Genomic DNA, 57,671 nt, shown 5'->3' on the forward strand with positions numbered 1-57,671 from the left:
GACCACGCCGGGGCCCACCGAGGTCGCGCGCTGGCTGCGGATGTACCGCGACGGGCTGGGCGGCAAGCCGGCGCTGGACATCGCGCCGGTGAAGGTGGAGGCGGTGGCGATGGAGACCAGCTCGCACGCGCTGGCGCAAGACCGCCTGGCGGCGGTGCGCTTCGACGCGGCGCTGTTCACCAACCTGACCCGCGACCACCTGGACTATCACCAGACGATGGACGAGTACCGCGCGGCCAAGCTCCGCCTTCTGGAGCTGCTGAAGCCCGCGGGTGCGGTCGTGCTGAACGCGGACGATCCGGCGTGGAACGGTGTGGGGGCATCGGATCGTCGGATCGTCCGCTTCAGCACTTCCGCCCCGGCGGACGTCAGGGCGCGGGACATCCGGGTGGGGCCGGGGGGGATGGAGTTCGTCCTCTCCACCCCCTCGGGCGACACGGACGTGGCCATCCCGCTCTTCGGAGACTTCAACGTCTCCAACGCGCTGGGGTGCGCCGCCGTCCTGTATGCTCTCGGATGGTCCGTCGGCGAGATCACGGCCGGGCTGGCGACCTTGCCGCAGGTGCCGGGGCGGCTGGAGCGCGTTTCCGGGCCGCCCGCGTCGGCCACGGTTCTGATCGACTACGCGCACACGCCCGACGCGCTGGAGCGCGCGATTGCCGCCATCCGTCCCCTGGTGAAGGGAAAGCTCTGGGTGGTCTTCGGCGCCGGCGGCGACCGCGACCAGGGGAAGCGGCCGGAGATGGGGCGGGTGGCGGCGGAGCGCGCGGACATGAGCATCGTGACCTCCGACAACCCGCGCACCGAGAACCCGGAAGCCATCCTCGACGCCATCGAGAGCGGCATGGGACGTGCACCCCGCCTGCGCGTTCCCGACCGCCGTGAGGCCATCCGCCACGCACTCCTGAACGCCGCGCAGGACGACGTCATCCTGCTCGCCGGCAAGGGCCACGAGACCTACCAGATCGTGGGAAAGCAGGCGCGTCCGTTCGACGAACGGCAGGTGGTCCGCGAGGTTCTTTCCGAGCGCGACGAAGGGTCTGGAGGTGCAGGTTGAGCGGGTTCCGCTGGACGGCGGAGGAAGTGGCGCGGGCGCTGGGCGCCGGTGCCGGGGGCGTGGACGGCGGCAGGGCGGGTGCGGGGGACAGCGGTGAGCCGCGGGCGGCTCCGGGCCTCGTCTTCTCCGGCGTATCCACGGACACGCGGAAGATCGGGCCCGGTTCGCTTTTCGTGGCCCTGAAGGGCGCGAACTTCGACGCGCACGACTTCCTGTCGCAGGCCGCCGATGCAGGCGCCACGGGCGCCGTGGTCTCGCACCGCCCGGCCGACGCGCCCGCGCACCTCGTCTACTTCACCGTGGACGACACGCTGCACGCGCTGGGGCGATTGGGGAACCACCGCCGCCGCGCGCTTTCGGCGAAAGTGGTGGCCGTCGCGGGGAGCAACGGGAAGACGACGACCAAGGATCTCCTCCGCGCCGCGCTGTCGCCGCGCTTCCGGGTGCACGCGACCGAGGGGAACCTGAACAACCAGGTCGGCGTCCCCCTGACGCTCCTCGCCGCGCCGGACGACGCGGAAGTGCTGGTCGTGGAGACGGGGACGAACGAGCCGGGGGAGATCGAGATCCTGGGCGCGATCGTGGAGCCCGACGCGGCGGTCATCACCTCGATCGGCGAGGAGCACCTGGAGGGATTGGGGTCGGTGGAAGGGGTGCTCGAGGAAGAGCTCTCCATCCTCCGCCATCTCCGCCCCAGCGGCGTCGCCGTGGTGGCGGAGGACCCGACCGAGCTCCCCGAGCGCGCCGAGCGGATCGTGGGGGGGATGCGGCTGCGGGTCGCGGGGTTCGACGCGGAGGCGGACGTGCGGCCCGACGGCGGCGCGGAGGGGATCGAGGTGCTGCCGGGCGGCGCGACGCGCTGGACCTTTCGCGGCACCCCCATCGACCTCCCCCTCCCGGGGATGCACAACGTCCGCAACGCGCTGGTCGCCCTCGGCGTGTCGGCGGAATTGGGCGTGCCGGTGGAGGAGAGCGCCAGGTCCATCGCCGCCATGCCCGCGCCGAAGATGCGCAACGAGTGGCGCAGGGTGGGGTCGCTGAACGTGCTGGCCGACTGCTACAACGCGAACCCGCCCAGCACCCGCGCCGCGCTGGACCTCCTCGCCTCGCTGCCGTCGTCGGGGGAGAAGATCGCGGTGATCGGGACGATGCGGGAGCTGGGCGGCCACGCCGAGGGGCTGCACCGCTCGGTGGGCGAGGCCGCGCTGGCGCGGCTGGGGAGCGGCATCGACCTGCTGGTGGCCACCGGCGACTTCGTTCCCGCGATCGGTGACGCGGATGGCGAGGCGCGAGTCATCGCCGCGGAGGACCCGCTGGAGGCGTACGAGGCGCTGCGGCCGCGGCTGAAGGGAGACGAAACGATCCTGCTCAAGGGCTCGCGCGGCGTGGCCCTGGAGCGGCTGATTCCGTTGCTGGAGCGGGACTTCGCCGGCGGCGCCGCCGCGGCATCCACCGCGCACGCGGGGCACTGAGGCCGATGCTCTATTACCTGCTGGTGCCGCTGGCCGAGCAGAACCTGGCCTTCAACGTCTTCCGCTACGTGACCTTCCGGGCCGCGGGCGCGGTGGTCACGGCGTTCCTGGTGGCGTTCTGGTTCGGGCCCTCCATCATCTCGCGGCTGCGGATGCTGAAGGTGGGCCAGGTGGTGCGCACCGAGGGCCCGCAGACGCACCTGGGCAAGAGCGGCACGCCCACGATGGGCGGCGTGCTGATCGTGATGGCGACGGTCATCCCCACGCTGCTGTGGGCGCGGCTGGACCAGTTCAACACCTGGGCGGTGCTCATCACCATCACCTGGCTGGGGGGGCTGGGCTTCCTGGACGACTACCTGAAGATCACGCGGAAGAAGACGGAAGGGCTGAAGGGGCGCTACAAGCTCATCGGCCAGACCTCCGCCGGCCTTGTCCTGGGCCTGGCGCTGGTCTTCGTCCCGCTCTGGCTGAAGGGGATGGACACGGGGATCCCCACCTATCCGTTCGCGTGGACGCAGATCCCCTTCTTCAAGACGGTGCACCTGTCGTTCTGGTGGCCGCTGTACATCCTGTTCGTCACCTTCATCATCGTGGGCTGCAGCAACGCGGTGAACCTCACCGACGGGCTGGATGGGCTGGCGGCGGGGCTGTCGGCCATCGCGGCGACGACCTTCGGCGTGTTCGCGTACCTGCTGGGGCGGGTGGACGCGGCCAACTACCTGAACGTGTTCTACATCCCGGGCGCGGGCGAGCTGACCATCTTCCTGGTGGCGCTGGGCGGGGGATGCATGGGCTTCCTCTGGTTCAACGCGCACCCGGCCGAGGTGTTCATGGGCGACACCGGGTCGCTGGCCATCGGCGGGGTGCTGGGGTGCGTGGCGGTGCTGCTCCGCGCCGAGTTCCTGCTCGGCATCGTGGGCGCCATCTTCGTCGCGGAAGCGCTCAGCGTGATGCTGCAGACGGCGTACTTCAAGTACACCAAGCGCAGGTACGGCGTGGGCCGCCGCATCTTCCGCATGGCGCCGCTGCACCACCACTTCGAACAGATCGGGTGGCACGAGAGCAAGGTGATCATCCGCTTCTGGATCATGGGGATCATGTGCGCGCTGGTGGCGTTTGCGACGCTGAAGATCCGGTAGGAAGTGCGGAAGTGCGGAAGTGCGGAAGTGCGGAAGTGCGGAAGTGCTGAGTGCTGAGTGCTGAGTGCTGAGTGCTGAGTGCTGAGTGCTGAGTGCTGAGTGCTGAGTGCTGAGTGCTGAGTGGAGATTCGCGGAATCGGTGATCGCGAAGATGCCACTAAAGTGGCGGCTACAACGGCACACAGTCCGCCTTCGCGGACTTCCGTGGCGGGACGGACGGCGGCGAGGCGAACGGGAGCTGGAGACGCGATGAGTTCTCCCCTCCCCCGCGGAGCGGGCGGAGGGGCCGGGGGAGGGGGCCAGCCGGCGGGCAGGATGTCTCCCGTACGCGAGAATGCCGGGGTGCTGTTCGCACTCAGCACTCAGCACTCAGCACTCAGCACTCAGCACTTAGGACTCAGGACTTCGGGCTCCACATCAGGACCAGCAGACGCACCACCGCGGCACTTGGCACCAGGCACTTTGGCACCAGGCACTCCCATGAGCGCATCACTCGTCGGCGAAACCATCGGCGTGCTGGGGCTGGCCCGCAGCGGGCTGGCCGCCGCGAAGCTCGCGCTGGCCCGCGGCGCCCGCGTGTACGCCAGCGACATGGGCGACAACCCGCAGACGCGCCGCGCCGCCGAGCAGATCAACGCCATGGGCGGCCTCGCCGAGACCGGCCGCCACGACCTGGGCAAGCTGGCCCGCTGCAACCGCATCGTCCTGTCGCCCGGCATCCCGCCCACGGCCGCGGTGCTGCGCGCGCCCGAGATCGCCCACGTTCCCGTCATCCCCGAGATCGAGTTCGCCTTCGGGCTGCTGGAGTGCCCCGTCATCGCCATCACCGGCACCAACGGGAAGACGACGGTCACCTCGCTCATCGGCCATCTCCTGCACGAGCACGGGCAGGATGCGGCGGTGGGCGGCAACATCGGCACCGCACTCAGCGAGCTGGTGATGCGCGAGCCGCAGCCGCGCGTGGCGGTGGTGGAGACCAGCTCGTTCCAGCTCGGCGGGATCCGCGAGTTCAACCCGCGCATCGGCGTGCTGACGAACCTGGCGCCCGACCACCTGGACTGGTACAGCAGCGTCGACGCCTACTACGCCGACAAGGCGCACCTCTTCCGCAACGCCACCGGCGAGAGCCGCTGGGTGCTGAACGGCGAGGACCCGAAGGCGCGCGACCTTCCCGGCAGCGCGCCGGGAACGCGCTACTACTTCCGCGTCGCGTCGCAGCCGGCGGCCGGCGAGCTGGGCGGCTTCCTGTCGCCCGACGGGTGGCTGACGCTGCGGCTGGAGGCGGGGCGCGAGGAGCGCATCGTCACCGCCGGCGAGCTGCGCATCCTGGGGCAGCACAACATCGCCAACGCGCTGGCCGCCTCCATCGCCGCGCGGCTTGCCGGCGCGTCGCCCGAGGCCATCGCCCGCGGCCTGCGCTCGTTCGAGGCGCCCCCCCACCGCCTGCAGCCCATCGCCGAGACCGACGGCGTGCTGTGGATCAACGACAGCAAGGCCACCAACATCGCCTCCACCCAGGTGGCGGTGCGCGGGATGACGCGGCCCACCGTCCTGCTCCTGGGCGGGCGGCACAAGGGCGAGCCGTACACCGAGCTGCTGCCGGAGCTGGAGATGGGAAAGGTGAAGCGCATCCTGGCCTTCGGCGAGGCGGGGCCCGTGATCGAGCACGACCTGGCGGGGAAGTTCGCGTCCGTGGAGCGGGTGGACGGCGATTTCGACGACGTGGTGCGGCGCGCGCGCGAGGTCGCCCGGCCGGGCGACGCCGTGCTCCTTTCGCCCGCCTGCAGCAGCTTCGACATGTTCGTGAACTACGAGGAGCGCGGGAAGCGCTTCGCCGAGCTGGTTACGGGCAGGGCCGCGCCCGAGCCCGCGCTGGAGGCCGCGTGAGCGTGCTCGCGCTGGTCCGCAGGCGGGGCACCGGCGGCACCGCCGTCCTGCAGCCGGTCGTCCCCCCGCGCGAGCGGCGGGCCAAGGTGGCCGCGCCTCCGTCGCCCGTCGAGTTCGCCGTCGCGGAGGTGTGGGAGTCGAAGGTGCTGGTGGCGCTCACCTTCGTGGCCTTCTGCTTCGGGCTGATCGAGATGTACAGCGCCAGCGCCTTCATGGCGCGCGCCGAGGGGCACCCGGGGCACTGGTACGCGCTGAACCAGTTCGCCGGCGCGCTGATGGGCGCGGTGATGGCGGCCGTCCTCTCGCGCGTGGACTATCGCCGCTACCGCCTCTGGGCGTGGCCGATGCTCGTCGTGATCGGCGTGATGCTGGTGGTGATCGTGATGCCGGGGACGCATGCCATCGCCCCGCGCATCAACGGCGCACGGCGCTGGCTGAACCTGGGCGTCTCCTTCCAGCCCAGCGAGTTCGCCAAGATCGCGCTGATCGCGTGGACCGCCGCGCTGGCGGTGAAGAAGCAGGACCGGTTGCACTCGCTCAGCAAGGGCCTCGTCCCCTTCCTGGTCGTCTGGCTCCCCATCGTCGCCCTGGTGCTGCTGGAGCCCAACATGAGCGCGGCGCTGCTTCTCCTGCTGCTCTCGGCGCTGGTGCTCTTCGCGGGGGGCGCGCGCATCGGCCACTTCATCTTCTTCGGCCTGCTCGCCGTTCCCGTGATCTGGCACCAGATCACGCACGCGGGCTACCGCATGCAGCGCATCGCCGCCTTTCTCGATCCCACGGCGGACACCGACGGGGTGAGCTACCAGATCTACCAGTCGCTGATCGCGGTCGGCTCGGGTGGGCTGGGGGGGGTCGGATTCGGGGGGAGCCGGCAGAAGTTCGGGTTCCTTCCCGAGCCGCACAACGACTTCCTCTTCTCCATGATCGCCGAGGAGTGGGGGCTGCTGGGGATCGTGTTCGTGGTGGCGATCTTCGCCGGCTTCCTGTGGGTGGGCTACCGCATCGCCGCGCGGGCGCCGGACCGCTTCGGGTACCTGCTGGCCATCGGGATGACGAACATGATCGCCGTCTCCGGCTTCCTGCACATGGGCGTGGCCCTGTCGCTGCTGCCGACCACCGGCGTGGCGCTGCCGTTCATGAGCTACGGCCGCAGCGCGCTGCTCGCGCAGTTCTGCGCGGTGGGCATTCTCCTCAGCGTCGCCCGCGCGGCGAAGCGGGGGCCGGCATGAGCGCGCGCGTCCTCTTCGCCGGCGGCGGCACGGGCGGGCACCTGTATCCCGCGCTGAACCTGGGCGACGCGGTGAAGCGCGCCGACCCCTCCGCCGAGGTCTTCTTCGTGGGCGCGCAGCGCGGGGTGGAGAGCCGCGTGCTGCCGGAGAAGGGCGTGCAGCACCAGCTCCTGCCGATGGAGCCCATCCGCCGCGCGCGGCCGTGGGAGAACTGGAAGCTGTTCCCGGCGATGATGGGCACGTGGAGCCGGCTGCGCGGCCTCTTCCGCACCTTCCGCCCCGACGTCGTTGTCGGCACGGGCGGGTACGCGAGCGGACCGGCCGTGTTCTACGCGATGCTGCGCGGCGTTCCGTTCGCGCTGCAGGAGCAGAACTCGTTTCCGGGGTTCGTCACGCGCAAGCTGGCGGGGCGCGCGCGGCAGCTCCACCTGGCCTTCCCCGAGGCGCGGAAGTACCTGAAGACGGGGCCGAAGACGGAGATCTTCGAGTACGGCAACCCCATCAAGCCCCCCGACTTCGCGGTGGACCGGGCCACGGCGCGCGCCAGGTTCGGGCTGGGCGGCGGGATCGTCTGCCTGGTGACGGGCGGGAGCCAGGGCGCGCGCGCGGTGAACGAGGCGCTGCTCTCGGACCTGCGCGGAGTGGCGGAAGGGCGGCTGGAGGCGCCGCCGCCGGGGTTCGAGATCCTGTGGGCCACGGGAACGGGGAACTTCGACCAGGTGCAGGCGCGGCTGGGCGAGGCGGGGCGCCCCGCGTGGGTGAAGCCAATGGCGTACATCGAGGACATGCCGGGCGCGCTGGCCTCGGCGGACTTCGCCATCAGCCGCGCGGGGGCGATGTCGCTGGCCGAGCTGTGCGCCTGGGGGATCCCGGCCATCCTGGTGCCGCTCCCCACCGCCGCCGCCAACCACCAGCACCACAACGCGGTGGCGCTGGCCGACGCCGACGCCGCGCTGATGGTGCCCGAGAGCGAGCTGGGCCAGGGCCGCCTCTGGCGCGACATGATGGAGCTGGCCAAGGACCCCGCCCGCCGAGCGGAGCTCGCCGCGAAGGCCAGGGACCGCGGCAAGCCCGACGCGGCGGACCGGATTGCGGGGGAGCTGCTGAGGATGGTGGGAGAGAAGAAGTCCTGAGTCCCAAGTCCTGAGTCCTAAGTGACGGGCTTGGAGACGGTGAATGAATTCACCGCCAACAACAGCACAAAGTCCCTGCGGGACTGCTGGCGGGCATTCGGGTGATGCGCTGAAGCTTGTGCGGCGCTGAGTTCTCCCCCTCCCCCAGGCAGTTTTGGGGGAGGGGGTCGGGGGGAGAGGGCCGCGGTGGTGCGGCGGCACAATGGGTTCTCGATCGCGCAGATAGTTCGTCCGCAGGCGGTTGCCCCCGGTGGCGGGTGGTGAGGGGGATGGTTGGGAGTCGGGCCGCCGGGGGCCCGCCGCGGACGGGGAGACGGAATGTCGAGCGCGAACGTGGAGCCGAGCGCCGAACCAGCGCACTCCGCACGGACGCACTCACGCACTTGCAGTTCACTTGGGACTCAGGACCTGGGACTCAGGACTTCTTTTCAAGCCCTGTCAGTCGAGCGTTCCGAACGGTAGAATGGTGAGCGAAACCGAAATCGATCTCGTGGAGCTGGCCCGCAGCGGTCCCGTGCACTTCGTCGGCATCGGCGGGGCGGGGATGGCTCCGCTCGCCGAGATGCTGCTGCTGGCGGGCGGCCGGGTCACCGGGTGCCAGGACCACGTGAACGCCTCCGCGCGGCTTCTCCGGCGCCATGGTGCCGTGGTCACCGAGGGGCACGACCCGGCGCACGTGGCCGATTGCGTGGCCGTGGTGATGACCGCCGCCGTTCCCGAGGACCACCCCGAGATCGCCGCGGCGCGCGCGCGCGGCATCCCCGTGCTGAAGCGGGCGCGGGCGCTGGGCGCCATCGTCAACCGCGGCACCGTGGTGGGCATCGCGGGAACGCACGGGAAGACCACCACCACCACGCTCACCACCACCGTCCTGGCCGCCGCCGGTCTCGACCCCACCGGCTTCGTGGGCGCCCACGTCCCCGCGTGGGGCGGCAACCTCCGCGGCGGCGGCGACAAGGTCTACGTGGTCGAGGCCGACGAGTACGACCGCTCGTTCCACCAGCTCCATCCCAGGGTCGCCGTCGTCACCACGCTCGAGGCCGACCACCTGGACATCTACGGCTCGCTGGAGGCGGTGGAAGAGTCGTTCCTGGCCTACGCCGAGTCGGTGCCCGACGACGGGATGATCGCCTGCTGCGCCGACGACCACGGCGCCGCGCGTCTCGCCACCATCCTCCGCGGCGGGCCGGAGCGGGTGATGACCTACGGCCTGAACGCGGGCTCCATGCTCCGCGCCGAGGACGTCGCCGCCGACGCGGGCGGGCAGAGCTTCACCGTGCGCGAGCGGGGGAAGGTGCTGGGCGCGGCGCGGCTGCGGGCGCCCGGGCTGCACAACGTGCGCAACGCGCTGGCGGCCGTCGCGGTCGCGCGGCGCTTCGGGATCGCGTGGGACGTGATCGCGCGCGGGGTGGAGGAGTACGCGGGGATCGACCGGCGCTTCGAGCAGGTGGGCGAGGCCGGCGGGGTGCTGTTCGTGGACGACTACGCGCACCACCCCACCGAGATCGAGGCGACGCTGCGGGCCGCGCGCGCCTCGTATCCCGGCCGCCGCCTGGTCGCCGTCTTCCAGCCGCACCTGTACTCGCGGACGCGCGACTTCGCGCCGGAGTTCGGGCGGGTGCTGGCGGCGGCGGACGTGGTCTTCCTCACCGACATCTACGCGGCGCGCGAGCGGCCCATTCCCGGCATCACCGGCCAGCTGATCGCCACCCCCGCGCGGGAAGCGGGGGGCGACGTGCGCTACGTCCCCGACCGCGCGGAGATCGTGGACGCGGTCGCGGCCGAGCTGAAGCCGGGCGATCTCTGCCTGACCATGGGCGCGGGGAACCTGGACGAGGCCTCGCGCGACCTGCTGCGGCTCGTCTCCGAGCCGGCCGAGGCGGGGCGATGAAGCGGGCGCTGCGCCTCGCGCTCGTCGCCATTCCGGTCGCCGCCGCGGCCTCGTCGCCCTGGTGGGCGCCGCCGGCCGGTCGGCGGATCGAGTGGTTCGGCGCGGAGCGGGTGGAGGTCGCCGGCGCCCATCTCCTGGCGCCGCACGAGATCCTGCGGGCCAGTGGCGTGCGGGTGGGGACGAACGTGTGGAGCGATCCCGCCCCCTTCGTCGCCGCGCTCCGGCGCCACCCCGCCATCGCCGACGCGGAGGTGGTGCGCGTGCTCCCGAGGACGCTGCGCATCCGCATCACCGAGAAGACGCCCGCCGCGCTGGTGCTCGCGGGGACGCTCCGTCCGGCGACGGGGGACGGGGAGATCCTCTCCGTCGACCCCGCGCGCGAGCCCGTCGATCTCCCCGTGCTGGACGGGCGGGTGCGGACGGACGGCCGCGGGCGCGTGACCGATGCCGGGACGCGCGCCGCGCTGGCCGAGGCGGCGCGGCTGGGCGAGCTGGAGCCGGCGCTGATGGCGCGGGTGAGCGAGCTCCTCCCCGCGCCCGGCGAGCTGCGGCTGATCCTGGGCCAGCCCGCGCTGGACGTGCTGGTGCGCGACGGGATGGAGCCCGACGCGCTGGTCCGCCTCCGCGCCGCGGTCGACGACGTTGCCCGCCGCGCCGCGGCCGACACCACGCACCATGGACGCCCGACCGTGGACGCGCGCTTCGACGACCAGGTGGTCGTCCGCTGGCAGAGCTGAACCCCGTGCGAGCCGACGCACTTTCGCACTCTCGCACCTTCGCACTTTCGCACTCGCCCTGATGCGCCCAACCGTCGTTGCAGGCCTGGACATCGGCTCCAGCAAGACCGCCGTCGTGATCGCCGAGATCGACGGCGAGGCCGCGCAGCGCGCGCAGGTGAAGATCCTGGGCGTGGGCCAGGCGCGCACCACCGGCATCCGCCGCGAGATCGTCACCGACATCGAGGCCACCACCGAGGCCGTCCGCAAGGCGGTGAAGGAGGCCGAGCTGATGGCGGGGGTGAAGGTCGACCGCCTCTACACCGGCATCGCCGGCGAGCACATCCACGCCTGGCCATCCAACGGCGTCGTCGCCGTCGGGCGGCAGCAGGGCTCGCGCGACCAGGAGGTGAGCGCGGCCGACGTGGAGCGCGTGAACGAGGTCGCCCGCGCGGTGCCCATCCCCGCCGACCGTGAGCTGATCCACGCCATCCCGCAGGAGTACATCGTCGACGCGCAGGACGGCATCCGCGACCCGGTGGGGATGGCGGCCATGCGCCTCGAGGCCGAGGTCTTCATTGTCACCGGCTCGGCCAGCGCCGCGCAGAACATCCGCAAGTCGGTGACGCGCGCCGGGTACCAGGTCGCGGAGCTCGTCCTCGAGCCGCTGGCCTCCGCCGCCGCGGTCATGTCGGACGACGAGAAGGAGATCGGCACCGCGCTCGTCGAGCTCGGCGGGGGGACGACGGACGTCGCGGTCTTCCACGAGCGGAAGATCCGCCACCTGGCCAGCCTCCCGTGGGGCGGGTCGACGGTGACGAACGATCTCGCCAAGGGCCTCTCCCTCCCCTACGCGGAAGCGCAGCGGGCCAAGGAGCGGTGGGGCTCGGCGCGGGCCGACCTGATCAACCCGAACGAGACCTTCGAGATCCCCGGGCCGGCGCAGGGGCAGACGCGCCACGTTGCCCGCGAGCTGCTGGCGCACATCATCGAGCAGCGGATGGACGAGATCTTCGGACTCGTCGCGGCGGAGCTGGAGCGGAGCGGGCTGGCGGGGGCGCTGGGGGGCGGAATCGTGCTCACCGGCGGCGGCGCCAGCCTGGCGGGAATCGTGGAGCTGGCCGAGCGCAGCTTTGCCGCGCCGGTGCGCGTGGGCGTGCCCGGAGACGGGCTCGGCGGGCTTGCGGATTCGGTGCGCCGGCCCAAGTTTGCTACGGCTGCCGGCCTCGTCATCTACGGCTCCCGCCGACTCATCGACGACACCCCCGAAGGCGCCGCGTCCGGATCGTCTGTTTCCGGAACATTGCGGCGAGTGAAGGATTGGCTCGCGGACTTCTTCTAGGTCCCCAGGCCCTGGTATCCATGCATGCAAACCGACCGGCGGAACCCTCCCACGCGGACCGGAGGAGCGAACCCAAGATGATCTTCGAGTACGAAGACCCGATGCCGCAGAACGCCCGCATGAAGGTGGTGGGCGTGGGCGGCGGCGGCGGAAACGCCGTGAACCGGATGATCGAGGAGGACCTGGAGGGCGTGGAGTTCATCTCGGTGAACACCGACGCGCAGGTCCTGAAGATGAGCAAGGCGCCCGTCAAGCTGCAGATCGGGCAGAAGCTGACCCGCGGGCTGGGCGCCGGCGCGCGCCCCGACGTGGGGCGGCTGGCGCTGGAGGAGAACCGCGAGGAGATGCGGAAGGCGCTGGACGGCGCCGACCTGGTCTTCATCACCGCGGGGATGGGCGGCGGCACCGGCACCGGCGCCGCGCCGCTCATCGCCGAGATGGCGCGCGAGATGGGGGCGCTGACCATCGCCATCGTCACCAAGCCCTTCCAGTTCGAGGGGAAGAAGCGGATGCGGCAGGCCGACGAGGGGCTGATGGAGCTGAAGCGCGCGGCCGACACCATGATCGTGGTGCCGAACGAGCGCCTCCTCTCGGTGGTCGGCAAGGGCACCAGCTTCAAGGACGCGCTGAAGAAGGCCGACGAGGTGCTGCTGCACGCCACGCAGGGCATCTCCGACCTGATCCGCGTGACCGGCGAGGTGAACGTGGACTTCGCCGACGTGCGCACGATCATGAGCAACCGCGGCGCGGCGCTGATGGGCACCGGCTTCGGCAAGGGCGAGAACCGCGCGGTCGAGGCGGCGCAGGAGGCCATCTCGAGCCCGCTGCTGGACAACATCTCCATCTCGGGCGCGGCGGGCGTGCTGATCAACATCACCGGCGGGATGGACCTGGCGATCGACGAGGTGACCACCATCTCGTCCATCATCCAGGAAGCCGCGGGCGACGAGGCCGAGATCATCTTCGGCGCCGTGCACGACAGCGGGATGAAGGAAGAGGTGCGCGTGACCGTCATCGCCACGGGCTTCGAGCGCGGCGAGCCGGTGTTCGAGCGGCACGACAACGTGATCCGCGCCGACTTCCGGCGGGGCGACGCACGCCACGAGGTGCGCCCGCTCTCCGGCTCGCGCACCGTGCTCCCCGGCGGCGGCGCGGGCGACGGGCACTCCTCGCCCTTCGCGCGCCCCTCCGCCCCGGCGGAGCGCGAGCCCACGCCCTTCCACCCGCGCCCGGCGCCCGCGCCGCAGCCGCAGATGGAGCGCGAGCGCGAGGCCGGGCGCGAGCAGGGCACGCCGGTCACGCGGCTGCCGGTTCCGCCGCGCCAGCCCGAGAAGAGCGTGAACGACCTCGAGATCCCCACCTTCATCCGCCGGCAGATGGACTGATGGAAGGCTTCGCGGGATCGTAGGCACCAGAGCGCAGCGAGACCCCGGTGGACGGCGGGGGTCTCGCTGCGCTTCCGCTGGAGGGGACAGGGGACAGGGCGGCGCGCGGAGGGTTCGGAGCCGCGCGGAACCTTGGGAGCAACAACCCTCTCCCGTTATCGGGAGGGGTGGCGAGCCTCGGCGAGCCGGGTGAGGGGTGGAGGGTGAGGTCCAGGCCGCAATTCGCACGCACGCATCCGTTCTTCGGATGCTCTCGATCCAACTCGTCGCAAATCACTCGCAGTAGATCCAATCAGGAGGTACCCGGGATGGCGAATCCCTACCGCTTGCTCTCGATCGGCATGCTGGGCACGTTCGGCGTGGCCCTCGGCGCGGTGTTCCTGCATCGCCCCGAGCCCAGGCCGCCCGCCGCGCCCGGGCTGCTGCCCACGGCGCACGCCGCGCCGCTGGAGCACGTGCGCCACGAGAAGCTGCGGCACGGGCACTCGCTGGCCGAACTGCTGCGCCAGCTGGAGGTGGACGGCGAGCAGGCGGCCGCCATCCTCGCGCAGCTCCCCGACTCGGCGGGCGACGGCGAGGTGCGCGAGGGGCGCGAGTTCGACTTCCGCGTGGACACGCGCACCGGCGGACTGCGGCGCATGACGCTGCAGCTGGACGCCGACCGCGTGCTGCGCGTGGACGCCCGCGGCCGGCTCCGCGCGCGCGTCGACTCCGTCTCGGTGCACACCGACACCGCGGTGTTCGCGGGGACGGTGCGCTACTCGCTGTACGAGGCGCTGCTGAACGGCCACGGCGACATCCCGCGCCGCGAGCGCCAGCGCGTGGCCGACCAGATCGCCGACGGGATCTTCGAGACGCGGGTGGACTTCTCCAACGACCTCAACCCCGGCGACAGCTACCAGATCCTCTACGAGCGCACCGTGCGCCCCGACGGCACCGCGCGCCGCTCTCGGCTTCTCGCCGTGAGATTCCTCCTCTCCGGCCATCTATACGACGCGTACCTCTTCCGCCACGACGGGCAGGACGGGTGGTACGACGGCAAGGGGCAGGCGATGAAGCGCGGCTTCCTGCGCGCGCCGCTGGAGTTCCGCCGCATCAGCTCGGGCTTCACGCTGGGCCGCTTCCACCCCATCCTGCACATCATGCGCGCCCACGTGGGGATCGACTACGCCGCCTCGCCGGGAACGCCGGTGCGCGCGGTGGCCGACGGCGTGGTGCGCCGCGCCGGGTGGAGCGGGGGATACGGCAACCTGCTGGAGATCGCCCACGGACGCGGATATACGACGCGCTACGGCCACCTCCGCTCGTTCGCCAAGGGGATCGACGACGGGGTGCGGGTGCGGCAGGGGCAGGTGATCGCGTACGTGGGGATGACGGGGCTCGCGACGGGGCCGCACCTCCACTACGAGTTCCGGCAGAACGGGCGGCCCATCAACCCGGCCAACGTGCGGGAGATCCAGGCCGAGCCGGTGGACGGCTCGCGCTTCCGCGAGGTGGTGGAGGCGCGCGTGGCGGCGATGGAGCGCGAGGCGGGGGTGAAGCTGGCCGAGCGGCCCCGGCGCAGCCGCGATCGTGGGTAGCCGGTTCGCGCTGTACCCGGCCATCGACCTGCGCCGCGGCCGCTGCGTGCGGCTGGAGAAGGGCGAGGCGAGCCGGGAGACGGTGTATGGGGACGACCCGCTGGCCGTGGCGCGCTCGTTCGCGGACGCGGGCGCGGAGTGGATCCACGTGGTGGACCTGGACGCCGCGTTCGGCGACGGAAGCAACCGCGCGCTCATCCGCCGCGTGGTCGCCGGGACGCCGCTGAAGGTGCAGACGGGCGGGGGACTGCGGACGGAAGACGACCTCGCCGAGGTGCTGGACTCCGGCGCCGCCCGCGCGGTGATCGGCACCGCGGCCATCGAGAACCCCGACCTCGTCCGCCGCGCCGTCGACCGATTCGGCGCCGACCGCATCGCCGTCGGGCTCGACGCGCGGGGGCGCCGGCCGGCGGCGCGGGGGTGGACGGAGGAGAGCGGGACCGACCTCTTCGACCTGGCGAAGACGATGGTGGAGCTGGGCGCCCGCACCCTCGTCCACACCGACATCGAGCGCGACGGGATGCTGATGGGCCCCAACCTGGAGCTCTCCGCCGCGCTCGCGGCCGAGTCCGGCGCCGAGGTCGTCGTCAGCGGCGGGATGAGCGGGATGGGCGACGTGGACGCCGTCGCGGCCGCGGCGCGGGAGCGCGGCGGGATCGCGGGCGCCATCATCGGCAAGGCCATCTACGAGGGGCGGATCGGCCTCACCGAAGCCCTCCAGCGGGTGCGGGGGGAGGGCTGATGCCGCAGGTGCACATCCACCGCGTGCGCTTCGGCGTGAGCCGCGAGTCCGTGGCGAGCACCATCCAGCAGTACACGGGGATGGGGATGATCGAGGCGCGGAAGGCCGCGGACGACGCCGTCTCCGGCAAGGAGACCTCCATCTACATCGACGACTTCACCGCCGTCTACGAGCTCGCCGACACCCTCACCGACATGGGTGTCGAGGCGGAGGCGGACGAGAGCGACTACTGATCTTCTCCGCTCCTGTCCCGATGCAGTAAGAGCGGGTTCACGCGGAGAAGCGGAGGAGCAGAGACTCGGCCGGCGAACGGCACCGCGGATCGCGCCGAGGCGAGCGCCCGGGGCGCATCTCCCCCGCGGTCCGTCTGGCGCGGCGGGAGAGGGAAACGCAAGGAGTCGGCGTGAACAGGGTTCGTCCAAGCTGCGGCTTGACCCGTTGCAGTTTTCCCGTTACTCTGATGCGGCCGTTATCGACGGAAATCCTGAACATTATTCGACTTAGTAAACCGGGCGCGGACCGTCGCGACCGGACGGGTGTATCAGAAAACTGATGTCGCAGGACGCCGGCGCGTCGTTCGCCCGGCAAGCTCCCCCAGCCCGGTTCGGTTCCTCCGTGGCGTTCATCCTCACCGCACTGCTGGTCTCCGTGGGAACGGCCGTGGCCGTGACCCCGCTGCTGCTGCGCTTCCTGCTGGCGCGCGGCATCTACGGCCATGCGCGCGTGAAGGAGGGGGTGGAGCACAAGCCGGTGCCGCGGCTGGGCGGCGTGGCGGTGTGCCTGGCGTCGAGCCTGGGGATCGTGGCCGCGCTTCCCGTGGCCTTCGCCGACCCGTCGTTCCAGCCCGAGCGGCCGGCGGCGCTCTTCGGCGGGATGCTGCTGGCGGGATGGATCCTCTTCGCCGCCGGCGTGGTCGACGACCTGTACAACCTTCCCCCCCGCACCAAGCTCCTGGCCCAGCTGGCCGCCGCGCTGCTGGCGTGGCAGGCCGGCTTCCGCATCGACTACTTCACCGTGTTCGGCGGGGCGCACGCGCCGCTGGCGCTGCGCGCGCTGTCGCTCCCCATCACCGTGCTCTGGATCGTGGGGGTGACCAACGCCTTCAACCTGATCGACGGGCTGGACGGCCTGGCCACGGGGATCGGGCTGGTCGCGCTGTCGACCACGCTGGCGGTGGCGGTGAAGCTGGGGAACTGGGAAGTGGCGCTGGTCTGCGCCGCGCTGGCTGGCGCGCTCGCCGGGTTCCTGCGCTACAACTTCCGCCCCGCGCGCATCTTCCTGGGCGATTCGGGGAGCCTGTTCGTGGGCTTCATGCTGGCGGTGCTCTCCGTCCACGGCGCCACCAAGAGCACCACCGCGGTGCTCACCGTCATTCCCCTGCTGGTCCTTGCCCTGCCGCTGATCGACACGCTGCTGGCCATCGTGCGGCGGTGGCTGCGCGGGAAGCCCATCTTCGGCGCGGACGAGCGGCACGTGCACCACCGGCTGGTGGCCATCGGGCTGACGCACACGCGCGCGGCGGTGCTGATGTTCACCGCCGCCGCGGGGCTGGCCATGCTGGCGCTGCTCATCGCCTTCGCGCCGCCGCCGTCGGTGATGTACATCGCGGCGGGGGGCGGCGCGCTGTCGGCGGGGCTGCTGCTGTTCGGCATCAAGCGGCTGGGCTACCACGAGTTCGTGGAGGCGGGCGCGGCGGTGGCCAGCGGCGCGTCGCGGCTGCGCCGGTCGATCCGCGACCGCATCCACGCGCGCGACGTGGCGCAGGTGGTCTCGACCGCCGAGAGCGTGGAGCACCTGCGGGCGATCCTCTCCGACAACGCCGACGTGATGGGGCTGCTGGACGTGGTGTTCTGCCGCTGCTCGGACGCGGACGGCGCGCGCGGCGGGCTTCCGGCGGCGCACGCGGCCGCGGCGCTGAAGGTGGATTTCCCCATCGGCGAGGCGGGTGGGAGCGCGGACCCGTGGGTGGTGCGCGCCTGGTGCGACGGCACCGACCCGCACGCGCTTCCCGACGCGGTGCGCACGGTGCACGTGCTGGCCGATGCAGTGCGCGAGTGGATGGTGAGCGGCCCGCGCCGCCCCGCTCCGCGCCACGCGGAGCCGCACGCGCGCGGGGCGGCCGTGCTCCCGAACGAATCTCCCGCCTGGTGACGGACCTCTCCCTCGCGACGGCCGGGGCGGATGCTCGGCGCGGAAGCTCGCTTTCGCGCCGCTGCTGTTTTTCCCCCGGGAAGACGGGAGATGACGTGTCTCACCGCGGCAAGCTGACGCGCCCCCTGCCGGACGCCATCTTCCCGGTTTCGCCGGGAGAAGCGCAGCCGCCGATCCCGCGCGACGTCATGTTCCCGGCTTCGCGAGGCGCGCAGCCGCCGCCTCCCCGTGACGTCATCCTGAGGCCGGCCACACCGCAGTCCGTTTCCGCACCAGACGTCGCAGGCCAAAGGACCTATAGCCTGCCCGCACGTCAGCCGAGGTCTCGCGCGGAGTCTTCCTGCCGTCTCGCTGTTACATTCATCGCAATCCAACGATGGTGCGTCGCTCCCGCTGACTACCGAGGAGAGGCTATAGATCCTTCGGCCTGCGGAGGCTTGCGTGGACGCGGCGCCGGTGTGGCCGGCCTCAGGATGACGTCTCTCGGGGATGGCCTCGCATTCCGCACCCGATGTAATGCGGAGCACACCACGCGATGAGGGTCGCGTACCTGAGCGCGTCGGGGCGGATCGGGGGGGCGGAGCGGGCGCTGCTGGACCTGCTTGCCAGCCTCCGCGCGGCCGAGCCCGATTGGGAGCTGCACGTGGTGGTCGCCGGCGAGGGGCCGCTGGCGGAGCGGGCGGCGGCGCTCGGCGCGACCGTCCACCGCTTCCCGATGCCGCGGCTGCTGGAGGCGCTGGGCGACGCGGGCGGCGGCTCGCGCGCGGCGCTGCTGGCGCGGCTCCTGGCCGCGGCGCCCGCGGGGATGCTGTGGCTGCGGCGCCTGCGCGGGCTGCTGCGGTCCATCGCCCCCGGCGTGGTGCACACCAACGGCTTCAAGATGCACGTCGCGGCGGCGATGGCGATGCCGGAGCGCGCGCGGCTCGTCTGGCACATCCACGACTACGTGGCGGCGCGGCGGGTGATGGCATCGGCGCTGCGGCACTTCGCGGATCGCCCCGCCGCCGCGGTCGCCGTCAGCCGGTCCGTGGCCGACGACGTGCGGCGCGTGTGCGGGGCGGGGATGCGCGTGGAGACCGTCTACAACGCGGTCGATCTCGATCGCTTCACGCCCGAGGGCGACCGCATCCCCCTGCACGCGCTGGCGGGGATGCCGCCCGAGGCGCCGGGGACGGTGAGCGTGGGGCTCGTCGCCACGATGGGGCTGTGGAAGGGGCACGACGTCTTCCTGCGCGCCATCTCCCTCATCCCCCGCGAGCTGCCGGTGCGCGCGTACGTGGTGGGCGGGCGCATCTACGCCACCGCGGGGAGCGAGGTGGACCCGGACGAGCTGCGGGAGATGGCGGGCGCGCTGGGGATCGCGGACCGCACGGGCTTCACCGGCTTCGTGGAGGACTCCGCGGCGGTGATGCGCTCGCTGGACGTGGTCGTCCACGCCAGCACGCAGCCGGAGCCGTTCGGGCTGGTGATCGCCGAGGCGATGGCGTGCGGGCGCGCCGTGGTGGTCAGCGCGGCCGGCGGCGCGGCGGAGATCGTGTCGGACGGCGCGGACGCGCTCGCCGTCGCCCCCGGCGACGCGGCGGCGATGGCGGCGGCGATCGGGAGATTGATCGGCGACGCGGATCTCCGCGCGCGGCTCGGCATCGCCGGGCGGGAGAAGGCGAAGCGCGAGTTCGACCGGGCGCGGCTGGCGCGCGAGATCGTTCCCCTCTACCGCTCGCTGGGGATGTGATGCGCGTGCTGCACGTGTACGCCGGGAACCTGTACGGCGGCGTGGAGGCCATGCTGGCGACCATCGCCCGCCACCGCGGCGCCGTGCCGGAGATGGAGACGCGCTTCGCGCTGGCGTACGAGGGACGGCTTGCCGGCGAGCTGCGGGACGCGGGCGCGCCCGTCGCCATCCTCGGCGGCGCGCGCATCTCCCGCTCGTGGACGGTGTGGAGCGCGCGGCGGGCGATGGGGAAGGCGATCATGTCGGAAAAACCCGACATATCCATCTTCCACTCCGCATGGACGCACGGCATCTTCGCGCCGGCGGCGCGGCGCGCGGACGTCCCCGCCGTCTTCTGGCTGCACGACGCGGTCTCCGGCGGCGCGGCGGAGCGGCTGGCGCGGCGGACGCCGCCGAGGCTCGCCATCTGCACCAGCGAGTTCGTCCGCGCCACCCTGCCGAAGCTCTTCCCGCACGCGGAGGGCGAGGTGGTGCACCCGGCCGTCGCCGCGCTGCCTGATGTCGCCGTCGACCGCGTGGCGGTGCGCGCGGAGCTCGGGACGGAGGCGGAGTCCGTCGTCATCGTCCAGGCGAGCCGGATGGAGCCGTGGAAGGGGCACCGCGTCCATCTCGAGGCACTCGGGCTGCTGAGGGACGATCCGCGCTGGACCTGCTGGTTGGCCGGCGGCGCCCAGCGCCCGCACGAGCTGCGGCACCGCGACGAGATGCAGGCGTTGGCCGCGCGGCTGGGGATCGCGGAGCGCGTGCGCTGGCTGGGCGAGCGCCGGGACGTGCCGCGCCTGCTCGCGGCGGCGGACGTGCTCTGCCAGCCGAACCTTGGACCGGAGCCCTTCGGGATCACCTTCGTGGAAGCCATGTACGCCGGACTCCCCGTGATCGGCGCGGCGCTGGGCGGCGCGCGAGAGATCGTGACCGACGCCACCGGCGTGCTCGTCCCCCCGGACGATCCGTCCGCCACCGCGGAGGCGCTGCGGATGCTCATCGGGGACGCGGAGATGCGGGCGCGGCTCGGCGCGGCGGGGCCCGCGCGCGCCCGCGAGCTGTGCGATCCGGAGATGCAGATGCGGAAGCTGCACGGCATCCTCACGGCGGGGGCGGCGTGACGCAGCTCACGGTGGAGGAGCGCGCGCGCCGCAGCCTGGGCGCCAGCGGCAGCGCCATCTACCGCATGGTGGCCGATGCCATCGCCGCGCGGCACGCGGGCGGCGGGACGCTCGTCGACGTGGGATGCGGGAGCGGGAACCTGTGGCCGTTCGTCCGCGACCGCTTCGACCGCTACGTGGGGATCGACGCCGTGCGCTACGACGGGTTTCCGGCCGACGGCGAGCTGGTGGCCGCCAACCTGGACGCGGACGAGCTTCCCATCTCCCCCGCCAGCGCCGACGTGGTGGCGGCGGTGGAGACCATCGAGCACCTGGAGAACCCGCGCGCCTTCGTCCGCACCCTCGCCAGACTCGTGAAGCCGGGGGGATGGATCATCGTCACCACGCCCAACCAGCTGTCGCTGGCCAGCCGCGTGCTGCTGCTGACGCGCGGCCACCACCACGCCTTCGGCGAGGCGAGCTACCCGGCGCACATCACCGCGCTGCTGGAGGTGGACCTGCGCCGCATCGCCGCGGAGTGCGGGCTGGCGGAGGTGGCCGTGGAGTACAGCGGGAGCGCGCGCGTGGTCTTCACCGCGGCCCACTATCCCCGCTGGATGTCACGCCTGTGGCCGCGCGGGCTGTCGGACAACGTGCTGCTGGCGGGGCGGAAGCCGTGAGCGCGCTCCGCAGCATCGCCCGCGCGCTCCTGCCGCGCGGCGTGCGCAACGCCCTGCGCGCGCCGGGGAAATCGGCGCGGCGCGCGTTGCACGAGGCGCTGTACCGCGCCGGGCGGCACCCGGTGCTGGAGGTGCGCCCCGGCTGGCGGATGCGCTGCCACCCCGCGGCGTACCCGGTGATCGCCCAGCACCAGCTGCGCGACCCCGAGCAGGCGGCCGAGCTGGACCGCTTCATCGCCGGGTGCGCGCCGGGGATGGTGCTGTTCGACGTGGGCGCGCACTACGGCGTGTTCACCATCGCCGCCCTGCACTACGGCGGTCCCGCGGCGCGCGCGGTGGCGCTGGACCCCTCGCCCGCGGCGGTGCGGGTGGCGCGGGCGCAGGCGCGGCTGAACGGCGGCGCGCAACGCGTCCGCGTGGTACAGGCAGCCGCGGGCGACGGCGCGGGAATGGTGCGCCTGGTGGCCGTCGGCGTGCAGGCGGAAGGCTTCTACGTCCCCGCCGACGCGGCAGGCGGAGGCCTGGAGGTGCCGCAGGTGACGCTGGACGCGCTGGCGGCGGAAACCGGGCTGGCGCCGACGCACGTGAAGATCGACGTGGAGGGCGGCGAGGCGGCGGTGCTGCGCGGCGCGCGCGGGCTCCTCTCGTCTCCCCATCCCCCCGTGCTCTTTCTGGAGCTGCACAACCAGATGATCCGCGAGCAGGGCGGCGATCCCGCCGAGGCGCCGGCGCTGCTGGCCGCGCTGGGGTACCGCGTGGAAGGCGAGGACGGCGCCGTGCTGGAGGGCGCCGCGCTGGCCACGCCGGCGATGCTGCGCGTCGTGGCGAGGAAGCCGTGAACGCGCGCCCGTCCTTCCCCGCGCCGACCTTCGCCGCGCCCTCCGCCGCTCCCGCGGCGAAGCGCGAGCGGCGGCCGGACCCGTGGGTCCCGGCGTTCATGGTCTTCGTGCTCCTCTGCGGCGTGCTGCTGCTCGTCCCCGGCATCGGGCCGCTGCGGATGGCGCTGCGCATCGCCACCTTCGGCGGGAGCCTGGTGCTGCTGGCGGGGCTGCGCGGCAGGGGGGGGATCCATCCCGCCGCGCCGGTGGGGCTGCTGGCGATGCTCGTGGTCGTCATCCAGGTGATGAGCCCGGGGACCACCTCGCTGCTGGCGGGAACGGCGCACGCGACCCTGTATCTCGCGGTGATGGGCCCGCTCTTCTGGGTGCCGCGGCTGGACCCCGACGTGCGCGTGATCCAGCGCGTGGCGCTGATCCTGTGGGTCTTCCACACCGCCAGCGCCGCGCTGGGGGTGCTGCAGGTGTACTTTCCCGGCCAGTTCCAGCCGCAGATCTCGGCGGTGATCGCCAACCGCAAGGACTACCTGGACGCGCTGATGATCACCACCACCAGCGGCATCCGCGTGTTCCGGCCGATGGGGCTGACGGACCTTCCCGGCGGCGCGGCCATCTCGGGGCTGTACGCCGTGCTCTTCGGCACCGGCTTCTTCCTCACCCGCCGCACCCCGTGGACGATCGCCGCCAGCGCGCTGAGCATGGTGATCGGGATGACCTGCCTGTACCTGTCGCAGGTGCGCGCGGTGCTGGTGATGACCGGGATCGCGGTGGTGATGGTCGTCGCCATCCTCATCTGGCGGCGCGACCTGATGCGTGTGTGGGCGCTGGGGGGGACGGCGGTGGCGATGGCGATCGCGGGGTACGGCGTGGCGGTCGCGCTCGCCGGTCCCTCCGTGGCCAAGCGCGTGGCCACGCTCACCGCGTCGCGTCCGGGCGCCGTGTACTACCACGAGCGTGGCCACTTCTTCACCGAGCTGTTCACCAACATCCTTCCGAAGTCGCCGTTCGGGATGGGGCTGGGGCACTGGGGGATGATGGCCACCTACTTCGGCAGGCCGGGAGATGCGTCGCCCGGCGTGTGGGTGGAGATCCAGTGGGCGGGGTGGATCGTGGACGGCGGCATTCCGCTGGCGCTGTTCTACGCGACGGCGCTGGTGATGGCGCTGTGGGCGGCGTGGAAGGTGGCGCGCGCGCCGGCGCCCGCGGGGGCGCCGGAGCTGCCGTTCTGGGGGATCATCGTGCTGGCGTACGGGGTCGGCGCTTTCGCGCTCACCTTCTCGTACCCCATCTTCCTGTCGCAGCCGGGGATGGAGTTCTGGCTGCTGATCTCGCTCCTCTACGCCGTCGCCCGCCACGAGCGCCGCCGCGCCAGGCTCGCCGCCGCGCCCGCCGCGGCCCCGGCAACCGCGTGATGCCAATCGAGGCAGGATCGATCGGAAGGATGATGCGGGAACCCGCCCCGTCACCAAGAAATCGCGCCGCACACGGATCCATCGCCCCGCGCGGATGCCCGCGGCGGGAGTCCGCGAAGGCGGACTTCGGGCCGTTGTTGCCGCGACTTCAGTCGCCCGGCCAGTCGCCCGGTGCGATGCCAGGGCCGCGCGCCGACCGCATCGCGCCCCCCATCTCCATCCCCCGGCCATGACCCCCTGGCTGATCGCGGCGGGGGACTTCGTGCGGACGGGGGGGATGGACGCGGCGAACTTCGCCCTGGCGTCGCATCTGGCGCGCTCGGGGCGCGAGACGCATCTCGTCGCGCACCGCGTGGACCCGGAGCTCGCGGCGATGCCCGGCGTGCACGTCCACCGCGTGCCGCGCCCGCTGCGGTCGCATCTCCTCGGCTTTCCGCTGCTGGACTACGCGGCGGAGTACCAGCGCGGGCGGCTGGCCCGCTCGAGTCGCGTGGCGGCGCTGGCGAACGGCGGCAACTTTCCCGCGCGGGCGACCTGGCTGCACTACGTCCACGCGGCGTACCGCCCCGAGATCGCCGGGCGGCCGCTGCGCCGGATGGTGGAGCGCGCCGCGCGCTGGAAGGCGCTGCGCGACGAGCGCCACGTGGCGTCCCGCGCCCGCACGGTCATCGCCAACTCCGAGCTGACCGCGCGGCACGCGGTGGAGCTGCTGGCCGCGCACCCGGCGCGCGTGCACACCGTGTACTACGGCGCGGACCCGGAGCGCTTCCGCCCGCCCACGCCGGAGGAGCGCGGGGCCGCGCGGGCGGCGCTGCGGCTGGACGGCGACGCGCCCGCGGTGGCGTTCGTCGGCGCGCTGGGGGACCGGCGCAAGGGCTTCGACACGCTCTTCCACGCCTTCCACTTTCTCTGCGCGCGCGAGCCGGGGTGGGACGTCACGCTGCTCGTGGTCGGCGCGGGCGGCGAGCTGGAGGAGTGGAAGCGGCGCGCGGCGGCGGCGCGGCTGGGGCACTGCATCCGCTTCCTCGGCTTCCGCGGTGACGTGCGCGAGGTGCTGTGGGCGTGCGACGCGGTGGTCTCGCCCGCGCGCTACGAGGCGTACGGGCTGGCGGTGCAGGAGGCGCTGTGCACCGGCCTTCCCGCGGTCGTCAGCCGGCGCGCGGGGGTGGCGGAGCGCATCCCCGCGCCGCTGGACGCGCTGCTGATCGAGGATCCCGGCAGCGTTCCCGAGGTCGCGGAGCGGCTGCGGGCCTGGCGGGGGGAGATGGAGATGCATCGCGCCGCGGCGGCGGATCTGTCGGCCGAACTGCGCGAATGGACGTGGGACCGGATGGCGGAGCGGATCGTGGAACTGGTGGAGAGCGAGATGGGCGGCCGGCATGGCTGACGCGACGGCGGGAGAGGCGGCAACGGCGCACGCCGGGTTCACCCCCGTGCCCGCCTGCTGGATCTGCGGCGGAACGGAGCTGCGCCCGGTGAACCGCGCCATCTTCGAGTTCGGCGAGTACCGGCGGCAGGATCCCGAGCTGGCGCGCTACACCGGCGCCACGGTCGATCTCGTCCGCTGCGCGCGCTGCGGCTTCGGGCAGCCGGCGGCGCTCCCGTCGCTGGAGCGCTTCTTCGACCGCATGTACGACCAGCGCTGGTCGCGCGAGTGGATGGCCGACGAGTTCCGCGACGCCACCAAGGACCTCATCTTCCGCTCCGTCCTCGGTGGCCTGGCGAAGCGCCTTCCGCCGGCCCGGCGCACGCTGCTGGACGTGGGCGCGCACGTCGGCCGGCTCATCCACGTCGCATCGAAGGCTGGATGGACGGTCGAGGGTGTGGAGGTGAACCCCAGCACCTCCGCCTACGCCGTCGAGGCGACGGGGCTCACCGTCCACCGCGCGGGGCTGCGCGACCTGGCCGACGAGGGGCGGCGGTTCGACGCGGTGACGATGGTGGACGTGCTGGAGCACATCCCCGAGCCGGTGGGCGCGCTGAAGGCCGCCGTGAAGCTGCTGGCGCCGGGAGGATGGATCGCGGTGAAGGTGCCCGAGGGGCGCAACCAGCTGCGCAAGGAGCTGATCCGCGGGCGGGTGCGGCCCGGCTACCGGCCCACCGTGGCCGACAACCTGGTGCATGTGAACCACTTCACCGCCGAATCGCTGCGGCGCGGGATGGAGCAGGCGGGGCTGGAGAGCGTCACCGTGGGCTCGGCGGCGCCGGTGCTGCCGCCGCACTCCGCGGGCGCCGCGCGGCGGATCGCCGGGAGCGTGCTGCCGATGGCGTTCTGGACGATCTCGCGCACGCTTCCCGGCGGGGTGAGGTCGCCGCTAGCGCTGAACCTGATCGCGTTCGGGCGGCAGCCGGGGTAGGCCGGAAGACGGAGAGGCCACGGCGCGAGGAGGGAGGCATCCTGCCCGCCTGGCTGGTCCCCTCCCCCGGCACCTCCGCCCGCTCCGCGGGGGAGGGGAGAACTCATCGCGGGGGAGCTTCCGGAGCGGCCGGGATGCTTCCGTGGGCCTCGCGTCACGCGGAAGCCGGAGGAGTGATCGAGCATCCGCGCGCCGCAATCGAAGTTACCCCCTCCGGTTATCGGGAGGGGGCACGCGGCCTAAGCCGTGGCGGGAGGATTCCCGCGCCGGAACCACGCCACGCCCGAGTCGGGATGGAACCGCAGATCCCGCACGAGGCGCAGCCCGGCGCGCTCCAGCGCGGCGAAGAGCGGGGCGGAAGGGGCGTTGGGATGGTACTCCATCTGCCACGCGTCCACCGGCGCGAGCACGTCGGCGGTGAGCTGGGGGATCAATTCGTGCTCGGCGCCCTCGACGTCCATCTTCACCAGGTCGATGCGCGCCGTGCCCGCATCCTCCATCGCGCGGCGGAGGATGTCGGCGAGCGGCTGGGCGGCCACGGCGACGGAGGACGCGGGCGCGGCGTCGGGGGGGAGAAGGCCGCGGGACTGCGCGGGCGCGTCGCCCACCTCCATCCGCCGCTCCCCCGCTTCCGCCGCGACGGCCACCCGGAGGCAGCGCACGCGGTCGCCGAAGCCGTTGGCGGCGACGTTGGCCTGCAGCCGCGCGAACTCGGCGGGGAAGGGCTCGACGGCGGCGATGCGGGCGCCCGGTGCCGTCTCCGCCGCAAGGAGGGTGAAGGCGCCGAAGTTGGCGCCCAGGTCCACGATGCAGCGCGCGCCGGGATCCACCGCGTACTCGCCGCGGCAGAAGATCACCCAGGCGGTGGCCAGGTCGTGGAAGCCGCCCACGGTGAAGCGCGTGCCGCGCCGCGTCGCCAGCTCGAACGGGTAGCGCGCGCCCAGCCCCAGGTACGCGCGCGCGGCGCGGACGGGGGGGCGCAGGCGCACGGCGCAGCGGGCCAGCTCGGGAAGCCGGCTCAGGTGCGCGGCGGCCTTCATCCAGCGTGGTGTCATCGGGGCGTCGTTCACGGGATCGGTGCGGAGCGGCGCAGGATCGTAACGCCGCGCATCCGCCTCGGACAGGCCGGGAACACGGAGCACGCGCTCGTCATCCCCATCTCCATCCGAAGATCATTCCATCTCCATCCGTGAACCCTGACCTCTCCGCGGCCGAGGCCACGCCCGAGCTTTCGGTCGTCATCGCCACGCACGACAACCTGGCGATGCTGCGCCGCTGCCTGGACGGCTGGCGGCGCCACGCCACGGGCGCGCCGGTGGAGCTGATCGTGATCGCCGACGGCTGCCGCGACGGCACCGACGCGTACCTGGACGAGCTGGCGCGCACCGACTGGGGGCGCGCGCACCTGCGCTGGGGGCACACGCCCGACGTGCACGAGCTGATGTGCACCAACCTGGGCATCTCGCGCGCCCGCGCGCCGCTGGTGATGAGCTGGCACGACGACATGTTCCTGCAGGCCGGCTGGTTCGTCCCCGAGCTCCTCTCCACCTTCCGCGAGATCCCCGAGCTGGGGCTGCTCTGCCTTTCGCGCGGGCTGAACTTCACCCCGGTGCTGGAGCCTCTGGAGACCTGGCACGACACCATCGACTGGAAGCGCGTGCAGAGCACCATCGGCCCGGCGCCGCTGAACTGGATGCGCATCCACGAGGTCGACGCGGTCATCCGCCCGTGGGTGGTGCGCAAGGAGTGCATCGCGAAAGTGGGCGCGCTGGACGAGGCGTTCCGGCCGACGGAGTGGGACGAGGCGGACCTGGCGTACCGGATCCGCGCCGCGGGGTGGAAGGTCGGCGCGCACGGCTACGAGCGCGACCGGGCGTACGAGCACGCGGTCAGCTCCACGCTGGGGCGCACGCCGTCGGAGCGGCGGATGGCGCTGGGGCTGCGCAACGCGAAGCTCTTCTTCGAGCGCTGGGGGGAGACCATTCGCCGCGAGCACCCGCGCGAGCGCACGCACTGGCGCCGCCGCGCGACCGCGGCCGGGTGGCGCGCGATGCTGGCACAGGCCGCGCGGCACGCCGCGGGGCGCGGGCAGGCGGGGTGAGCCGCACCCGCCGGGCGGGGATCACCGCCGCGTTCGGCTACCTCCAGTTCGCGCTGGCGCTGGTGAGCGGGATCGTGATGGTCCCGTTCGTCCTGGCGCACGTGCCCAACGACCAGTACGGCGTGTGGCTGGCCTTCGGCGAGCTGCTGGCGTACTCGTCGATGGTCGATCTCGGCGTCGTGGGCGTCATCCCCTGGCTGGTGGCCGAGAACGACGGACGCGGCGACCGCGCGGCCATGCGCGAGCTGCTGGCGGGGGGCGTGGTCTTCTCCGCGGCGGCGGCGGCGGCGTTCGTGGCGCTCTCGCTGCTGGCGTTCGCGCTGGCGCCCTCCGTCGCGCATCTCACCGCCGCGCAGCGCACCGCCGTGGCCGGGCCGCTGCTGCTGATGGTGATCGCGACGGCGGTAGCGATGCCGCTGCGCACCTTCTACGCGGCGGCGGTGGGGCTGCAGGACGTGACCTTCTCCGGCTCGCTGGCCATCGCGCAGGTGGCGCTGAACGTGGCGCTGACCCTGGGGCTGCTGCTGGGGGGATGGGGACTCTACGCGCTGGCCGCCGCCGCCGCGGTTCCCGCCGTGGTCGCGGGCGCGGCCAGCTGGGCGCGGATGCGCCGCCTGGCGCCGGACCTGCTGCACGGCTGGCGGATGCCGGGGATGGCCACGCTCCGGACGATGACGGCGCAGGGGTTCGGCTCGTGGACGGCGGGGCTGGGGTGGCGGATGGTGGCCGCCAGCGACAGCATCGTCATCCTCGCCGTGATGGGCCCGGCCGCCGCGGTGGTCTACGCGATGACCTTCAAGCTGGGCACCGTGGGGATGCAGATGAGCTGGCAGCTCCCCGACTCCGGGCTGGTGGGGCTGGCGCAGCTGAAGGGCGAGGGTCGGCCGGAGCGCGTCCGCGAGGTCGTCATCTCCCTGCTGCGGCTGATCCTGATCACCTCGGGCGGGGTGGCGTGCGCGATCGTGGCCTTCAACCCGAGCTTCGTGACGCTGTGGGTGGGCCCGCAGCGCTTCGGCGGGCTCTGGCTGAACGCGGTTCTCGCGGCCGTCGTCCTCTCCCACTCGCTCTCGCACGCGCTGTTCACCACCAGCGCCACGCTGGGGACGCGCGTGCAGGCGGGGTGGGCGTCGGTGGCGCAGGGCGCGGTGAACCTGGCGCTCGCGCTGGTGCTGGGGCGCTGGCTGGGGCTGGCGGGGATCGCGCTGGCGGCGGTGGTGAGCACCGCGCTGGTGGCCTATCCGGCCGGCGTGTGGATGGTGCGGAAGACGACGGGGATGCGGCAGCGCGAGCTGTGGCGCCACGCGCTGGGACCGTGGGTTCTCCGCGGCGGCGCGCTCTTCGTCCTCGGCGCCGCGGTCGGCGTGCTGGGGATGCGCGTGAACGTGTGGCTCCCGTTCGTGCTGGCGCCCGTGCTCGCGCTGCTGTACCTGTGGACGATGCGGCCGCTGTATGCCGGGCTGCCGCTTCCGGCGCGGATCCGGCCGTGGCTGGTGAGGCTGCGGCTGGTGCCGGAATGAGTACGAAAGTACGGAAGTACGAGAGTACGAAACTACCGGGCCTGGGTGACGCGCCGCCGCCCGTGCGTCGCCGGTGTGATGTCCGCGAAGGCGGACTACGTGCCGTTGTAGCCGCGAGTTCACTCGCATTTTCGGGATCTCCATCGCAACGCGACGGTCTCGTCATCACCGATCCGCCACCACGTCATTGCGCCGATTGATGCTGCCCATCGCCGACCCGCGCCATCTCGCCGATTGATGGGCGAGGTGTCCGGATGCTGAACCTCCGCTGGATGCGGACGCACCTGGCGCGCTGGGTGCCGGAGCGGGTGAAGGCCCCGTTTCGCGCGCGGCTGTTCGGGTACCGCGGCCACGCGCTGGAGCCGGGGAAGCTGGACTCCGGCGCGGAGTGCGTGGACGTGTCGTTCCTCGGGCTGGAGTTCCGCGCGCCGCACGCCGCGTACGACGACCTGCTCTACCACGTCGCCGACAACGGCGATTCGATCGAGGAGCTGGACGCGGTGATCCGCATCGCCCGCGAGACGGGGGGGACGCTGCTGGACGTGGGTGCGGCGCGCGGCCTCATCTCCACCGTCTTCTGCCTGGCGCGCGACGGCAACCGCGCGGTGGCGATGGAGCCCTCGCCCGTGCAGGTGCGCGACGCGCGGGAGATGGCGGCGCTGAACGGCATCGAGCGGCGGCTGGAGGTGCGGCAGGTGGCCGCGGGGCGCGAGCCGGGGGAGGCGCGCGGCGGGGTGGACGAGATGGGACTGATCGACTTCTCGCCGCCGCGCGGGGTGCAGACCTTCGCCGTCCTCATCACCACCCTCGACGACGAGGTGCGGCGGATGGGACGGGCGCCCGAGGTGGTGAAGATCGACGTGGAGGGGCACGAGCTGGAGGTGCTGCGCGGCGCGCGCGAGCTGCTGGCGCGGAAGCCCGTGCTGCTGCTGGAGCTGCATCTGGACCTGCTGGACCACGGCGGCGGCGACGGCGCCGAAGCGCTGGTCGAGCTGCTGGCCGGCCACGGCTACCACTTCGAGACCTCCGCCGGCCAGCCGCTCTCCGCCCGCGCGGTGCTGCACTCGCCGAACGCCGTCCTGCGCCTGGTTGCGCGGTGAGCGCGCTCCGCGTCCTCTTCGTCAACACGGGGATCCTGGGCCACCGCTCCGTCGCCCGGCTGGTGCGCGAGGCCATCGCGGCGGACGCGGGGATCGAGGCGGTGCACGTCGACCTCTCCGCCGAGCTGACGGCGGGGGAGCGGGTCGCGCGGCGGCTGCTGGCGATGGGGCCGCGGCCGGGGACGGCGGCGGGGGCGCTCACCGCGGCGCGCTTCCGGCACGAGCTGGACGCGGGAGTGCGCGCGGCCCGGCGCATCGCCGCGCTGGAGGCGAAGATGGGGAGATTCGACGTCCTCCACTTCCATCCCCAGCCGGCGGCGTGGGCCAGCCTGCGGCGGATGCGCCGGACGCCGTCGGTCGTCTCCATCGACATCACCCAGCGCCTCGCGTCCCTCGAAGCGCCGCCGGGCGTCGTGCGGCGGGACTACCGTCTCCCCGCCGGGCGCGACCGCCGCGTCTTCCGCGCCGCCGCGGCCATCATCTCCACCTCGCGCTGGGCGGCGGACGATCTCGCCGCGGAGCAGCCGGAGTGCGCGCGGAAGGTGCGGGTGATGCCGTATCCCGTGCCGCTGGACGGCTTCGGCGCGGAATGGGCGGAGGAGCGCCGCGCGAAGTCCGGGGACGAGCTCGTGCGCGTCCTCTTCGTCGGAGGCGACTTCGCGCGGAAGGGCGGGGCGGAGCTGCTGGAGGCGTGGCGCGCGGGCGGGTTCGCGGAGCGAGCGCGGCTCACGCTGGTCACCGACGCGCCGCTGGACGCGCTTCCGCCGGGCGTCGACGCCGTCCGCGGCATCCGCGCGTACACGCCGGCGTGGTTCGCGCTCTGGCGCGCGGCCGACGTCTTCGCCATGCCCACGCGCGGCGAGGCGTTCGGGATGGTGTACCAGGAGGCGGCGGCCGCGGGGATCCCCGCGATCGGCACCGCCATCAACGCCATTCCGGAGATCGTGGTCGATGGCGAGACGGGCATCCTGGTCCCGCCAGGGGATGGGGACGCGCTCGTGGCGGCGCTCCGGCGGTTGATCGAATCACCCGAACAGCGATGGGCGATGGGGACGGCGGCGCGCAGACGGATCGAGGAGACGGGCTCCACCTCCATCTACGGAAAGCAGTTGGGGATGGTGATCCGCGAGGCGGCGGCGGGAGGCGCGCGTGGCTGACGAGCCGGAGGTGGCGCACAGCCACGCGTATCGCAAGGAGACGGCGATCGAAGGGCTCGGCGCGCGCTTCCGCGGCATCGTGCCGGACGGCGCCCTGCGCCGCTGGCTGCGCGCCGCCTACCGCGCCGCCGTCCGCCTGCGCACCGGCGGCAGCGTCACCTCGCGCCTCCCGCGCGGCGAGGCGGTGCGGCTCCTTCCCGAGTACCGCTTCGTCACCTGGAATCCCGCCGAGTACGAGGCCTTCCGCGCGGCGGCGAAGCCCGGCGGCGTCGCCCTCGACGTGGGCGCGAACGTCGGCGCGTACGCGCTGCTGCTGGGGCAGTGGGTGCGCCCGGGCGGCCGCGTCTTCGCCTTCGAGCCCGCGCCCGAGGCGTTCGCGGGGCTGTCCGAACACGTTTGCCTGAACGACCTCGCCGCGACCGTCGTCCCCGTGCGCGCCGCCGCCGCCGCGTCGAGCGGGACGGCCACGCTGGCCACGGACGGCATCTCCGGCGCCAACCGGCTGGCGGACGAGCCCGGCGGCGAGACGGTGCGGACCGTTACGGTGGACGAGTTCTGCGCGCGCGAGGGCATCACCCCGTCGTTCATCAAGATCGACGTGGAGGGCGCCGAGCTGGACGTGCTCCGCGGCGCCCGCGCCACCATCCGCGCCGCGGGCGATGCGCTGGCACTGTTCGTGGAGATGCACCCCACCATCTGGCGCGGAATGGGCATCTCCGCCGCGGACTTGCAGGCCGAGCTGGCGCTGCAGGGCCTCCGCGCCGAGCCGCTGCGCGACGTGGCGGACCCGTGGGCGCTGGAGGGGGAGTGTTTGCGGCTGGTGCGGGGGTGAGTGGCAGAGGCGGCTTCCTTGCGCGTCCGAGTCCTCGCGGCCGGGCGAATGAATTCGCGGCAACAACGGCCCAAAGTCCGCCTTCGCGGACTCGCGCGGAACCATCGTGGCGGTTCCGAGCCGGTGGTGCCTCCTCGATGAGTTCTCCCCTCCCCCGTGGAGCGGGGGAGGGGCCGGTGGAGGGGGCCAGCCCGGCGGGGAAGATGCTTCCGAAGGAGCGCGAAATCAGGATCGCAACCCGTCACACCAGACCCGGACGAGTGCGCCTCCGTTGGCAGGCCCCACCGAAGCCCCGTCCCTCCCCAGGCAGTTTTGGGGGAGGGACAGGCGGCCCGGCGACGCGACGGAAGTCGCGCCGGGCGAGCCAGGGAGAGGGCCCCGGCGAGGCATGCACCGGAATCCTCCTGCATTCGGCGCGGGATGAAGCGCGCGAGGAGTGGTCGATGAGCACTTCCGTGGAGATGCGGATCGGAGTCGTCAGGCTGCCAGGCGTGCCGCGCGGGCAGGAGATCAAATCGCGGCTCCGCTGGTGTGACGCCGCGCCGGCCGCCCGCTGACCGGATGCGCATCCTCTTCGCGAACGACGGGATCGGCGACGCGGGCGGCGTGCAGACGTATCTCGCCGCCGTGATGCCGGCGCTGGCCTCGCGCGGGCACGACGTCGCCCTGCTCCATCTCGACCCCGTGCGCGGCGGCGAGGGGACGCCGGCGCCGGCGGGCGCGCCGCACTTCTGCATGGCCGAGCGGGGGATGGACGGCGCGCTGGCCGATATGCGCGCCTGGGCGCCGGACGTTGCCTTCAGCCACAACATGCGCCCGCTGGAGGTCGACCGCGCGCTGATCGCCGCCGGGCCGGCCGTGAAGATGATGCACGGCTACTTCGGCACCTGCATCGGCGGCCAGAAGGCGCACCTGTTCCCGCGCCCCGAGCCGTGCGGCCGCGTCTTCGGCCCCGCGTGCCTGGCGCTCTACCTCCCGCGCCGCAACGGGCGGATGAGCCTGCCGTACGTCGCGGAACAGTGGCGCTGGGCCAGCGAGCAGAAGTCGCTCTTCGGCGCATATTCCGCCGTCGTCACGGCCAGCGGCCACATGCGCCGCGAGTACGTGCGCAACGGCGTCGCGGCGGAGCGGGCGCACGCCATCCCCCTCTTCTCCACCATCGGGGTGGATGGAGACGCGGGCGCGCCGGCGGACTTCCGCGCGCTCTTCCTGGGCCGGATGACGCGATTGAAGGGCGGCGACGTGCTGATCCGCGCTGCCGCGCGAGCCGCGGAGATCGCCGGGCGCCCCATCCCCCTCACGATGTGCGGCGACGGCCCGCAGCGCGGCGAGTGGGAAGCGCTGGCGCGTGACCTTGGCGTCCCCGCGGACTTCCCCGGCTGGGTGGACGCGGACGCGCGGCTGCGGCTGTTCCGCGCGGCCTCCGTGCTCGCCGTCCCCAGCGTCTGGCCGGAGCCGTTCGGGCTGGTGGGGCTGGAGGCCGGCTCGCAGGGCGTCCCCGCCATCGCCTTCGACGTCGGGGGGATCGGCGAGTGGCTGAAGGACGGCGACAACGGCCGCCTCGTCCCCGGCGACCCGCCGCGCGTGGAGTCTTTGGCGGACGCGCTCGCCTGGGCCGCGACGCACCCGGCCGAGCTCGCCGCGATGCGCCCCCGCGCGCTCGACGCGGCGCGGAGGATGTCGCTCGCGGCGCACGTGGACGCGCTGGAGCGCGTGCTCGCGGACGCCGCGCGCGCGGGGGCTTCCCGGGCCCCGGTTGACGCCGCCGGTTCCGCGTGAAGTTTCCCTGGCGATGACTCCCCCGCGCGTCTGGCACCTGGTCACCGGCGAGTACCCGCCCGCGAGCGGCGGCGTGGGCGAGTACACGCACGCGCTCGCCCACGCGCTGGCCGGCGAGGGATGCCGCGTGCACGTCTGGGCGCCCGCCGAGCCGTCCGCCGAGCGGCGCGTGGAGGTGCACCCCGCGGCGTTCGACGGCGAGGGCTTGCGGCGGATGAGCGCGGAGATGGAGGCCTTTCCCGCGCCGCGCACGCTGCTGCTGCAGTACGCGCCGCAGGCGTTCGGGCGGCGGGGAATGAACGCCGCCTTCTGCCGCTGGGCGCTGCGCCGCGCGGAGGCGGGCGACGACGTGCGGGTGATGTTCCACGAGCCGTACGTGCAGTTCGGCATCCGCCGTCCGCAGCGCAACGTGCTGGCCGCCGCCAATCGGTGGATGGCGATGCTGCTCCTGCGCGCCGCCCGCGCCGCGTACATGTCGACGCCCGCGTGGGAGCGGCTGCTGCGGCCGTGGGCGCCGCGGCGATTGGGCCCGATGCGCTGGCTCCCCATCCCCTCCACCGTCCCGCGCGTGGACGACCCCGAGGGCGTGGCGGTGCTGCGCGCCAGGCTCGGCGCCAACCGGCCGGGGCGGCACGTGGTGGGGCACTTCGGCACGTACGGGGGGATGATCGCGCCGCTGCTGGAGCCGGCTCTGCTGGCCATCCTGGCGCCGCCGTCCACCAGCGTGGCGCTGCTGCTGGGCGATGGCGGGCCTGCGTTCGCCCAGCGCCTGATCGCCGCCGATCCCGCGCTCGCGGACCGCGTGGTCGCGCCCGGGCGCCTGCCGCACGACCGCCTGTCGGTGCACCTGCAGGCGTGCGACCTGGCCATCCAGCCCTACCCCGACGGCGCCAGCGCGCGGCGGACGACGGTGATGGCGATGCTCTCGCACGGCGTTCCCGTGGTGACCACGCAGGGGCGCTTCACCGAGCCGGAGTGGCGCGCCGCCGAGATCCCCCTGCTCCCGGCGGGCGATGCGAGCGCCCTGGCCTCCGAGGCGCTGGACCTGCTCGACGACGCGCCGCGCCGCCGCGCCCTGGGCACCGCCGGCCGCGCCTTCTACGAGCGCAGCTTCTCCATGCGCCGCACGCTGGACGTGCTGCTGTGGGGGAGTGATGCGCGGGGGGAAAGGCTGGGGAAGGGCGAATGAATTCGCGGCAACAACGGCCCAAAGTCCGCCTTCGCGGACTCGCGCCCGCACCATCGTGGTGGCTCCGAGACGATGGTGCCTCCTCGATGAGTTCTCCCCTCCCCCGCGGAGCGGAGGAGGGGCCGGGGGCGGGGCCGGGGCCGGGGGAGGGGGCCAGCCCGGCGGGCAGGATATTTCCGAAGGAGCGCAAATCGGAATCGCAACCCGTTACACCAGCCCCCGACGAGTGCGCCGCCATCGGCAGGCCCCGCCGAAGCCCGTCCCTCCGCCAGGCAGTTTTGGGGGAGGGACAGGCGGCCCGGCGACGCGACGGAAGTCGCGCCGGGCGAGCCAGGGAGAGGGCCCGCCGCGGGCGCGCACCACCATCCATCGAATCACATGATCGTCCCATCTTCTGCACTTCTTGAATGACCATCCTCCTCGGCGTGAACGCATTCCCCGCGTCGGGCGACGGGGCGCGGCGGCAGGCGGAGGCGCTGGCGACCTGGCGCGCGCTGGACGGCGTGCGCCTCGCGAACCTCGGCTGGCCGGGCGACGTCTTCGAGGTCGACGGCTTCGCCACGCACCCCGTGCTCGCGCGGGACTCGCGCACCGCCAGCGGGCGCGCGGGGCCGCGCAAGCCCATCGTCAGCGAGGTGTTCGACCGCCTGGCCGACATCGCGGCGCGCGAGGGGTGCCGCTGGTTCGCGTACGCCAACTCCGACATCGGCTACACGCAGGCCGCCGTCGACCGCATCCGCCACGGCGGCCGCGCGGCGTACGCCTTCTCGCGCATGGACTTCCATCCCACCACGGGGAAGGACATCGAGATGGTGACGCCGGGGATCGACGCGTTCGCCGTCTCGGTGGGCTGGTGGCGCGCGAACCGGCGGCGCTTCCGCGCGTACATCGGCGGCGAGCCCATCTGGGACAACGTCTACACCGCCATCCTCCTCCACCACGCCGGCGGCATCCTGCTGAACCGCGACCCGCTGGTCCGCCACGAGCGCCATCCCGCGGGCGACTGGCGCCGCAGCCCGTTCGCCGCCTATCTCCACTTCACCGGCGCGCTGGACCGGCCGTACTTCTCGCTCTGGGCCGTCTACCACCACGAGCTGATGGAGATGCGGGCGTCGGGAGATAAGGGCGAGGAGGCGGAGATTCGGCTGCAGCGCGCGGTGTTCGGCCCCGGCCCGCGCGCGGTGGACCGCATGCTGCAGCCTGCGCGGGCGCTGAAGGCCCGCATCCGCTGGGCGGCCGCAAAACGGGAGAAGGCCGAGTGAAGATCCTGCTCGTCGGCGACTATCCGGACGACCCGCGCCTGGGCTCGGGCAAGGTCTACCACAAGCTGCGCGAGGAATTCCGCGCCCTCGGCCACGAGTGCGACGTCCTCCTCGCGCCGGAGATCGGCGAGCGGCCGCGGAACGCGCGCCTGCGCTGGCTGGTGGGCCCCATGCTGGCCGAGCGCGCCATCCGCCGCGCCTTCGGGGAGCGGGGGAGATACGACGTGGTCGACGTGGCCAGCGCGGAGGGCGCCATCCTCGGCCTCAGGCGCGGGTCGAAGCTCTACCGCGGGGTGGGGATCGTGAGCCGCTCGCACGGGATCGAGCACCTGAACTTCGAGCGGATGGTGGAGGACCACCACTGGGGGCTCATCCCCAAGCCCTGGCCGCGCCGCCTCTGGTACCCGGCGGTGCGGATGAGCCAGGTGGCCCTCGCCGCGCGCCGGGCGCACCGGATGATCGTCCTGAACGCCGCCGAGCGCGACTTCGTGGTGCGCCGCGGCTGGAAGCCCGCGGAGAAGGTGGACGTGGTGCCGCACGGCGTCTCACAGAATTTCCTCGACTCCGCGCCACCGCCGGGCGCGCCGCGCGGCCGCGGCCTGCTCTTCTGCGGCTCGTGGGACCCGGTGAAGGGGGTGGACTACCTCGTCCGGGCGATGGCGATCCTGGCCGAGCGGCCCGATCCGCCGCGGCTCACCGTCCTGGGCCCGGGGCGCCCGGAGGCCGACGTGCTGGCCGCCTTCCCCCCCGAGGCGCGACCCCTGGTGACCGTCGTCCCGCGCTGCGACGAGGCGGAGGTGATGCGCCACTATCGCGAGCACGACCTGCTGGTGATGACGTCCACCTACGAGGGGTTCGGGATGGTGATCGTCGAGGCGCTGAGCCAGCGCCTTCCCGTGGTGGCGACCTCGGTCGGCGTGGTGCCGCTCCTGCTGGCGGGCGGCGGCGGGGGGATCCAGGTGCCGCCGCGCCAGCCCGAGGCCATCGCCGCGGCCGTGCGCCGGCTGATGGAGGATGCGCCGCTCCGCCGCCGCATGGCCGAGCAGGGCCACGACGCCGTGCGCGGGATGAGCTGGACCGCGACCGCCGAGCGCACGCTCGAGGTGTACGAAGCCGCCGTGGCGGGGGCCTGATCGGTGCCGCTCCTTCGCCACGCGCTGGACGCCGCCAAGCGCCGCGCCCCGCGCGCCTACTGGCGCGTGCGCACTGCCGCGTCGCTCGCGGCGTGGTACGCGCAGCGCGCCCGCGACCGCATCCGCCCCGAGCGCGCGACTGCTTTCGGCGAGGACTTCTGGCGGCGCAACGAGACGGGGGACTGGGAGGGTTTCGCGCGCGCCATCCTCCGCCGCTTCCCCGCGTCATCCGCGCTCGACGTGGGCTGCGGCGACGGGAAGCTGCTCGCCGCGATGCGCCGCATCTCCCCCGGCCTCGCGGCGATGGGCGTCGACCAGTCTCCCGCGGCGCTGGAGCGGGCGGCGGCGCGCGGGCTGCGGACGCGCGCGCTGGACCTCGCGGGGACGCCGATGCGCGGGATCGACGCGTTCGCGCGGGAGCTGGGCGCGTTCGACCTGGCCATCTCGCTGGAAACCGTGGAGCACGTCCCCGCCTGGCACTCGCCGAAGCTGCTGCGGCTGCTCGCGTCGTGCGCCCCGGCGATCGTCTTCTCCGGCGCGCAGCCGCTGCAGGGCGGGGTGCTGCACGTGAACGAGCAGCCGCCGGAGCACTGGATCGCGCGCTTTCGCAAGATGGGGTACGACCTCGCGCCGGAGAACGACGCGCTCCGGGCCGACGTGGCCGCGCTGGACCTGCCGCCCTGGTACGCGGCCAACGTGAACGCCTTCGTCCGCCGCGGCTCGTGACGCTCCCCGACGCGCCGCCGCCGCCGCCGTCGCTCACCGTGGGCGTGGCGACGAAGGACCGGCCCGAGGCGCTCGTGCGCTGCCTCCGCTCGCTGCGCCTGCTCGACGGCCTCCTTGCCGAGGCCATCGTGGTGGACGACGCTTCCGATCCTCCCGTCGAAGGAGCGGTGACGGCGGCGCTCGCGGCCGACCTGCCGCCTGAGGTGCGCTTCATCCGCAACGAGCGCAGCGTGAACGTGGCCGCGGGGCGCAACCGCATCGCCCGCGAGGCGCGCACTCCGTGGGTGCTGAACCTGGACGACGACGCGTTCGTCGTCACCCGCGAGGCCGTGGAGCAGGCCGTCCGTGTGCTGGAGACCGATCCCGAGGTGGCGGCGATCGCCTTCCCGCAGTGCGACGAGGCGGGCGTGCCCTACGCGCCCTCCGCCCAGCCCGCGCCGGTCGACTATCCCTGCTACGCGCCGACCTTCATCGGCTACGCGCACCTGCTGCGGCGGGACGCGTTCCTCTCCGTGGGCGGCTTCCGCGAGCGGCTGGGGATCAACGGCGAGGAAAAGGACCTCTGCCTGCGGATGCTGGACGAGGGCTGGCGCGTCGTCTACCTCCCGTCGGCGGGCGTGGGGCACGTGGCGGCGGCGGCCGGGCGCGACCGGCGGCGCTACCTGCACCAGACGGTCCGGAACTCCGTCGTCAGCGCCTTCTGCGACGAGCCGATGCCGCTGATGCCCGCCGGTGTGGCCGTCCGCCTCTGGCGCTACTTTCCCATGCGCAAGGGGTGGGGGATCGACGACCCCGGCGGCTTCGGCCGCATCGTCCGCGGCCTCGCCCGCGACCTCCCGGCGCTGATGCGCGAGCGCAGGCCCGTGCGCTGGGAGACGATGCGCCGCTGGCGGTCGATGACGCAGTCGCCGCCGGAGCCGTATCGCGGCCCGGCCGTCACCGCGGGGCCGGACGCATGAGCGCGCCCTCACCATTCCCAATCTCACGCGGAGACGCGGAGACGCAGAGAACTAACCGCGGTGGAAGACTCACTTCGACTCGAAACATCATCCTCGGGCCGAAGAGCGGAAGACCGGGTAAACCCGCAGCAACAACGACGGAAAGCCTCGCAAACTGCGCGAGGCTTCAACAACACCGAGACGTTGAGTTCGCCCGAGCGGCCGAGCACGACCTGAGTTTTACGCGCGAACACCAGAACGACGTCATCCTGAGGCCGGCCACACCGTACCTTCAGCGTGACCAAAAGCATGCAGGCCGAAGGATCTATAGCCGGTCGTGCACGTCAGCTTTCGGAGCGCATCTACGCTTCTCGGCGGTGCCTGGCGAATCCGCGCGCTTCGAATGCGGACGTGCGGGGCATGCTATAGATCCTTCGGCCTGCATAGTCTGGGGCGGCGGCGGGTTTGGGTGCGGTCGGCCTCAGGATGACGTCGCTTTTCTTTGGTCCGGTTTCTGTGTTTTGCGCCGGCCTCGTGGCGCTTTCGTCGGTCGCGCACGCATCGGGGCGGCCGGATGAAGCGCCTGCTCACCATCGGCCACAGCTACGTGGTGGCGATGAACCGGCGGCTGGCGCACGAGATGGCCGTCGCGGGCGCGGGCGAGTGGGAGGTCACGTGCGTCGCGCCCGCGCGCTACCCGGGCGATCTGCGCGACGTCGAGCTGGAGCCGATCCCGGGCGAGGCGTGCCGCACCCTCGGCATCCCCGTGCGCTTCGCGCGGCGGCCGCACCTGATGCGCTACGGCCGCGAGCTGCGCCCCATCCTGCGCGAGCGCTGGGACGTGGTGCACTGCTGGGAGGAGCCGTACGTCCTTTCCGCCGCGCAGGTCGCGCGATCCGTCGGGCGCGATGCGGCGCTGGTCTGCGCGACGTTCCAGAATCTCCCCAAGCGCTACCCGCCGCCCTTCGCGCAGCTGGAGCGCCGGGTGATGCGCCGCGCCGACGGCTGGATCGCCTTCGGGCGGACGGTGGAGGAGACGCTGCAGGGCCGCCCCGGCTATCGCGACCGCCCGCACGCCGTCATCCCCCCCGGCGTCGACGCGGCGCGCTTCCGCCCCGATCCCGAGGCGCGCCGCCGCGTCCGCGAACGGCTGGGGTGGGCGGGAGATGGGCCGCCCGTCGTGGGCTACCTCGGCCGCTTCATCGAGCCGAAGGGGCTGCGCGTGCTGATGCGGGCGCTCGACGGGCTTGGCGGCGCCCGGGCGATGCTGGTCGGCGGCGGGGAGATGGAGGGCGAGCTGCGCGATTGGGCCGCGGCGCGCGGGGACGCGGTGCGCATCGTCACCGGCATCCCCCACGACGCGGTGCCGGAGCATCTCGCCGCGATGGACCTGCTGGTGGCGCCGAGCCTGACCACGCCGCGCTGGCGCGAGCAGTTCGGGCGGATGCTGGCCGAGGCGATGGCGTCGGGCGTCCCCGTCATCGGCAGCAACAGCGGCGAGATCCCGCACGTGATCGGCGACGCGGGCGCCGTCGTCCGCGAGGGAGATGCGGACGCGCTGCGCACCGCCATCCGCCGCTGGACCGCCGATCCCGCCGCCCGCGCGGAGGCGGCGGCGCGCGGACTGGAGCGCGTGCGCACGGAGTTCGCGCTCCCCGTCGTCGCGCGCCGGCACCTCGATTTCTTCGACGCCATCCTCGACCGAAATCTCACGCGGAGACGCGGAGACGCAGAGAAATGAATCGAAACGTTGAGTTCTCTGCGTCTCCGCGTCTCCGCGTGAGATCGCGGTTCGGACGATGAGCACCGACGAACGGGTCCGCGAAGGCGCGTATGCCCGCCGCCAGCTCTTCGGCGGGTTCCGGCTGCTGCGCTGGAGCCACGGCTCGCGCTTCCGCGTGGCCCGCGAGCTGGTGGCCCCGCACGCCGGCGCCCGCCTGCTGGACTACGGCTGCGGCGACGGCACCTTCCTGTCGATGGTGCGCGACCTCTTCCCCGCGGCCGTCGGCGCCGAGGTGGACGCCGCCCTGGCCGCCGAGGCCGCCGCGCGCTTCGCGGGGGACGAGGGCCTGCGCTTCGTCCACACCTCCGCGCTCGACGGCGAGCCGGACGGGGGCTTCGGCGTCGCGGTCTGCATGGAGGTGCTGGAGCACTGCACCGCCGAGACGGCGGACCGCGTCCTGGCCGATCTGCGCCGGCTGGTGGCGAGGGACGGCACCGTCGTCATCTCCGTCCCCGTGGAGACGGGGCCCGCGCTCGTCGGCAAGCAGATGTACCGCGCGCTCGCCGCCCGCCGCGGGCTGGAGGGCTACCGCGAGCGCGAGACGTACACCCCGCGCGAGCTGGCGGCGATGGTGTTCGCGGGCGGCGGCACCGGCATCCAGCGCCCCGTCTACGCGTCCAGCTTCGCCTCCGGCGAGGCGAACGTGTACCACGGCCACAAGGGGTTCAACTGGCGCGCGCTGCGGCGGCGGCTGGCGCGCGACTTCACCGTCCGCCGCACCCTCTTCTCCCCCGTGCCGCTCCTGGGCCCGCTCCTGAACAGCCAGGCATGGTTCGTACTCTCGCCGAAGTAGCGCCCGCGCCCCGGCCGGTCGCCGCGCCGCGCCGCAAGCCGGTGCGCGTGGGGATCGTGGCCGACTTCGTGGAGGAGCGCTGGCCCAGCATGGACCTGGCGGCGGAGCTCACGGAGATGGGGATCGACCGGTACGGCGGCGGCGCCTTCGACCCGGAGATCCTGCGCCCCGCGATGCCCCGCATCCGCGGCCGCTTCGGTCCGGCGGAGGCATCCGCCAGCAACGTGGACCGCTATCTCGGCCGCTACGTGGCGTATCCGCGGTGGCTCCGCCGGCGCGCGCGGGATTTCCGCATCTTCCACGTCATCGACCACAGCTACGCGCACCTGGTCGATCATCTCCCGAACAAGCCCGTCGTCGTCACCTGCCACGACCTGGACGCCTTCCGCTCGCTGGTCGGCCCGGAGCGCGAGGCGCGGCCGTGGTGGTTCCGGGCGACGATGAAGCGGGTGATGGCGGGGCTGGGCCACGCGGCGCACGTCATCTGCGACACCGGCGCGGTCCGCGACCAGCTGGTGGAGCTCGGGCTGGCCGATCCCCAGCGCCTCACCGTCGTTCCCCTCCCCGTGCACCCCGACTTCGCGCCCGACCCCGACTCCGCCGCCGATGCCGAGGCCGCGCGGCTGCTGGGCCCGGCGGATGGGTCGGCCATCGACCTGCTGCACGTGGGGATCAACGTTCCGCGCAAGCGGCTGGAGTTCCTGCTGCGCATCTTCGCGGCGCTGCGCGAGCGGCATCCCGCGCTGCGGCTGGTGCGCGTGGGCGGGCGGCTGAGCGCGGAGCAGCGGGAGCTGTGCGGGGAGCTGGGAATTCCGCTCGACCGCGTGGCCGAGCTGCCGTTCATCTCCCGCCCGGTCCTGGCCGCCGTCTACCGCCGCGCCGCGGCGATGCTGGCGACGAGCAAGCGCGAGGGCTTCGGCTGGCCCGTGGTGGAGGCAATGGCGTGCGGCACGCCCGTGGTCGCCAGCGATCTGCGCGTCTTCCGCGAGGTCGGCGGCGAGGCGGTGACGTACGTTCCCGTGCGCGACCTGCAGGCGTGGGTGGAGACCGTGGACCGGCTGATCCTCGACCGCGGCGACCGGCGCCAGTGGGCCGGCCGCCGCGAGGCCGCCCTGGAGCGCGCCGACGCCTTCTCGCTGGAGTCGTACGCCCGCGGCGTGCTGGCCGTCTACCGCCAGGTGCTGGGGATGAGGGAAGGGTGATGGAGACGATCCTTCCTCCGCCCGCCCCGCGTCGTCGTCCCGTGCCGCTCGCGATCGCGGAAGATGCACGGGACTGTCCTTCGCGAGCTGGATTCCGTCCCCGAGCCGAACAGCCTCGCGCGGTTTGCGAGGCTTCCCGTCGTTGTTGCCGCGGCTTCAGCCGCCGGGGGGCGGCCTGGCCGCGCATGGGTGACTTCCCCACCGGGATGTGCGCGCGATGACCGAGCGGCGATTGAAGGTGCTGCACGTGGGCAAGTTCTATCCGCCGCACCAGGGGGGAATGGAAACGCACCTGGAGCTGCTCTGCCGGATGACGCAGGCGGACGTGGACCTCTCCGTGCTCGTCAGCGCGGACGATGCGGCGACCACGCGCGAGGTGCGGGGCGGCATCCCCGTCACCCGCATCGGGACGAGGCTGACGCTCGCGTCGGCGTCGTTCAATCCGGGGATGGCGCGGGAGATCCGGCGCGCTGACGCGGACATCGTCCACTTCCATCATCCCAATCCCACCGCCGTGCTGTCGTACCTGGCGGCGCGGCCGCGCGGGAAGCTCGTGGTCACCTACCACAGCGACATCGTGCGCCAGCGCGTGCTGGGGCCGCTCTTCTCGCCCATCCTGCACCGCTTCCTCCGCCGCGCGGACGCGATCATCGCCACCTCGCCGGACTACGCGGCCAGCTCCCCCGTCCTCCGCCGCCACGCGGAGCGGGTGACGACCATCCCCTTCGGCATCGACGTGGACGCGCTGCAGCGGGTGGACGCGGACGAGGTGCGGGCGATCCGCGCCAGGTTCGGAGAGCGCATCGTCTTCGCCGCGGGAAGGCTGGTCTACTACAAGGGTTTTGCGTACCTTGTGCGCGCCATGAAGCGGGTGGACGCGCGCCTCCTGATCGCCGGCGCGGGCCCGCTGCGCGGCGAGCTGGAGCGGCTGGCGGCGGAGGAAGGCGTCGCGGGAAAGGTGACGCTGCTCGGCGCCGTGCCGGACCTGCGTCCGTACTACCACGCCGCCGGCGTGTTCGCGCTCCCCAGCGTGGCCCGCAGCGAGGCGTTCGGGCTGGTGCAGATGGAGGCAATGGCCTGCGGGGTCCCGGTGGTGAACACCGCGCTCGACAGCGGCGTCCCTTTCGTCTCGCCGCACGGCGTCACCGGCCTCACCGTCCCCCCCGCCGACGCGGACGCGCTGGGCGATGCGGTCACCCGGCTGCTGGACGACGCGCCGCTGCGCGGGCGGATGGGCGCCGCGGGGCGGGCGCGGGTGGCCGGCGAGCTCTCGGCCGGGGGCATGGCCCGGCGGACCGTGGAGCTTTATCATTCCGTGGCAAGCGGTTCCTTCCGCCGTACATTTCCCTGACGACAACGCATGAGTGAGCAGGCCCCGCTCGCCCCCGGGACACACCCGGAGCGCGAGCTTTCTCCCGAGTTCTGGCGCACGCGCCGGGTGCTGGTCACCGGCGGCACCGGCTTCCTGGGCTCGCACGTGGTGGAGCTGCTGCGCCGCCTGGGCGCCGCTGAGGTCTTCGTTCCCCGCCGCGCCGAGTACGACCTGACCGAGCACCGCAACGTGGAGCGGGTGATGGAGGAATCCCGCCCCGACGTGGTGCTGCACCTGGCCGCCGAGGTGGGGGGGATCGGGGCCAACCGCGCGCACCCGGGGCGCTTCTTCTACAACAACATCATGATGGGCGCGCAGCTGATCGAGGAGGCGCGGCTGCGCGGGGTGGAGAAGTTCGTCCAGGTGGGCACCGTGTGCGCGTACCCCAAGTACACGCCGGTGCCCTTCCGCGAGGAGGACTTCTGGATCGGCTACCCGGAAGAGACCAACGCGCCGTACGGGATCGCCAAGAAGGCGCTGCACGTGCAGCTCACGGCGTACCGGCAGGAGTACGGGCTGAACGGCATCTACCTGCTCCCCACCAACCTGTACGGCCCGCGCGACAACTTCGACCCCGAGACCAGCCACGTCATCCCGGCGCTGATCCGCCGCGTGGTCGAGGCCAAGCGGACGGGCGCGGACGAGCTGGTGATCTGGGGCACGGGGCAGGCCTCGCGCGAGTTCCTGTACGTGGAGGACTGCGCGCGCGCCCTGCTGCTGGCCGCCGAGCACTACGACGACGCCGACCCGGTGAACGTGGGGATCGGGCTGGAGATCCGCATCTCCGAAGTCGCCCAGCTGATCGCCGACATCGTGGGCTTCCGGGGGCGCTTCGCCTACGACACCGGCAAGCCCGACGGCCAGCCGCGCCGCTGCCTGGACACCTCGAAGGCGCTTTCCCTCTTCGGCTTCCGCGCGCACGTGAACGTCCGCGAGGGGCTGGAGCGGACGATCGAGTGGTATCTCAAGGACTGAAAGGGAGTGCTGAGTGCTGAGTGCTGAGTGCTGAGTGCTGAGTGCTGAGTGCTGAGTGCTGAGTGCTGAGTGCTGAGTGCTGAGTGCTGAGTGCTGAGTGCTGAATGCTGAATGCTGCGGCGACCCGCCAATGAAATTGGCGGGCAACAACAGCACAAAGTCCCTGCGGGACTGCCGCCTGGCTTTGGGGCCGGTGAGCCGAAGGTAGTGTTGAGCTGAGTTCTCCCCTCCCCCGCGGAGCGGGCGGAGGGGCCGGGGGAGGGGCCAGCCAGGCGGGCAGGGCGCCTCCTCTCCAAACCGAAGCCTCTCCTCGCGATGAGGTCTCCCCCTCCCCCAGGCAGTTTTGGGGGAGGGGGCCGGGGAGGGGGCCAGCCAAGCGGGCAGGATGTCTCCCCTCGCGCAGAGTCCTTGCTCGCAACCACTTAGGACTTGGGACTCAGGACTTGGCACTTCGTCCGTCCCATCCCGCGTCCACATCCCACCGGATTCACAAAATCGCGATAAGTCGTTATCTTTCAACGTGTTCTGCATCCATATCGCCCGCCGCCGGCAGGGTGGGCCCCTCTACGATGCCATCTCGCTGGAATGAACCCGCCGCGTCCGCGGCCGGATTTCCGCAGTCTCCCGCTTCGCACCCGGTGACACCGTGTCCGAGCTGAGCCCCATCGAAACACACGTGAAGCAGCTGGCCGAGCGCCCCGTGCGCGACCCCGTGCTGCGGTCGTCGCTGACCCCGCAGGCCGAGGAGGAGCGCGACGGCATTCCGCTGCGCGACTACCTGAACGCCGTCCGCCGCTACTGGTGGCTGGTGGCCGCCGCCGTGGTGCTGTCGGTGGGGCTGGCCGTGTGGCGCGTGTCGAAGGAGCTGCCGATGTTCATGGCCAGCACCTCGGTGCGGCTGCGCGACCCGTCGGTGAAGATGTCGGGCGACCTGTCGGCCACCGCCGCCGGCGGCAACGCCGACCAGCTCCCCGGCTACTACACCGACCCCATCCTTTCCCAGATCCAGGTGCTGCGCAGCCGCGCCGTGGCCGGGATGGTGGTGGACTCGCTGGGGCTCAGGCTGCACCCCGAGATGCCCGATTTCCCGTATGCCGTGCTGGGCCCCGTGGCCGTGAACTCGGCGGCGCAGGAGGGCGACACCATGGCCGTGCGCTTCGGCGCCCGCGAGGTCGTCGCCACGCTGAGCGGCGTCACCGCGCGCGGGCCCTATCGCCAGCCGCTGCAGCTGCCGGGGGTGACCGCCACCTTCGCGCGCCGCCCCGCCTTCGCCCAGGCGCGCTTCGCCGTGGTCTCGCGCGACGAGGCCATCAACATGGTGCTGAACGGCGTGCAGGCGAACCCGCGCCAGCTCACCAACGTCATCGACATCGCCTACCTGGCGTACGACCGCACGCTGGCCAAGCGCGTGGCCGACGCCAGCGCCGCATCGTTCCAGTACCTGAACGCCCAGAGCGCGCAGCAGGCCTCGCGGCGGCGCGCGCAGTTCATTCACGAGCAGCTGCGCAGCACCGACTCGCTGCTGATGACGGCGCAGATGCAGCTGAGCTCGTTCCGCAAGAGCGTGAACGCCTTCAGCCCGCAGGAGCGCTTCAAGGCCACGCAGGACGGCCTGGCCAACCTGCGCATCCAGCGCGAGCAGCTGGCGCAGGAGCAGCGCATCTACGACCAGATGGCGCAGGCGCTGGGCACCGGCGGCCGCGGCGGCGACGAGATGGCGGCGCTGGCGGCCAGCCCGCAGGTGGCGTCGAACGGCGGCCTGGTTTCGCTGTACCAGCAGATGCTGCGCTACCAGACGGTGCGCGACTCGCTGACCACCGGCCCCTGGTCGCGCGCCACCACCAACCCCGACGTGCAGCGGCTGGACTCGCTCATCAACACCTCGCACTCGCGGCTCTCCAGCGCGGTGCAGGCGCGCGGCACCGCGCTGGCCGCGCAGCTCCGGGTGATGGACGGCCTGATGGCCTCCGACGCCGCCAGCGCTGCCCAGCTCCCCGACGCCGAGGCCGAGGGGCAGCGGCTGGCGCGGCAGGTGGAAACGCTGCAGACGCTGGCCGACGACCTGCTGCGCGAGCAGCAGAAGGCGCGCATCGACGAGGCGGTCGAGGCGGGGCAGGTGGAGATCATGGACCAGGCTCTCCTTCCCCCCGGCCCCATGTCGCGCGGTGGCAAGAAGCGCGTGCTCTTCGCGCTGCTGATCGGGCTGATGATCGGGTGCGGCGGCGCGCTGCTGCTGGACCGCCTGAACACCTCGCTCCTGCGCCGCGAGGAGGTGGAGGGGCTGCTGCACCTGCCGGTGCTGGCCATCGTCCCCCGCATCGCCGCCAGCGGCGCCACGGGGCTCAGGAAGAAGCTGAAGGTGCCGATGGCCAACGCGCTGGTGCGGCGCGCGCCGGACCCGGCCGACGCGCTGATCACGGTCACCGACCTGCACTCGGCCGGCTCGCAGGCGTACCGCAAGCTGCGCACGCACCTGATCTTCTCCACCGGCGGCGACCCGCTGCGCACGCTGATGGTCACCAGCCCCGGCGCGGGCGAGGGGAAGAGCACGGTGTGCGCGAACCTGGCCGTGACCTTCGCGCAGCAGCACATGCGCGTGCTGCTGGTGGACTGCGACATGCGCCGCAGCCGCCTGCACTCGCTCTTCGGCACCGGGCGCGTTCCCGGCCTCACCGAGGTGCTGGCGCGCCAGGGCACGCTGGAAGAGGCCATCCGGCCCACCACGGTGGAGGGGCTGCACATCCTTCCCGCGGGCACGCTGGTCCCCAACATCAGCGAGCTGCTGGGCGGGGCGGGGATGCGCGCGGTGATGGCCGAGCTGTCGGCGCGCTACGACCTGGTGGTGGTCGACACGCCGCCGGTGCTGGCCGCCGCCGACGCGGAGATCCTGGGCGTGCAGACCGACGCGGTGCTGATGGTGGTGCGCGCCGGCCAGACCGACCGCCAGCCCGCGCAGTACGCCGTGCAGCAGCTGCGCGCCATCGGGGCGCGGGTGGTGGGCGCCGTGCTGAACGACCCGGACGAGAAGGTGGCCGACTACGGACGGTACACCTACTACTACGACTACTACTCGCAGGGTGCGACGGCGTAACTGCCCGGTAGATTGTAAGATGGAGACGAGCGGCCCTTCCCCGGTATCGGGGAGGGGCCGCTTGGCTTCGATGGCGATACCGGGCATGCCGGACCTGCGGCGCGTTTCTGACGCCTCGCGCCCTCCCCCCGCGCCGGAGGGCGCGACCCCCTCCCGTTCCGGGAGGAGGTGGCTGCCCGGCATCCGCGCGCCTCCCGGTCCCCGATTCAGCCAGGCTTGCCCGATGCGCGCTGATGCCGCCCCCGCGGTGAGTTCTCCCCTCCCCTGCGGAGCGGGCGGAGGGGCCGGGGGAGGAGGCCAGCCAGGCGGGTACGATGCTGCTCCGAACGCGCAGATCTCATCGAGCTACCTCTCCCGGTACGGGAGAGGTGGACGGCCTAAGCCGGCCGGAGAGGGCGCGATGCGGAGGCCGCGCGGAGGCGTCGACATCCCGCGCGCGGTCCGGAGAGAGCGCGACGTCGGGCCCCGCGGATGCGGTGACATCTAACCCGCACAAAGGCGTTGACATCCACCCCCGCGGAGCGTCACTTGTCGCGCGGAACGTGCGGTTTTCCTTCTTCGCCGGATCGGAATCGTCCCCGTTGACTGCTGCGCTGCTGTACGCATTGATCGCCGCGGGCGCCAACCTCCTGGGCGGGCTCGTCATCACCGGCCACTCGCGCGGCGGGCGGCAGGCGCAGCGCCTGCTCATCGCCTTCGGCGCGGGGTTCATGCTGGCCACGGCCTTCCTGGCCATGGTCCCCGAGGCCATCGCCACGGGCGGCGAGGGGGCGGGGATGGGAATCCTCCTCGGCTACCTTCTCGTCCACATCACCCAGCACGCGCTGACGCCGCACTTCCACTTCGGCGAGGAGACGCATACCCACGAGATGGTGAACCCGTGGGTCGGCATCGCCGCGCTGCTGGGGCTGGTGCTGCACACCTTCTTCGACGGCGTGGCCATCGCCGCCGGCTTCCAGGTGGCGTCGTGGCTGGGGATGCTCGTCTTCGTCGCCATCGTCCTCCACAAGATCCCCGAGGGCGTCACCGTCGCCTCGATCATGCTGGCCAGCGGCAACTCGCGCGGGCGGGCGATGGCGGCGGTCGCGGCGCTCGGCGTCTCCACCGTGCTGGGCGTGCTGCTGACGGAGACGGTGGGGCCGCTCGCCCGGCAGGGGCTGGCGCTGAGCGCCGGCGTGACCATCTACGTCGCCGCCTCGAACCTGGTGCCCGAGGTGCAGAAGGGGCGCAAGCTGGCGCCGGCGCTGGCCGTCTGCGCGGGGGCGCTCCTCTTCTACCTCACCTTCCTGATGCTGCGGGGGATCGTCCATTGAGCGACCTGTCCCTTTTCGGCGAGCCCGAGCCGCGCCGCCGCGACGACCCGCCGCCCGCCGATCCGCCTCCCGCGGCGGCGTCGCCGGACGCGCCGCTGGCGGAGCGGATGCGGCCGCACACGCTGGACGAGATGGTGGGGCAGCAGGCGCTGGTGGGCCCCGAGGGAACGCTGCGGAAGCTGCTCGCCGCCGGGCATCTCCCCAACCTGATCCTCTACGGGCCGCCGGGGAGCGGGAAAACCACGCTGGGGCGGATGGTGGCCGCGGAGAGCGGATCGACCTTCGTTCCCTTCAACGCCGTCAGCGAGGGCGTCCCCCGGCTGCGCGAGGTGGTGAAGGAGGCCGAGGCGCGGCGCCGCGGCGGGCGGCGCACGCTGCTGTTCATCGACGAGATCCACCGGCTGAACAAGGGGCAGCAGGACTTCCTCCTCCCCTGGATCGAGTCGGGGCTGATGACGCTGGTGGGCGCGACGACGGAGCATCCCGGCTTCGAGATCAACGCCGCCGTCCTGTCCCGCTCGCGCGTCCTCGTCCTGGACCCGCTGTCGGAGGACGACGTGCGCGCCGTGGTGCGCCGCGCGCTGGAGGACCCCGAGCGCGGCTTCGGCGGGCGGGTGGAGATGGAGCCCGAGGCCGAGGACGTGCTGGTGCGCAACACGGGCGGCGACGCGCGCCAGGCGCTGACCGGGCTGGAGATCGCCGCGCGCCTCGCCGGCAAAGGCGGGACGGTGACGGCGGACGCGGTGCGCGAGGCGCTGCAGCAGCCCATGGCGCGGTACGACACCACGCTGGGCTACGAGATGCTGAGCGCCTTCCACAAGTCGCTCCGAAGCAGCTCCGGGTCGGGGGCGCTCTACTGGGCGATGCGGATGGTGCAGAGCGGGGAAGACCCAAAGACGCTCTTCCGCCGCCTGGTCGCCGCGGCGTACGAGGATGTCGGCCTCGCCGATCCGCAGGCGGGCATCGTGGCGGTGCAGGCGATGCTGGCGTTCGAGCGGCTGGGCGTGCCCGAGGGGCTGCTCCCGCTCTACAACGCCATCCTGTACGTGGCCAACGCGCCCAAGTCCAACCGCGCGTACCTGGCCGGCGGTGCCGCGGCCGAGGCGGCGCGCCAGCACCCGGACGCGCCCGTCCCCCTCCACCTCCGCAACGCGCCCACCTCGCTGATGAAGGAGTGGGGATACGGCGAGGGATACAAGTACGCCCACAACTACGAGGGCGGCGTGGTCGACCTGCAGTGCCTGCCGGACGTCATCAGGGACGAGCGCTTCTACGAGCCCACCGATCGCGGCTTCGAGGCCGAGATCGCGCGGCGCATGGCGGAGCGGGGGGACAGCGGGTGAGGCCGCTGCGCGGGAACCCGTAGTTGCGCGCAAAGATGCGACTGAAGTCGCGGCTACAACGGCACACTGTCCGCCTTCGCGCCGCCTTCGCGGACATCATATCGGCGTGATCGACGGCGTCTGCGCGTCGAGAGAGACGTCATCCTGAGGCCGGCCACACCGTCGTTGTCCCGCACGAGCGATTGCAGGCCGAAGGATCTATGAGCGAGGTCGCACGTGCGCTTCCGGATTGCACGATCGATCTCCGAACTCGTATCAGGGCTGCCGCGGCAGAATCGGGCTCGGCTCGCGCGTTGGATGGAGGTCGAAGCGATCTCCATCAGCCCCGGAGTTCCAATGCCGCGCCATCTCCCGCTGCTGCTTCTGCTTCTCGCCGCGTGCGCGCGGGAGCCGGCCGAGCGGATCCAGTTCTACGAGATCGACCTCCATCGCGCGGGGACGAATCTTCCGCGGTGGGCGGCGTGCTGGTTTCCGCAGCGCGCCAACCGCTACGCGGTGATGGACGCGCAGCCCTGCCCGCCCGAGACGCGGGCAACGCGCGCGTACACGGTAGACGATGTCGTGGGATGCTGGACGATCACGGGCGAGATCCCGACGGCGTTCGACAGCGCCTTCTTCGCGGCGCCGGTACGGCTGCTGCGGGGGCGAACGCCGCGGCTCAGGGCGATGGGCTTCGGCACCCCCGGTGACCACGGCGTGGAGCCGCTGGCGCCGGACGCCGATTCGCTGGAGCCGGGGCTGCGCACCGCGTGGGACGTCGCACCGCCTGACTTGCTCTGGATCAGCCGCACGGACGGGTACGGCGGCCTCACCTACACCTTCCGCGTCCGCGGCGATTCGCTGATCGGCATGGCCCAGTTCTTCGGCGACGTGATCTTCTACAGCATCGGCACCGGCCTCGACGCGGCGCCGCGCATCCACGGGCACCGCGTCCCGTGCCCGCGGCGGCGATGACGGCGCATCCCCGGTCCCCGCTCCGCCTGCTGCTGCGGCTGGAGGCGCGGCGGATGTCGGACGCGCTGCGGCAGCCGCGGCCGGCGGCGTGGATCGGCATCCTCCTTCCCGTCGCGCTCGCGGCGGGCGGGCTGTGGGTGGCGGGAGATGCGATGCGCCCGGACGTTTCCACCGCGGACGGGGCGATCGGGCTGGGGATGCTGGTCGCCGCGCCGGTCGCGCTGCAGGCGTATCCTATCCTCTTCCGCGCGGTGGACGACGCGTTCCTGCGCCGCCTCGGCATCCCCGCGCGGGCGCTGTTCGGCGTGCGGGCGATGCGGCTGCTCGCCCTGGCGCTCGCCGTCGTCTTCGCGCTGATGATCCCCGTCGTCTCCACCCGTCAACCCATCTTGCCGCCGCTCGCGATCGCCCTCGCGGCGGCGGTGGTGGCGTGGGCGGCGTCGCTGCTGGCGCAGGCGAGCGCGGCGGGAAAGCTGGCGCGGGGCGACAGGCCGTCGCCCGCCGCGGGGCTGATCGGGTGGGACCCGGAGCTGGCGAAGGCCGCCGCGCTCGTCTACGCGCCGCTCTGGCCGCTGCTGGCGGGCGCCGCCGCCGCGCGCGTCGCGGTCGCGCCGGTGGGTGCGGCGTGGATGCGGATCGGCGCGCTCACCCTCGTCTCCGCCGCGCTGTTGCCTTGGGCGACGCGGGCGTTCGCGCGGGCGCTGCCGCGGTTCGCGCCGCACGCGGGCGAGCTGGCGTACGCGCCGCCGCCGGACGCCAGCGGCGGCGAACTGGTGGTCGGCCGCGGCATCGCCCGCGTGCTGCCGCGGCGCGCGCAGTCGGTGCGGGCGCGCGACGCGGTGGTCATCGGCCGGCGCTACCGCTGGGCGTCGCGCGCGGCGTGGCCCGCGTCGATCGTCTCCGCGCTGGTGCTCCTGCGCGCGGGCGGGCACGGCGAGGTGCGCGCGTGGGTGACGCTGGCGTGCGGGCTGCTGCTGGCCGCGCAGGCCGCCGCCGTGGTCGCGCTCGGCCGCTCCGAGCGCGGGCGCCTGCGGTGGATGGACCGCGCGCTCGGCCTGCGCCCCGCGGACCGCGTCGTGGGCCGCTGGGCGGCGTCGTTCGGGCTGGCGCTGGCCGTCGCGCTCCCGCTGGCGCTGGGGTGGGCCATTGCGATCGGCGGGAGCGGGGGATGGATGTGGCTGGGCGCGGCGGCCGCCGTCGCGCTGGTCGCCTCCACTGCCTCCGTCGCCGCGGCGGGGCGATGACGATGGACGTCCATCCGCTGGAAGTGCGCAGGGTGCGCAAGGCGTATCGCCGCCACGTGGTGCTGGACGGCGTGTCGTTCGACGTCCGCGCCGGTGAGGCGGTGGCGCTCGTAGGCCCCAACGGCGCGGGAAAGAGCACGCTCATCGGCTGCATCACCGCCGACCGCCTGCCGAACGCCGGGACGGTGCGCATCTGCGGCGCCGACCCGTTCGCCGACGCGAGTGCGGCCGCGGCGTGCATGGGCTACGTCCCCGAGCAGCCCTTTCTCTACCCCGAGCTGAGCGTGGCCGAGCTGCTGCGCTTCGTGGCCGCCGCGCGCGGGCTGGACGATGCGGAGTCCGCCGCGGAAACGGCGCGCCTGCTGACGATGCTGGGGCTCGCGGGCGCGGAGGCCGCCCTCTGCCGCGAGCTGTCGCAGGGGATGGGGCGAAAGACCGCGATCGCCGCCGCGCTCCTGCACCGCCCGCGGATGATCGTGCTGGACGAGGCGCTGAACGGCCTCGACCGCACCTCCGCCGGGCGCCTGGTCGCCGAGCTGGACGCGCGGCGGGCGGAGGGCGCGGCGGTCCTCATCTCCAGCCACGACCTCGATTTCCTGGCCGGCTGGTGCGACCGCGGCATCCTCCTCACCCCTCAATCCCAATCGCGCCTGCTGGAGGGTGGCGATTGGGAGGCGTGGCGCCGCGCGCCGTCTCTCGTTCTCCCGACTCGACCTTCCTGACTCTCACGGAGGGCACAGAGGACACAGAGGAAAAGCCGAAAAGTGGAGATCGCCTTCCGTGACCTCATGTGCCCCCTGTGAGAGCCCTCCGTCCCCATGCGGCGACGCCGACGACACATCGGCGTGGACATGCTGGCCCTTCACGGAGGCGGAACCATCTCCCGACCGGGCCGTATCTTACCGCGTCGGTGCTGGACATTTCGCGGGTGGATGCGGATCGCCCGCGCGGCGGCACGGCTGTCGCAAGGCAGGGTGGGCCTGTGCCGGGCGCGGCGTCCGGCGGCAGCTGACGCAACACCAGATGGAGCGAGACCCATGCGACTGAAGATGACGGCCGCGCTGACCGCGGCGGCCCTGGCGGTTTCGGCGTGCAGCGGCACGGTGCAGCGCCCGGACATCGAGCTCGAGGGCGTGACGCTGGGAAGCATCGGGCTGGCGGGCGGCACGCTGGTGGCCAACATCCGCGTGCACAACCCCAACCGCTTCACCCTGCGCGCGCAGGACCTGCGCTACCAGCTGTTCCTGCGCAAGGCCGGCTCGACCACCTCCGGCGACAGCGCCTGGACGCGCTTCGCCGAGGGCACCTACGGCGACACGCTGACCGTGCGCGCCGGGCAGACGCGCACCTTCGGCATTCCCGTGTCGTTCAGCTTCGGGCAGCTGGCCGGCGCCGGGCGCGGGCTGATGGACTACGGCCGCGTGGACTACCGCGCCGAGGGCACGGTGGACGTGCGCACTCCCATCGGCCTGCGCAACGTGCCCTTCCACAAGGTCGGCACCTTCATCATGGGCAGCACCTCCGGCAGCCGGTAACCAGCGGCAGGGCAGGGGGATGGAAAATCGGCGGGCGATCCGGATCTCCGGATCGCCCGCCGATCTGCATCACTCCTGCTTCCCGTCGGATGAACGAATTCGCGGCAGACCCGGCATGGTACCCTTCCAGCGCGAATCCTCCGGCTGCGATCCTCTCACGGCCTCCAGGAGGGGGCCATCATCCGCTGCGGGATGGCCGGGGTGCGGATGGGCATCTCCACTCCGGTGGCGACCTGGACCAGCGTCAGCACGCCCTGGTCGGTGCTCGCGATCAGGTACGCCCCGTCCGGGGAGAGGTCGAAGTGCGCCCCGAACTTCGTGCCCGGCTGGGTGACGGCGCGGTCACCCGTGCCATCGGGACGGATCGCCCGGATCTGCCCCGATCCCTCGGTGAGCTCGCCCGACGCCACGTACAGGATCTCGCTGCCGTCGGGACGCCAGCGCGGCGACAGGGCCGTGACGCCCAGGCTGCGCATTGCCCCCGTGGCCACGTCCAGCACGTGCAGCGGCATGGGGTTGGAGTAGCTGCCGATGAACGCGACCCGGGACCCGTCGGGCGAGGGTGCCCCGTGCCGCGCCGTGCCGATCACCTCCCCGGGCGTGAGCTGCTGCTTGCCGGTGCCGTCCGGCAACGCGCGGTAGAGCAGCGGCTCGGTGGTGGAGCCGCCCTCGAAGTACACCCAGCCCCCCGCGAAGCGCGGCCACGCCTCCTCGCCCATGCGGTCGGCGTCCGGCAGCAGCCGCCGGGTGGCCCCGGTGGCCAGATCCAGCACGTACAGGGAACGGCTGTGGTCGGTGTTGCTGTCGTGGTAGTACAGCCGCGTCCCGTCCGCGCTCCATGCGCTGCCCATGGCGGCGTTGTAGCCGGGGAACGCGCCGGTGGTCACCCGCTTCGCCAGGTTCGATCCGTCCAGCGTCATCGTGTACAGCGAGGCCTGCTGGTTCGACAGCGCCACCGCCGTGTAGGCCGCGATGGTCGCCTGCGGCACCACGCTCACCCACGAGGTGTCGGCGGCGCCCGCCAGCTCGGCCACGACCGCCGCCCGGCCGACCGCCGTGCCCTGGACGGTGCTTCCCGCCAGCGCCACCGGGCCCGAGATCACGCGGAAGGCCACGCCCTGGGCCCCGCCGGCATTCCCGTGGCGGTCGCGCGTGGTGGCCGTCAGCGCGAAGGACCCGCCGGCCAGCACCGCCGTGTCCGCCGGCGCGGAGGAGAGGGTGCGCGGCGCCCCGGGCAGGATCGTGTAGCTCGCCACCACGAACCGGTCCAGGTCGGGCACCGCCACCACCACTCCGCCCTGCATGGCGTAGCGGAACATGCGCAGCCGGACCGCGGCGCGCCCTTCGCCGTCCGTGTGCTCGATGGCATACGTTCCCCCGCCGCTGCCCCGGGTGGGCGACACCAGCACCGTGGGCTGGTCCGATCCCTCGGCGATGGCGGTGGCCAGGAACCCGACCTCGGCGTTGGCCAGCGGGCGCCCGTCGCTCCCGTTCACCTGCACCACCAGGGGCTGGGCGAGGATGGCGTCGACGGTATCGGACACCCCGGCGCCGGACACCACGGTGATGCCGGGCGTCCCCTTCGGCGGCGGATTCGCGTCGGACGGGCTGCCGCAGGCAGCGGCTACGACAAGCAGCGCCAGCGCGGCGGCGCGGTAGTTGGGCACGAGCATGGTGTGGGGGCGGTTCACTCGGTGGGGAGAAGACGGAGAGGATTACGCGGGCAGAACTTACCTTCGGGTAAACACCCGTGTCAACAACGAATAAACATGTGGTTGCGTCACTCCGCCTGCCGACCGTTCTCCGGCGACGACGTTCGCGGATCCTGACGGGTCGCTGCCCGAACTTTATCGGCTGGAAAAGATTTTGCATCGGCGCGGGACCGGCCGCGCCGTGCGGCCCCGATCCTCCCGGGCGTGCGGATCCCACCCACCGCCGCGGACGCTCCGCCGCCGTGGTCGTCCATCCGCATCCCACCTCATCTACCCTCCAGGAGGTGCACCATGCGGAAGATGAAGCTGACCCTGGACGACCTGCAGATCGACAGCTTCAGCACCACGCCGGTCCGGAGAGGGAAGGGAACGGTGTACGGAGAGCAGTGCACCTGTCCCACCGCGTGTACCTGCCCCGGCTGCCCCACCTGCGACGCCTCGTGCAACGGCTCGTGCGGGGGCGCCTCGTGCATCGACACCTGCGCTGCGTCGTGCTACGGCACCTGCGACGCGTCGTGCAACGGCACCTGCGACTACACCTGCGGCGGCAACACCTGCGATCCCACGTGCGCCGGGTGGGCGACCCAGCCCAGCCCGCGCGAGTACTGCATCTTCTGCGGCTGATCCGGTGCCCTTCGGCAGGGCCCGGCACCTGCGGCATCGGCACCACTTCGCCGGGCCCGTAAGCGGTGGCAGGGCAAGGAGATGAACAGCGGCGGGCGATCCGGGGGATCCGGGTCGCCCGCCGCTTTGTTGCACTCCAAACCACCCGCCAATGGAATTGGCGGGCAACAACA

At 72.9% G+C, this 57,671-nt stretch carries 47 protein-coding genes (1 of these 47 only partly in view); 45 read left to right on the forward strand and 2 right to left on the reverse strand.

Annotation, left to right across the window (positions count from 1 at the left end; genetic code table 11):
* From VLK66_RS13845 to VLK66_RS13945, 21 genes are all read left to right on the forward strand, one after another.
* A protein-coding gene (locus VLK66_RS13845; RefSeq protein ID WP_325310022.1) for a UDP-N-acetylmuramoyl-L-alanyl-D-glutamate--2,6-diaminopimelate ligase crosses the window boundary here: on the forward strand, window positions 1-1,057 show its 3' portion. 491 nt of this gene lie to the left of the window's left edge; 1,057 of the gene's 1,548 nt are visible here — the last part of the coding sequence; the start codon falls outside the window, past its left edge; the stop codon is at window positions 1,055-1,057.
* Window positions 1,054-2,529, forward strand: coding sequence for a UDP-N-acetylmuramoyl-tripeptide--D-alanyl-D-alanine ligase (locus tag VLK66_RS13850; RefSeq protein WP_325310023.1), 1,476 nt, complete (start codon window positions 1,054-1,056; stop codon window positions 2,527-2,529). Before VLK66_RS13845 ends, VLK66_RS13850 begins: the two co-directional genes overlap by 4 nt.
* A 5-nt stretch (window positions 2,530-2,534) precedes the next feature.
* Window positions 2,535-3,668, forward strand: coding sequence for a phospho-N-acetylmuramoyl-pentapeptide-transferase (gene mraY / locus VLK66_RS13855; RefSeq protein ID WP_325310024.1), 1,134 nt, complete (start codon window positions 2,535-2,537; stop codon window positions 3,666-3,668).
* A 480-nt stretch (window positions 3,669-4,148) separates the two neighbouring features.
* Window positions 4,149-5,555 (forward strand): UDP-N-acetylmuramoyl-L-alanine--D-glutamate ligase, encoded by a 1,407-nt coding sequence (murD, locus tag VLK66_RS13860; protein WP_325310025.1) that lies wholly within the window; start codon window positions 4,149-4,151, stop codon window positions 5,553-5,555.
* On the forward strand, window positions 5,552-6,784 hold the full coding sequence (locus VLK66_RS13865) for a putative peptidoglycan glycosyltransferase FtsW (RefSeq protein ID WP_325310026.1): 1,233 nt from the start codon (window positions 5,552-5,554) through the stop codon (window positions 6,782-6,784). The genes murD and VLK66_RS13865 overlap by 4 nt, the downstream gene beginning before the upstream one ends.
* The gene (murG, locus tag VLK66_RS13870) at window positions 6,781-7,917 is read left to right on the forward strand and encodes an undecaprenyldiphospho-muramoylpentapeptide beta-N-acetylglucosaminyltransferase (RefSeq protein WP_325310027.1); all 1,137 of its coding nucleotides are present in this window, start codon (window positions 6,781-6,783) and stop codon (window positions 7,915-7,917) included. The genes VLK66_RS13865 and murG overlap by 4 nt, the downstream gene beginning before the upstream one ends.
* 466 nt (window positions 7,918-8,383) lie before the next feature.
* Complete coding sequence (gene murC / locus VLK66_RS13875) at window positions 8,384-9,808, forward strand: UDP-N-acetylmuramate--L-alanine ligase (protein WP_325310028.1); 1,425 nt, start codon at window positions 8,384-8,386, stop codon at window positions 9,806-9,808.
* A complete protein-coding gene (locus VLK66_RS13880) occupies window positions 9,805-10,545 on the forward strand; it encodes a cell division protein FtsQ/DivIB (protein WP_325310029.1) in 741 nt (246 codons plus the stop codon). The genes murC and VLK66_RS13880 overlap by 4 nt, the downstream gene beginning before the upstream one ends.
* 61 nt (window positions 10,546-10,606) lie before the next feature.
* Window positions 10,607-11,866: a cell division protein FtsA gene (gene ftsA / locus VLK66_RS13885; RefSeq protein ID WP_325310030.1), complete on the forward strand. Its 1,260-nt coding sequence runs from the start codon at window positions 10,607-10,609 to the stop codon at window positions 11,864-11,866.
* Between the two features lie 77 nt (window positions 11,867-11,943).
* Window positions 11,944-13,251 carry a cell division protein FtsZ gene (gene ftsZ, locus VLK66_RS13890; RefSeq protein WP_325310031.1) on the forward strand — a complete coding sequence of 436 codons (1,308 nt, stop codon included), beginning with the start codon at window positions 11,944-11,946 and terminating at the stop codon, window positions 13,249-13,251.
* 308 nt (window positions 13,252-13,559) lie between these two features.
* Window positions 13,560-14,831, forward strand: coding sequence for a peptidoglycan DD-metalloendopeptidase family protein (locus VLK66_RS13895; protein ID WP_325310032.1), 1,272 nt, complete (start codon window positions 13,560-13,562; stop codon window positions 14,829-14,831).
* On the forward strand, window positions 14,824-15,573 hold the full coding sequence (gene hisA / locus VLK66_RS13900) for a 1-(5-phosphoribosyl)-5-[(5-phosphoribosylamino)methylideneamino]imidazole-4-carboxamide isomerase (protein WP_325310033.1): 750 nt from the start codon (window positions 14,824-14,826) through the stop codon (window positions 15,571-15,573). Before VLK66_RS13895 ends, hisA begins: the two co-directional genes overlap by 8 nt.
* Window positions 15,573-15,806: a hypothetical protein gene (locus tag VLK66_RS13905; protein ID WP_325310034.1), complete on the forward strand. Its 234-nt coding sequence runs from the start codon at window positions 15,573-15,575 to the stop codon at window positions 15,804-15,806. The genes hisA and VLK66_RS13905 overlap by 1 nt, the downstream gene beginning before the upstream one ends.
* A gap of 382 nt (window positions 15,807-16,188) precedes the next feature.
* Window positions 16,189-17,724 (forward strand): MraY family glycosyltransferase, encoded by a 1,536-nt coding sequence (locus VLK66_RS13910; protein WP_325310035.1) that lies wholly within the window; start codon window positions 16,189-16,191, stop codon window positions 17,722-17,724.
* A gap of 535 nt (window positions 17,725-18,259) precedes the next feature.
* The gene (locus tag VLK66_RS13915) at window positions 18,260-19,456 is read left to right on the forward strand and encodes a glycosyltransferase family 4 protein (RefSeq protein ID WP_325310036.1); all 1,197 of its coding nucleotides are present in this window, start codon (window positions 18,260-18,262) and stop codon (window positions 19,454-19,456) included.
* A complete protein-coding gene (locus VLK66_RS13920; protein WP_325310037.1) occupies window positions 19,456-20,559 on the forward strand; it encodes a glycosyltransferase in 1,104 nt (367 codons plus the stop codon). The genes VLK66_RS13915 and VLK66_RS13920 overlap by 1 nt, the downstream gene beginning before the upstream one ends.
* Window positions 20,556-21,218: a class I SAM-dependent methyltransferase gene (locus VLK66_RS13925; RefSeq protein WP_325310038.1), complete on the forward strand. Its 663-nt coding sequence runs from the start codon at window positions 20,556-20,558 to the stop codon at window positions 21,216-21,218. Before VLK66_RS13920 ends, VLK66_RS13925 begins: the two co-directional genes overlap by 4 nt.
* Window positions 21,215-22,057: an FkbM family methyltransferase gene (locus tag VLK66_RS13930; RefSeq protein ID WP_325310039.1), complete on the forward strand. Its 843-nt coding sequence runs from the start codon at window positions 21,215-21,217 to the stop codon at window positions 22,055-22,057. The genes VLK66_RS13925 and VLK66_RS13930 overlap by 4 nt, the downstream gene beginning before the upstream one ends.
* Entirely contained in the window at window positions 22,054-23,466 is a 1,413-nt protein-coding gene (locus VLK66_RS13935; protein ID WP_325310040.1) for a hypothetical protein, read from the forward strand. The genes VLK66_RS13930 and VLK66_RS13935 overlap by 4 nt, the downstream gene beginning before the upstream one ends.
* A gap of 229 nt (window positions 23,467-23,695) precedes the next feature.
* Window positions 23,696-24,853 carry a glycosyltransferase family 4 protein gene (locus VLK66_RS13940; protein ID WP_325310041.1) on the forward strand — a complete coding sequence of 386 codons (1,158 nt, stop codon included), beginning with the start codon at window positions 23,696-23,698 and terminating at the stop codon, window positions 24,851-24,853.
* Complete coding sequence (locus tag VLK66_RS13945) at window positions 24,846-25,823, forward strand: class I SAM-dependent methyltransferase (RefSeq protein ID WP_325310042.1); 978 nt, start codon at window positions 24,846-24,848, stop codon at window positions 25,821-25,823. Before VLK66_RS13940 ends, VLK66_RS13945 begins: the two co-directional genes overlap by 8 nt.
* A 239-nt stretch (window positions 25,824-26,062) precedes the next feature.
* Here the strand turns inward: VLK66_RS13945 and VLK66_RS13950 are convergent, their stop codons facing one another.
* On the reverse strand, window positions 26,063-26,878 hold the full coding sequence (locus tag VLK66_RS13950; RefSeq protein WP_325310043.1) for an FkbM family methyltransferase: 816 nt from the start codon (window positions 26,876-26,878) through the stop codon (window positions 26,063-26,065).
* Window positions 26,879-27,012: 134 nt separating this feature from the next.
* On the opposite strand from VLK66_RS13950, the gene VLK66_RS13955 reads away from it, so the two are divergent.
* From VLK66_RS13955 to VLK66_RS14065, 23 genes are all read left to right on the forward strand, one after another.
* Complete coding sequence (locus tag VLK66_RS13955) at window positions 27,013-27,924, forward strand: glycosyltransferase family 2 protein (protein WP_325310044.1); 912 nt, start codon at window positions 27,013-27,015, stop codon at window positions 27,922-27,924.
* On the forward strand, window positions 27,921-29,441 hold the full coding sequence (locus tag VLK66_RS13960) for a hypothetical protein (protein ID WP_325310045.1): 1,521 nt from the start codon (window positions 27,921-27,923) through the stop codon (window positions 29,439-29,441). The genes VLK66_RS13955 and VLK66_RS13960 overlap by 4 nt, the downstream gene beginning before the upstream one ends.
* 254 nt (window positions 29,442-29,695) lie before the next feature.
* A complete protein-coding gene (locus tag VLK66_RS13965) occupies window positions 29,696-30,541 on the forward strand; it encodes an FkbM family methyltransferase (protein ID WP_325310046.1) in 846 nt (281 codons plus the stop codon).
* The gene (locus VLK66_RS13970; protein WP_325310047.1) at window positions 30,538-31,698 is read left to right on the forward strand and encodes a glycosyltransferase family 4 protein; all 1,161 of its coding nucleotides are present in this window, start codon (window positions 30,538-30,540) and stop codon (window positions 31,696-31,698) included. The genes VLK66_RS13965 and VLK66_RS13970 overlap by 4 nt, the downstream gene beginning before the upstream one ends.
* Window positions 31,691-32,530 (forward strand): FkbM family methyltransferase, encoded by an 840-nt coding sequence (locus VLK66_RS13975; RefSeq protein WP_325310048.1) that lies wholly within the window; start codon window positions 31,691-31,693, stop codon window positions 32,528-32,530. Before VLK66_RS13970 ends, VLK66_RS13975 begins: the two co-directional genes overlap by 8 nt.
* 561 nt (window positions 32,531-33,091) lie before the next feature.
* On the forward strand, window positions 33,092-34,309 hold the full coding sequence (locus VLK66_RS13980) for a glycosyltransferase family 4 protein (protein ID WP_325310049.1): 1,218 nt from the start codon (window positions 33,092-33,094) through the stop codon (window positions 34,307-34,309).
* Window positions 34,310-34,322: 13 nt separating this feature from the next.
* Window positions 34,323-35,498, forward strand: a complete 1,176-nt coding sequence (locus tag VLK66_RS13985) for a glycosyltransferase family 4 protein (RefSeq protein WP_325310050.1) — start codon at window positions 34,323-34,325, stop codon at window positions 35,496-35,498.
* A 407-nt stretch (window positions 35,499-35,905) separates the two neighbouring features.
* Window positions 35,906-36,760 carry a hypothetical protein gene (locus VLK66_RS13990; protein WP_325310051.1) on the forward strand — a complete coding sequence of 285 codons (855 nt, stop codon included), beginning with the start codon at window positions 35,906-35,908 and terminating at the stop codon, window positions 36,758-36,760.
* A complete protein-coding gene (locus tag VLK66_RS13995) occupies window positions 36,757-37,893 on the forward strand; it encodes a glycosyltransferase family 4 protein (RefSeq protein ID WP_325310052.1) in 1,137 nt (378 codons plus the stop codon). The genes VLK66_RS13990 and VLK66_RS13995 overlap by 4 nt, the downstream gene beginning before the upstream one ends.
* A 3-nt stretch (window positions 37,894-37,896) precedes the next feature.
* Complete coding sequence (locus VLK66_RS14000; RefSeq protein WP_325310053.1) at window positions 37,897-38,619, forward strand: class I SAM-dependent methyltransferase; 723 nt, start codon at window positions 37,897-37,899, stop codon at window positions 38,617-38,619.
* On the forward strand, window positions 38,616-39,578 hold the full coding sequence (locus VLK66_RS14005) for a glycosyltransferase (protein WP_325310054.1): 963 nt from the start codon (window positions 38,616-38,618) through the stop codon (window positions 39,576-39,578). Before VLK66_RS14000 ends, VLK66_RS14005 begins: the two co-directional genes overlap by 4 nt.
* Window positions 39,579-40,131: 553 nt before the next feature.
* Window positions 40,132-41,298, forward strand: a complete 1,167-nt coding sequence (locus VLK66_RS14010; RefSeq protein ID WP_325310055.1) for a glycosyltransferase family 4 protein — start codon at window positions 40,132-40,134, stop codon at window positions 41,296-41,298.
* 58 nt (window positions 41,299-41,356) lie between these two features.
* The gene (locus VLK66_RS14015; protein WP_325310056.1) at window positions 41,357-42,133 is read left to right on the forward strand and encodes a class I SAM-dependent methyltransferase; all 777 of its coding nucleotides are present in this window, start codon (window positions 41,357-41,359) and stop codon (window positions 42,131-42,133) included.
* Window positions 42,109-43,335 carry a glycosyltransferase family 1 protein gene (locus VLK66_RS14020; RefSeq protein WP_325310057.1) on the forward strand — a complete coding sequence of 409 codons (1,227 nt, stop codon included), beginning with the start codon at window positions 42,109-42,111 and terminating at the stop codon, window positions 43,333-43,335. Before VLK66_RS14015 ends, VLK66_RS14020 begins: the two co-directional genes overlap by 25 nt.
* A gap of 217 nt (window positions 43,336-43,552) precedes the next feature.
* Window positions 43,553-44,686, forward strand: a complete 1,134-nt coding sequence (locus VLK66_RS14025) for a glycosyltransferase (RefSeq protein ID WP_325310058.1) — start codon at window positions 43,553-43,555, stop codon at window positions 44,684-44,686.
* Between the two features lie 9 nt (window positions 44,687-44,695).
* A complete protein-coding gene (locus VLK66_RS14030; RefSeq protein WP_325310059.1) occupies window positions 44,696-45,682 on the forward strand; it encodes a GDP-L-fucose synthase in 987 nt (328 codons plus the stop codon).
* 646 nt (window positions 45,683-46,328) lie between these two features.
* Window positions 46,329-48,773: a polysaccharide biosynthesis tyrosine autokinase gene (locus tag VLK66_RS14035; protein ID WP_325310060.1), complete on the forward strand. Its 2,445-nt coding sequence runs from the start codon at window positions 46,329-46,331 to the stop codon at window positions 48,771-48,773.
* 581 nt (window positions 48,774-49,354) lie between these two features.
* The gene (locus VLK66_RS14040; protein ID WP_325310061.1) at window positions 49,355-50,086 is read left to right on the forward strand and encodes a ZIP family metal transporter; all 732 of its coding nucleotides are present in this window, start codon (window positions 49,355-49,357) and stop codon (window positions 50,084-50,086) included.
* The gene (locus tag VLK66_RS14045; protein ID WP_325310062.1) at window positions 50,083-51,429 is read left to right on the forward strand and encodes a replication-associated recombination protein A; all 1,347 of its coding nucleotides are present in this window, start codon (window positions 50,083-50,085) and stop codon (window positions 51,427-51,429) included. Before VLK66_RS14040 ends, VLK66_RS14045 begins: the two co-directional genes overlap by 4 nt.
* Window positions 51,430-51,765: 336 nt before the next feature.
* Window positions 51,766-52,383, forward strand: coding sequence for a hypothetical protein (locus tag VLK66_RS14050; protein WP_325310063.1), 618 nt, complete (start codon window positions 51,766-51,768; stop codon window positions 52,381-52,383).
* Entirely contained in the window at window positions 52,380-53,627 is a 1,248-nt protein-coding gene (locus VLK66_RS14055; protein ID WP_325310064.1) for a hypothetical protein, read from the forward strand. Before VLK66_RS14050 ends, VLK66_RS14055 begins: the two co-directional genes overlap by 4 nt.
* On the forward strand, window positions 53,624-54,349 hold the full coding sequence (locus tag VLK66_RS14060; protein ID WP_325310065.1) for an ABC transporter ATP-binding protein: 726 nt from the start codon (window positions 53,624-53,626) through the stop codon (window positions 54,347-54,349). The genes VLK66_RS14055 and VLK66_RS14060 overlap by 4 nt, the downstream gene beginning before the upstream one ends.
* Before the next feature lie 315 nt (window positions 54,350-54,664).
* Complete coding sequence (locus tag VLK66_RS14065) at window positions 54,665-55,162, forward strand: LEA type 2 family protein (protein ID WP_325310066.1); 498 nt, start codon at window positions 54,665-54,667, stop codon at window positions 55,160-55,162.
* Window positions 55,163-55,317: 155 nt separating this feature from the next.
* Here the strand turns inward: VLK66_RS14065 and VLK66_RS14070 are convergent, their stop codons facing one another.
* Entirely contained in the window at window positions 55,318-56,853 is a 1,536-nt protein-coding gene (locus tag VLK66_RS14070) for a hypothetical protein (protein ID WP_325310067.1), read from the reverse strand.
* 312 nt (window positions 56,854-57,165) lie between these two features.
* Here VLK66_RS14070 and VLK66_RS14075 point away from each other — a divergent pair, with 312 nt between their 5' ends.
* A complete protein-coding gene (locus VLK66_RS14075) occupies window positions 57,166-57,498 on the forward strand; it encodes a hypothetical protein (RefSeq protein WP_325310068.1) in 333 nt (110 codons plus the stop codon).
* The last annotated feature ends 173 nt before the right edge of the window (window positions 57,499-57,671 follow it).

This window comes from Longimicrobium sp., from assembly GCF_035474595.1.
Taxonomy (GTDB): Bacteria; Gemmatimonadota; Gemmatimonadetes; order Longimicrobiales; family Longimicrobiaceae; genus Longimicrobium.

Excerpts from the sequence above, each read along its gene's own strand:
- VLK66_RS13895 (WP_325310032.1), top strand. The coding sequence starts at position 13,560 with ATGGCGAATCCCTACCGCTTGCTCTCGATCGGCATGCTGGGCACGTTC.
- VLK66_RS13940 (WP_325310041.1), top strand. The coding sequence starts at position 23,696 with ATGACCCCCTGGCTGATCGCGGCGGGGGACTTCGTGCGGACGGGGGGG.
- VLK66_RS14075 (WP_325310068.1), top strand. The coding sequence starts at position 57,166 with ATGCGGAAGATGAAGCTGACCCTGGACGACCTGCAGATCGACAGCTTC.
- VLK66_RS13950 (WP_325310043.1), bottom strand. The coding sequence starts at position 26,878 with ATGACACCACGCTGGATGAAGGCCGCCGCGCACCTGAGCCGGCTTCCC.
- VLK66_RS13920 (WP_325310037.1), top strand. The coding sequence starts at position 19,456 with ATGCGCGTGCTGCACGTGTACGCCGGGAACCTGTACGGCGGCGTGGAG.
- VLK66_RS14050 (WP_325310063.1), top strand. The coding sequence starts at position 51,766 with ATGCCGCGCCATCTCCCGCTGCTGCTTCTGCTTCTCGCCGCGTGCGCG.
- VLK66_RS13880 (WP_325310029.1), top strand. The coding sequence starts at position 9,805 with ATGAAGCGGGCGCTGCGCCTCGCGCTCGTCGCCATTCCGGTCGCCGCC.
- VLK66_RS13985 (WP_325310050.1), top strand. The coding sequence starts at position 34,323 with ATGACTCCCCCGCGCGTCTGGCACCTGGTCACCGGCGAGTACCCGCCC.
- VLK66_RS13965 (WP_325310046.1), top strand. The coding sequence starts at position 29,696 with ATGCTGAACCTCCGCTGGATGCGGACGCACCTGGCGCGCTGGGTGCCG.
- VLK66_RS14010 (WP_325310055.1), top strand. The coding sequence starts at position 40,132 with ATGAAGCGCCTGCTCACCATCGGCCACAGCTACGTGGTGGCGATGAAC.
- VLK66_RS13990 (WP_325310051.1), top strand. The coding sequence starts at position 35,906 with ATGACCATCCTCCTCGGCGTGAACGCATTCCCCGCGTCGGGCGACGGG.
- VLK66_RS14030 (WP_325310059.1), top strand. The coding sequence starts at position 44,696 with ATGAGTGAGCAGGCCCCGCTCGCCCCCGGGACACACCCGGAGCGCGAG.
- murD (WP_325310025.1), top strand. The coding sequence starts at position 4,149 with ATGAGCGCATCACTCGTCGGCGAAACCATCGGCGTGCTGGGGCTGGCC.
- VLK66_RS13980 (WP_325310049.1), top strand. The coding sequence starts at position 33,092 with ATGCGCATCCTCTTCGCGAACGACGGGATCGGCGACGCGGGCGGCGTG.
- VLK66_RS14060 (WP_325310065.1), top strand. The coding sequence starts at position 53,624 with ATGACGATGGACGTCCATCCGCTGGAAGTGCGCAGGGTGCGCAAGGCG.
- murG (WP_325310027.1), top strand. The coding sequence starts at position 6,781 with ATGAGCGCGCGCGTCCTCTTCGCCGGCGGCGGCACGGGCGGGCACCTG.
- VLK66_RS14015 (WP_325310056.1), top strand. The coding sequence starts at position 41,357 with ATGAGCACCGACGAACGGGTCCGCGAAGGCGCGTATGCCCGCCGCCAG.
- VLK66_RS13945 (WP_325310042.1), top strand. The coding sequence starts at position 24,846 with ATGGCTGACGCGACGGCGGGAGAGGCGGCAACGGCGCACGCCGGGTTC.
- VLK66_RS14020 (WP_325310057.1), top strand. The coding sequence starts at position 42,109 with ATGGTTCGTACTCTCGCCGAAGTAGCGCCCGCGCCCCGGCCGGTCGCC.
- mraY (WP_325310024.1), top strand. The coding sequence starts at position 2,535 with ATGCTCTATTACCTGCTGGTGCCGCTGGCCGAGCAGAACCTGGCCTTC.
- VLK66_RS13915 (WP_325310036.1), top strand. The coding sequence starts at position 18,260 with ATGAGGGTCGCGTACCTGAGCGCGTCGGGGCGGATCGGGGGGGCGGAG.
- VLK66_RS14065 (WP_325310066.1), top strand. The coding sequence starts at position 54,665 with ATGCGACTGAAGATGACGGCCGCGCTGACCGCGGCGGCCCTGGCGGTT.
- VLK66_RS14055 (WP_325310064.1), top strand. The coding sequence starts at position 52,380 with ATGACGGCGCATCCCCGGTCCCCGCTCCGCCTGCTGCTGCGGCTGGAG.
- VLK66_RS13905 (WP_325310034.1), top strand. The coding sequence starts at position 15,573 with ATGCCGCAGGTGCACATCCACCGCGTGCGCTTCGGCGTGAGCCGCGAG.
- ftsZ (WP_325310031.1), top strand. The coding sequence starts at position 11,944 with ATGATCTTCGAGTACGAAGACCCGATGCCGCAGAACGCCCGCATGAAG.
- VLK66_RS14025 (WP_325310058.1), top strand. The coding sequence starts at position 43,553 with ATGACCGAGCGGCGATTGAAGGTGCTGCACGTGGGCAAGTTCTATCCG.
- ftsA (WP_325310030.1), top strand. The coding sequence starts at position 10,607 with ATGCGCCCAACCGTCGTTGCAGGCCTGGACATCGGCTCCAGCAAGACC.